The sequence below is a fragment of the Streptomyces sp. NPDC058683 genome (genome assembly GCF_042716195.1).
Lineage (GTDB): Bacteria > Actinomycetota > Actinomycetes > Streptomycetales > Streptomycetaceae > Streptomyces.
The window spans coordinates 57,241-106,150 of sequence record NZ_JBHXSK010000044.1 but is presented as its reverse complement, the minus strand read 5'-3'; the positions used below and the strand labels follow the sequence as shown (position 1 = coordinate 106,150).

At 69.8% G+C, this 48,910-nt stretch carries 44 protein-coding genes (1 of these 44 cut by a window edge); 36 read left to right on the top strand and 8 right to left on the bottom strand.

Features of this window, described 5'->3' with window-relative positions:
• The 10 genes from ACFWXC_RS38460 to ACFWXC_RS38415 form a co-directional block, all read left to right on the top strand.
• Positions 1-222 (top strand): ATP-binding protein (locus tag ACFWXC_RS38460; protein ID WP_384486318.1); only part of this gene is annotated, 222 nt, incomplete at its 5' end.
• Positions 223-514: 292 nt separating this feature from the next.
• Positions 515-1,360 carry a fumarylacetoacetate hydrolase family protein gene (locus tag ACFWXC_RS38455; protein ID WP_384486316.1) on the top strand — a complete coding sequence of 282 codons (846 nt, stop codon included), beginning with the start codon at positions 515-517 and terminating at the stop codon, positions 1,358-1,360.
• A gap of 113 nt (positions 1,361-1,473) precedes the next feature.
• On the top strand, positions 1,474-2,307 hold the full coding sequence (locus tag ACFWXC_RS38450) for an enoyl-CoA hydratase/isomerase family protein (RefSeq protein WP_384486314.1): 834 nt from the start codon (positions 1,474-1,476) through the stop codon (positions 2,305-2,307).
• 110 nt (positions 2,308-2,417) lie between these two features.
• Positions 2,418-5,342 (top strand): FAD-binding and (Fe-S)-binding domain-containing protein, encoded by a 2,925-nt coding sequence (locus ACFWXC_RS38445; protein WP_384486312.1) that lies wholly within the window; start codon positions 2,418-2,420, stop codon positions 5,340-5,342.
• Positions 5,343-5,551: 209 nt separating this feature from the next.
• The gene (locus ACFWXC_RS38440; protein WP_384486310.1) at positions 5,552-5,884 is read left to right on the top strand and encodes a hypothetical protein; all 333 of its coding nucleotides are present in this window, start codon (positions 5,552-5,554) and stop codon (positions 5,882-5,884) included.
• 189 nt (positions 5,885-6,073) lie between these two features.
• Positions 6,074-6,754: an SDR family NAD(P)-dependent oxidoreductase gene (locus ACFWXC_RS38435; RefSeq protein WP_384486308.1), complete on the top strand. Its 681-nt coding sequence runs from the start codon at positions 6,074-6,076 to the stop codon at positions 6,752-6,754.
• 73 nt (positions 6,755-6,827) lie between these two features.
• Positions 6,828-7,877 carry an MBL fold metallo-hydrolase gene (locus ACFWXC_RS38430; RefSeq protein WP_384486306.1) on the top strand — a complete coding sequence of 350 codons (1,050 nt, stop codon included), beginning with the start codon at positions 6,828-6,830 and terminating at the stop codon, positions 7,875-7,877.
• A 45-nt stretch (positions 7,878-7,922) separates the two neighbouring features.
• Positions 7,923-8,582, top strand: a complete 660-nt coding sequence (locus tag ACFWXC_RS38425; protein WP_384486304.1) for an isochorismatase family protein — start codon at positions 7,923-7,925, stop codon at positions 8,580-8,582.
• Between the two features lies 1 nt (position 8,583).
• Positions 8,584-8,709, top strand: a complete 126-nt coding sequence (locus ACFWXC_RS38420; RefSeq protein WP_384486302.1) for a hypothetical protein — start codon at positions 8,584-8,586, stop codon at positions 8,707-8,709.
• Between the two features lie 15 nt (positions 8,710-8,724).
• On the top strand, positions 8,725-8,946 hold the full coding sequence (locus ACFWXC_RS38415) for an SDR family NAD(P)-dependent oxidoreductase (RefSeq protein ID WP_384486326.1): 222 nt from the start codon (positions 8,725-8,727) through the stop codon (positions 8,944-8,946).
• A gap of 81 nt (positions 8,947-9,027) precedes the next feature.
• Here ACFWXC_RS38415 and ACFWXC_RS38410 read toward each other — a convergent pair whose 3' ends face one another.
• Entirely contained in the window at positions 9,028-10,095 is a 1,068-nt protein-coding gene (locus ACFWXC_RS38410) for a LacI family DNA-binding transcriptional regulator (RefSeq protein WP_384486300.1), read from the bottom strand.
• Positions 10,096-10,380: 285 nt separating this feature from the next.
• On the opposite strand from ACFWXC_RS38410, the gene ACFWXC_RS38405 reads away from it, so the two are divergent.
• Together ACFWXC_RS38405 and ACFWXC_RS38400 are read left to right on the top strand one after the other, a co-directional pair.
• A complete protein-coding gene (locus ACFWXC_RS38405) occupies positions 10,381-12,735 on the top strand; it encodes a beta-glucosidase (protein ID WP_384486299.1) in 2,355 nt (784 codons plus the stop codon).
• A gap of 68 nt (positions 12,736-12,803) precedes the next feature.
• A complete protein-coding gene (locus ACFWXC_RS38400) occupies positions 12,804-13,172 on the top strand; it encodes a hypothetical protein (protein WP_384486298.1) in 369 nt (122 codons plus the stop codon).
• A 360-nt stretch (positions 13,173-13,532) separates the two neighbouring features.
• Here the strand turns inward: ACFWXC_RS38400 and ACFWXC_RS38395 are convergent, their stop codons facing one another.
• Entirely contained in the window at positions 13,533-13,661 is a 129-nt protein-coding gene (locus tag ACFWXC_RS38395) for a hypothetical protein (protein WP_384486296.1), read from the bottom strand.
• Positions 13,662-13,818: 157 nt separating this feature from the next.
• On the opposite strand from ACFWXC_RS38395, the gene ACFWXC_RS38390 reads away from it, so the two are divergent.
• From ACFWXC_RS38390 to ACFWXC_RS38380, 3 genes are all read left to right on the top strand, one after another.
• Positions 13,819-14,820 carry a LacI family DNA-binding transcriptional regulator gene (locus ACFWXC_RS38390; protein ID WP_384486294.1) on the top strand — a complete coding sequence of 334 codons (1,002 nt, stop codon included), beginning with the start codon at positions 13,819-13,821 and terminating at the stop codon, positions 14,818-14,820.
• Positions 14,821-15,422: 602 nt separating this feature from the next.
• Positions 15,423-16,862 carry an MFS transporter gene (locus ACFWXC_RS38385; RefSeq protein WP_384486292.1) on the top strand — a complete coding sequence of 480 codons (1,440 nt, stop codon included), beginning with the start codon at positions 15,423-15,425 and terminating at the stop codon, positions 16,860-16,862.
• 78 nt (positions 16,863-16,940) lie between these two features.
• Positions 16,941-19,397: a glycoside hydrolase family 2 TIM barrel-domain containing protein gene (locus ACFWXC_RS38380; RefSeq protein WP_384486290.1), complete on the top strand. Its 2,457-nt coding sequence runs from the start codon at positions 16,941-16,943 to the stop codon at positions 19,395-19,397.
• A 593-nt stretch (positions 19,398-19,990) separates the two neighbouring features.
• On the opposite strand, the gene ACFWXC_RS38375 is transcribed toward ACFWXC_RS38380, so the two are convergent.
• Complete coding sequence (locus tag ACFWXC_RS38375; RefSeq protein WP_384486288.1) at positions 19,991-20,434, bottom strand: nuclear transport factor 2 family protein; 444 nt, start codon at positions 20,432-20,434, stop codon at positions 19,991-19,993.
• A 371-nt stretch (positions 20,435-20,805) separates the two neighbouring features.
• Here ACFWXC_RS38375 and ACFWXC_RS38370 point away from each other — a divergent pair, with 371 nt between their 5' ends.
• The 4 genes from ACFWXC_RS38370 to ACFWXC_RS38355 all read left to right on the top strand — a co-directional run bounded on the left by ACFWXC_RS38370 (position 20,806) and on the right by ACFWXC_RS38355 (position 23,662).
• Entirely contained in the window at positions 20,806-21,381 is a 576-nt protein-coding gene (locus ACFWXC_RS38370) for an RNA polymerase sigma factor (protein ID WP_384486286.1), read from the top strand.
• On the top strand, positions 21,378-21,983 hold the full coding sequence (locus tag ACFWXC_RS38365) for a hypothetical protein (RefSeq protein WP_384486284.1): 606 nt from the start codon (positions 21,378-21,380) through the stop codon (positions 21,981-21,983). The genes ACFWXC_RS38370 and ACFWXC_RS38365 overlap by 4 nt, the downstream gene beginning before the upstream one ends.
• Before the next feature lie 329 nt (positions 21,984-22,312).
• Positions 22,313-22,720, top strand: a complete 408-nt coding sequence (locus ACFWXC_RS38360; RefSeq protein ID WP_384486282.1) for a DUF6281 family protein — start codon at positions 22,313-22,315, stop codon at positions 22,718-22,720.
• Positions 22,721-22,798: 78 nt separating this feature from the next.
• Positions 22,799-23,662, top strand: a complete 864-nt coding sequence (locus ACFWXC_RS38355; protein ID WP_384486280.1) for an aminoglycoside phosphotransferase family protein — start codon at positions 22,799-22,801, stop codon at positions 23,660-23,662.
• 103 nt (positions 23,663-23,765) lie between these two features.
• Here the strand turns inward: ACFWXC_RS38355 and ACFWXC_RS38350 are convergent, their stop codons facing one another.
• Positions 23,766-23,981, bottom strand: coding sequence for a heavy-metal-associated domain-containing protein (locus tag ACFWXC_RS38350; RefSeq protein WP_384486278.1), 216 nt, complete (start codon positions 23,979-23,981; stop codon positions 23,766-23,768).
• 477 nt (positions 23,982-24,458) lie between these two features.
• On the opposite strand from ACFWXC_RS38350, the gene ACFWXC_RS38345 reads away from it, so the two are divergent.
• From ACFWXC_RS38345 to ACFWXC_RS38265, 17 genes are all read left to right on the top strand, one after another.
• Positions 24,459-24,734 carry a hypothetical protein gene (locus ACFWXC_RS38345; RefSeq protein WP_384486276.1) on the top strand — a complete coding sequence of 92 codons (276 nt, stop codon included), beginning with the start codon at positions 24,459-24,461 and terminating at the stop codon, positions 24,732-24,734.
• The gene (locus ACFWXC_RS38340) at positions 24,731-27,034 is read left to right on the top strand and encodes a heavy metal translocating P-type ATPase (protein WP_384486274.1); all 2,304 of its coding nucleotides are present in this window, start codon (positions 24,731-24,733) and stop codon (positions 27,032-27,034) included. The genes ACFWXC_RS38345 and ACFWXC_RS38340 overlap by 4 nt, the downstream gene beginning before the upstream one ends.
• Before the next feature lie 38 nt (positions 27,035-27,072).
• Complete coding sequence (locus ACFWXC_RS38335) at positions 27,073-27,558, top strand: copper chaperone PCu(A)C (RefSeq protein ID WP_384486324.1); 486 nt, start codon at positions 27,073-27,075, stop codon at positions 27,556-27,558.
• Between the two features lie 134 nt (positions 27,559-27,692).
• Complete coding sequence (locus ACFWXC_RS38330; RefSeq protein WP_384486272.1) at positions 27,693-28,436, top strand: hypothetical protein; 744 nt, start codon at positions 27,693-27,695, stop codon at positions 28,434-28,436.
• 227 nt (positions 28,437-28,663) lie between these two features.
• On the top strand, positions 28,664-29,269 hold the full coding sequence (locus ACFWXC_RS38325) for a sigma-70 family RNA polymerase sigma factor (RefSeq protein WP_384486270.1): 606 nt from the start codon (positions 28,664-28,666) through the stop codon (positions 29,267-29,269).
• Between the two features lie 159 nt (positions 29,270-29,428).
• Positions 29,429-30,184: an aspartyl/asparaginyl beta-hydroxylase domain-containing protein gene (locus ACFWXC_RS38320; protein WP_384486268.1), complete on the top strand. Its 756-nt coding sequence runs from the start codon at positions 29,429-29,431 to the stop codon at positions 30,182-30,184.
• Positions 30,185-30,405: 221 nt separating this feature from the next.
• Positions 30,406-31,773 (top strand): MFS transporter, encoded by a 1,368-nt coding sequence (locus tag ACFWXC_RS38315; RefSeq protein WP_384486266.1) that lies wholly within the window; start codon positions 30,406-30,408, stop codon positions 31,771-31,773.
• A gap of 39 nt (positions 31,774-31,812) precedes the next feature.
• Positions 31,813-33,018, top strand: a complete 1,206-nt coding sequence (locus tag ACFWXC_RS38310; RefSeq protein ID WP_384486264.1) for a beta-ketoacyl-ACP synthase III — start codon at positions 31,813-31,815, stop codon at positions 33,016-33,018.
• Entirely contained in the window at positions 33,015-33,257 is a 243-nt protein-coding gene (locus tag ACFWXC_RS38305; protein ID WP_384486262.1) for an acyl carrier protein, read from the top strand. Before ACFWXC_RS38310 ends, ACFWXC_RS38305 begins: the two co-directional genes overlap by 4 nt.
• Before the next feature lie 41 nt (positions 33,258-33,298).
• Entirely contained in the window at positions 33,299-34,189 is an 891-nt protein-coding gene (locus ACFWXC_RS38300; RefSeq protein ID WP_384486260.1) for a TauD/TfdA dioxygenase family protein, read from the top strand.
• Positions 34,186-34,734, top strand: a complete 549-nt coding sequence (locus tag ACFWXC_RS38295) for an FcoT family thioesterase (protein ID WP_384486258.1) — start codon at positions 34,186-34,188, stop codon at positions 34,732-34,734. Before ACFWXC_RS38300 ends, ACFWXC_RS38295 begins: the two co-directional genes overlap by 4 nt.
• A 66-nt stretch (positions 34,735-34,800) precedes the next feature.
• A complete protein-coding gene (locus ACFWXC_RS38290) occupies positions 34,801-36,381 on the top strand; it encodes a long-chain-fatty-acid--CoA ligase (RefSeq protein ID WP_384486256.1) in 1,581 nt (526 codons plus the stop codon).
• A gap of 29 nt (positions 36,382-36,410) precedes the next feature.
• Entirely contained in the window at positions 36,411-36,671 is a 261-nt protein-coding gene (locus tag ACFWXC_RS38285) for a phosphopantetheine-binding protein (protein WP_384486254.1), read from the top strand.
• On the top strand, positions 36,658-41,010 hold the full coding sequence (locus tag ACFWXC_RS38280; protein ID WP_384486252.1) for an amino acid adenylation domain-containing protein: 4,353 nt from the start codon (positions 36,658-36,660) through the stop codon (positions 41,008-41,010). The genes ACFWXC_RS38285 and ACFWXC_RS38280 overlap by 14 nt, the downstream gene beginning before the upstream one ends.
• A 95-nt stretch (positions 41,011-41,105) precedes the next feature.
• Entirely contained in the window at positions 41,106-42,143 is a 1,038-nt protein-coding gene (locus ACFWXC_RS38275; protein WP_384486250.1) for an ABC transporter substrate-binding protein, read from the top strand.
• A gap of 56 nt (positions 42,144-42,199) precedes the next feature.
• Positions 42,200-43,165 carry a FecCD family ABC transporter permease gene (locus ACFWXC_RS38270; RefSeq protein WP_384486248.1) on the top strand — a complete coding sequence of 322 codons (966 nt, stop codon included), beginning with the start codon at positions 42,200-42,202 and terminating at the stop codon, positions 43,163-43,165.
• Between the two features lie 4 nt (positions 43,166-43,169).
• The gene (locus tag ACFWXC_RS38265; protein ID WP_384486246.1) at positions 43,170-44,036 is read left to right on the top strand and encodes an ABC transporter ATP-binding protein; all 867 of its coding nucleotides are present in this window, start codon (positions 43,170-43,172) and stop codon (positions 44,034-44,036) included.
• A 91-nt stretch (positions 44,037-44,127) separates the two neighbouring features.
• Here ACFWXC_RS38265 and ACFWXC_RS38260 read toward each other — a convergent pair whose 3' ends face one another.
• The 4 genes in view from ACFWXC_RS38260 to ACFWXC_RS38245 are tightly spaced (at most 20 nt apart) and all read right to left on the bottom strand, a layout consistent with a single transcriptional unit that may run on beyond the window.
• Positions 44,128-46,188, bottom strand: coding sequence for a dipeptide ABC transporter ATP-binding protein (locus ACFWXC_RS38260; RefSeq protein WP_384486244.1), 2,061 nt, complete (start codon positions 46,186-46,188; stop codon positions 44,128-44,130).
• Between the two features lie 20 nt (positions 46,189-46,208).
• Entirely contained in the window at positions 46,209-47,078 is an 870-nt protein-coding gene (locus tag ACFWXC_RS38255; RefSeq protein WP_384486242.1) for an ABC transporter permease, read from the bottom strand.
• Positions 47,078-48,028: an ABC transporter permease gene (locus tag ACFWXC_RS38250; RefSeq protein WP_384486240.1), complete on the bottom strand. Its 951-nt coding sequence runs from the start codon at positions 48,026-48,028 to the stop codon at positions 47,078-47,080. The genes ACFWXC_RS38255 and ACFWXC_RS38250 overlap by 1 nt, the downstream gene beginning before the upstream one ends.
• Positions 48,025-48,910, bottom strand: the 3' portion of a protein-coding gene (locus ACFWXC_RS38245; protein WP_384486238.1) for an ABC transporter substrate-binding protein. 680 nt of this gene lie beyond the right edge of the window; only the last 886 of its 1,566 coding nucleotides appear in the window; the start codon falls outside the window, past its right edge — the gene reads right to left on this strand; it ends in the stop codon at positions 48,025-48,027. The genes ACFWXC_RS38250 and ACFWXC_RS38245 overlap by 4 nt, the downstream gene beginning before the upstream one ends.

Sequence of the window (48,910 nt, the reverse complement as noted above, 5' to 3'; positions counted from 1 at the left end):
CATCAGGCGTCCACCATGGACGAGGGCGGACGCGGTCTGTTTCTTGTCGCCCGGCTCGCCGAGCGCTGGGGGGCGCGGCACACGCAGGAGGGAAAGGTGATCTGGACCGAGCAGCCCCTGCCGCAGACACCGCCAGCCAGCATGGAAGTGCGGTCAGTCGCCACGCCGGGCTACCTCAGCCAGGACGCCCCGCAGCTCTCCCAAGCCGTGCCGCAAGGCTGACGGCAGGGAATTTCGAGGGAACTGGCGCAGAACAACCAAATTAGTCCTAAACATGGTGTTCCGCGCCCAATGGCTGTGCCTCTGCATCCTTCTAGCGTTGTTCCTGCTGACTCCGTTGGATCCCCGCTGGGAGCAATCGGAACAGGAAAGCGACACGTCACACGGCAGTCGACGCCGGCTGGACCGTCCCGAACGGTGCTTTCCCGAGCGCCAACGAAACCTTCCGGCGTGGAGCCGTAGGGACGTCGGCCCGCTCATCCACTTTCACTCAACCATTTCGAAGGAGCCACCCATGCGCATGGGAAACCTCTCCGGCCGACTCACCTTGTTCACCGGGCAGGGCGCGGTGGATGTCGAGAAGGCCAGCGGCGGCCGGTTCGGCCCCGACCCGCAGGTGGTGTACCACGCCTGGGGGGACTTCCTTGACTGGGCCAAGGACGCCGACCTGGGTGACGCGTCCGCGTTCGAGACCACCGATCTCGGCTCGCCGACTCCGGCGCCGGCCCAGGTGTTCGCCGTGGGACTGAACTACCGCGAGCACGCCGCAGAGTCCGGGCTGGCCGCCCCGGACAAGTTCCCACTGGTGTTCACCAAGTTCCGCACCGCGATCAGCGGACCGGTCGGCACGGTGACGCTGCCCGAGGGCGGGCACACCGACTGGGAGGTGGAGCTGGTCGTGGTGATCGGACGGCGGGCTGAGCGGGTGCCTGCCGCAGATGCCTGGTCCTATGTGGCCGGGGTGACCGTGGGTCAGGACATCTCCGAGCGGATCCTGCAGACCACAGGCCCCGCGCCGCAGTTCAGCCTCGGCAAGTCCTTCCCCGGGTTCGCCCCGATGGGGCCGTGGCTGGTCACCGTGGACGAGTTCGACGATCCCGACGACCTCGAACTCGGCTGCGCCATCGACGGTGAGGCGGTGCAGCACTCCCGCACCAGCAACCTGATCTTTCCGGTGCCCCAGCTGATCGAGGGCCTGGCGGCGACCCTGACCCTGCTGCCCGGTGACGTGATCTTCACCGGCACCCCGGCCGGCGTCGGCATCGGCCGCAACCCGCAGCGGTGGCTGCAGCCGGGCGAGGAACTGGTCAGCTACATCACCGGCATAGGCGAGCTTCGCCAGCGATTTGCGAGTGCCTGAAACCGGGAGTGGGCGATCTGTCACCGGCCGGATTCGATCCCGACCCCTGTGCCGTATCCGCTGCAGGGCCGCGAGCAGCTGAACATGGATCATGCCGAAATGGAGCGTCAGTCGTGCAGTATGTCGATTACAAGTACTTCCGGACCAGGTTTGATTCCGGAGTCGCATTCGTCACCATCGATCACCCGCCGATAAATCTTCTGGATGAAGCTCTTTCGGAGGAATTCGACAGGATCGGCAGAGAAATCGAGGACGATGAGAGCGTCCGAGTCGTGGTCTTCCAGAGCGCGCTTCCTGATTTCTTTGTAGCCCACTCCGGTCTGGGTCGGGTCGGAAGCGTTTCCAAAAAAGTGTCCAACACGCGCAGCTTCCGTCTTACGCAGACGATCGGCGAGCGGTTCAGGAACATGCCCAAAGTGAGCATTGCGAAAGTCGAGGGTCGGGCGCGGGGTGGAGGCAGTGAGATCGCGCTGGCCATGGACATGCGTTTTGCTGCCATCGGCAAAGCGGTCTTCGGCCATCCGGAGGTGGCGATCGGGCTTGTTCCGGGTGGCGGCGCCACTCAGAGACTGCCACGGCTCATGGGGCGGGGACGCGCCTTGGAGGTAATCCTGGGTTGCGGTGATATCCCAGCGGAGCTGGCAGAGCGCTACGGATACGTGAACCGAGCGTTGCCGGCGGACGAGCTGACGCCATTTGTCGAAGAACTGGCTCACCGCATCGCCTCATTTCCTGCGCATGCCATCGCCCACGCCAAGGCGTCCGTGGACACTGGAGCCTTCAGTTCCCTTTCGGAGGGGCTCCTGGTGGAAGCTCGTGAGTCCGATTTGAGTGTCGCCAGCGGGGTGACGCAGGCGCGCATGGCGGAAGCATTGAAGGCCGGTGCTGAAACCTACGAAGGCGAGTTGGAGATGGCTTATCTGTCGAAACTCTCCCCAATGAAGTAACCCTCGATTGCGGATCTCCATTGGGTGGACTTCAAAGTCTTCCGGATGCGAATCCTGCCCTTGCCGATCCGGAAACATCGACGCTCTGCCGCACCACTGGAGGCCCTCGCATGAGGAAACTTCTCGTCCCCCGAACCACGCGCATCGGACGTCCGGACGGACCGGCCCAGCCCGATGCGATTGGCATCGAACACCTCGGCGGCTCACCGGCAGACCTGGCCCGCGACCTGACCGGACTACTGGGTTCTGAGCAAGTCCTGCATCGGCTCTCGGACCTGGTGCGGTACGCCTCGGACGCGAGCCCCTACCGACTTCTTCCGCAGGCCGTCGTGCGACCGCGAGACGCCGGCGACGTCGCCGCCCTGTTCGACTACTGTCGCCGGACCGGGCGCCACACCACACTCCGAGCCGGAGGCACCAGCCTCAACGGTCAGTCACAGTCCGACGACATCTTGATCGACGTCCGGCACAACTGGAACGGAATGACCGTCGAAGACGACGGCGCCCGCCTACGGGCGCGCCCCGGCACCATCCTGTCTCATGCGAACGCCGTCCTCGCACGCTATGGGCGCCGACTCGGTCCCGATCCGGCGAGCGCCGACGTCGCCACAATCGGCGGAGTCGTCGCCAACAACGCGGGAGGGATGCGGTGCCGGCTGTCCCGAAACGCATACCACTGTGTATCCGGGATCACCTTCGTGCTCCCCTCCGGAACCACGATAAATACCGAAGCCGACGACGCCGAGTCCGAGTTCCGCAAAGCGGAACCCGCACTCGCTGACGGCCTGCTCACCCTTCGGGAAGAAATACTCGCCGATGAAGAACTCGTCGAACGGATCAAGCACAAGTACACAATCCGTAACACGACAGGGTACGCACTCAACGCCTTCCTCGACGCGGAGACCCCGCTGGAGATCTTCCGTCGACTGCTCGTCGGCTCGGAAGGAACCTTGGCGTTCATGGCCGAGGTCGTGATCGACACCCTCCCGAACCCCGGAACCACTACCGTGACCTGGATCTCGACCGAATCCATCGATGCGGCGGCACGTTTGGTACCCGCGCTGGTCGGCCTGGGCGCCGAGGCGGTGGAACTGATGATGGCCCCCGCGCTGACCGAGGCCGCGAAGGCCTTCCCCGGCGCCCCCGACTACTGGCGCACGCTCGATCCCAAGGCGGCCGCTCTCCTCGTGGAGTTCCGCGGCGAAGCCGACGTGCTCGACGACGCCGAGCAGAGCGTCGAAGAGCTTCTCAAGGACACCACCCTGCTGCACCCGATCGAGTTCACTCGAGACGAAGAACTCATCGAGTTCGACTGGCGGGTACGCGAGGGCCTGCTCGGCATCGTCGGCCACCTACGACCAGAAGGAAGCGCAGTCGTCAACGAAGACGTCTGCTTCCCTCCCGCGCGTATCGCTGAAGGAGCCCACGACCTGCAGCAACTGCTCAGCAAGCACGGCTTCCTCCCCGGGGTCGCCGGCCACGCCGCCTACGGCAACCTGCACTTCACGTTGACTCCCATGCTCTCCGAGGAGGCCGACAAGGAACGCTACGGGGCATTCATGTCCGACCTCGTAGACTTGATCATCGAAAAGTACGATGGCTCGCTCAAGGCCGAACACGGCACCGGACGCAACATGGCACCCTTCGTGGAACGTGAGTGGGGTGCCAAGGCCACCGACATCATGCGGCGCCTGAAACGCCTCGCCGATCCCCACGGGGTCCTTGGACCAGACGTCATCCTGACGAACGACGAAGGTATCCACCTCAAGCATTTCAAATCCACGCCCAAGATCGAACAAGTAGCGAACCTGTGCATCGAATGTGGATTCTGCGAGGCCGCGTGTCCCAGCCGCAACGTGACCACGACCCCCCGGCAACGGATCGCCCTCCGCCGAGAGATGGCCCGACAGCCCGAGGATTCTCCGATGCTCGCACAGCTCCAGGCCGAGTATGAGTACGACGCCATCGAGACGTGCGCCGCTGACGGCACCTGCGCCATACCGTGCCCCGTGCAGATCAACACCGGGGACCTGATGAAGGGCTTCCGGCGTGCCGAATCCACCGCTGCCCATGAGCGTGCCGGGCTGGCCGCGGCCAAGCACTGGGGTCGGATCGAGAGGCTGGCGCGTATAGCGATGTCGGGTGTCGACGGTGTCCAGTCCCACATCGGCGTGAAGGTCCTCACGGAGCTGACCGACGCGGCACGCTCCGTCGCCAGCAGCGATGTCATCCCCTCGGTACCGGGTCCCATGCCCCACCCGGCACCGGCTCACCTCCCGCATACCGAACGGGAGTCGGCGTGCGCGGTGTACTTCCCGGCTTGCATCAACCGTATCTTCGGGCGCGACCCCGACAAGCCGACCACGCCATCGCTTCCGGAGGCGTTCGTCGCGCTCTCCGCCCGCGCCGGCAAGCCACTGTGGATACCCGATGACGTCCGCGGACTGTGCTGCTCGACGCCGTGGGCGAGCAAGGGTTTGGCAGAGGGGCACCGCTGGATGGCGGAGGCGATCTGCGACGCCCTCTGGCGGTGGAGCGACCACGGTTCGCTGCCTGTCGTGGTCGACGCCGCATCCTGTACCCACGGGCTGCTCGACGACGTCGCCAAGCACGTCGACGAGACGCGGCGCGCGCAGATGGACGCCATGAGTATCCGAGACTCGATCACCTGGTGCCGGGACCTGCTTCCCCTCCTCTCGGTGAACCGCAAGCTCGAGACGGTCGCACTTCACCTCACGTGTTCCACGACGCACCTCGGGCTCAACAACGATCTCAAGGCCGTCGTGTCCTTCCTGGCGGACACGACCGTGGTGCCGGTCGGCACAACCTGCTGCGGCACCGCGGGAGACCGTGGTCTGCTCCATCCGGAGTTGGTGGTCTCCGCGACACGGGATGAGAAGGCCGGACTCGACGCCTCTCCGGCGCAGGCATACCTCTCGGCAAACCGCACCTGCGAGATGGGTCTGAGGCAAGCCACCGGGCAGCCGTACGAGTCCTTCGTGTTCCTGCTCGAAGAACTCACGAGACCATCTTGAACTGACACGGCAGACGGACAGCGAGCCACCTCACCGTGGCCGAGCTTCGAGCGCGGAGAGCGTGCACGTCCCTGGCGCTCCACCGGCGCGACTGAGCCGGGTGCGGGAAGCACCTTGGCGACCGAAGGCGTAATCGGCAGAACCCGGCGCGGGGCGATGAGGGAGCGGTACCGAATCCGGTGGCGTAGCGGGTCCTGGGACGGCGCGTGATGACGGCTGTGCCGATGGCGTCGGCGATGACGCTGGGCGTGGAGTTGCGGTTGCGGGTGTGCTCGGCCTGGCGGGGATCGGCGGGCCGCTCACCGTGCTGTACGTCGGCCCCCCCCGCCGGCCTGGGCGACCACGAGACGTCCGGGTCCGACGAGCACCTCGAGACCGCGGGCAGACTGCAGCGCATCCCCGACCCGATGACGGCCGTCCCCGCGATGCTGCTGACCGCCGCACTGGCCGTCGGAGTGATACCCGGCTTCGCCGAACAGGTCGCCCACCACGTCGAAGAGACCGGATCGGACGCTGCCCTGTGCCGGTCCGTCGGACGGTGAGATCACCGGAATCCGGTGAGGACCGCTCACCTGTCCCGCGGCGAACCTGGGCACGCGCGGCGCGGCATGCGCGTTCGCGGCTTCACCGCCCGGGCGAAGTCGGAAGGAGATTGTCATGACTCCGTTGAAGCCAGGCACGGCACTTGACCCGCCGGCGACTTCGGCAACGTCCGGCAGGGAGGCGGTTTCATGAGTGAGCGGGTGGCGGTGGTGGTCGGTGCGGGCGGAGGCCTGGGCCGTGCCACGGCCGTGGTCCTCGCGGACGCCGGATTCACCGTGACGGCCGTCGACCGCACGGAGAAGGCGTTGGACGAACTGCCCGACGCCATCGGCCGGGAGGTGGGCGACGCCACCGATCCGGCCGTGGCCAGGAACCTCATCGACCGGATCGCCGCCGGGTCCGGACCTCCCGAGGTGCTGGTGAACGCCCTCGGGGCGTTCCGCCCGGGAGAGGCGGTCGCCACGACACCCGAGGACCTGCGGCTCATGCTGGACGTCAACCTCGGCGCCGCGCTGTGGCTGAGCCAGGCGGTGGCGCCGCACATGCGCCGGCTCGGCAGAGGCGCCATCGTGCACGTGTCCGCCCGCCCGGCGGCCGAGCCGACCGCCGGCATGGCCGCCTACAGCCTCGGCAAGGCGGCGCTCAACCATCTGGTGCGCATTCTCGACCTGGAGCTGCGCCCGGACGGCATCCGCGTGAACGCGGTGGCGCCGCAGCTCCTCGACACGGCCAGGAACCGGGCGGTGTTTCCTCCGGAGGCGCTGGCCCACGCCGTCCGGCCGGAGGCGATCGCGCAGGTCATCGCCTTTCTCGTCGGCGACCTCGCGACCCACATCAGCGGCGCGATCGTGCCGGCCTACGGCGCCTAGCCCGGACAGGCCGGACCACCCCGTCCGTCATCCACACCCCCCATGCGGCACCGACCGACCGGAGTAGACCACCATGTCATCGACGAACCGCCGCTCGTTCCTCGCCCGCAGCGCGGCGCTGGCCACCGTGCCCACGGTCGCCGCGCTGGCCGACGGCACACTCGCCGGCCAGGCATCCGCCGCGACCCTGCCCGACTACGCGCCGATCCCGCCGTCCGCACTCGGTCCCGCCGTCAACGCGCAGGGCTACTACGTCGGCCGGATCGAGAAGAACCTGTACTGGGTCACCGACGGCACCTACCAGGCGGCGTTCCTGACGACCCGTGAGGGTGTCGTGCTGTTCGACGCGCCCCCGTCCATCGGACACAACCTGCAGCGCGCCATCGACGAGATCGCCTCCGCCAACGGCGTCTCCAACAAGGTGACCCACCTCGTCTACTCCCACCACCACGCCGACCACCTCGGCGCCTCGTCGCTGTTCGGCCGGCACGTCGTACGGATCGGCCACACCGAGACCAAGAAGTTCCTGGCCGGCTACAACGACCCGGCCCGGCCGGTTCCCGACGTCACCTTCGACAAGCGCCACACGCTGCACGTCGGCGGGGAGCGCGTCGAGCTGGCCTGGCACGGCACCAACCACACCTCCGACAGCGTCTACATCCACCTGCCGCACCACAACACCCTCATGCTCGTCGACGTCCTGCTGCCCGGCTGGGTCCCCTTCGACAGCTTCAACCTCAACGAGGACGTTCCCGGCTCCATCGCCGCCCCCGCCAAGGCCATGAGCTACCCGTGGAAGCACTTCGTCGGCGGCCACATCGGCAGGCTGGGCACCCGCCAGGACATGACCGTGTACCAGCAGTACGTGGACGACATCATCGACAACGTCAAGAAGGCGCTCGTGGCGGTCGACCCCACGCCGTACTTCACGAAGTACGGGGACAACGCGTGGGCCGCGGTCAAGGAGTACCAGGCCGCCCAGGTCGCCTACGCCTCCGACCCGGTCATCAGGAAGTACACCGGCGTCCTCGCCGCCGCCGACGTCTACACCGCCAGTACCACCTTCATCATCCTCGAATCGCTCCGCCTCGACCTCGGCGTGGGCTCGCAGGTCCACGACTGATCACACCTGATCACCGGACTCCGATCGCGACAAAGGAGCACGACGATGAGCAAGGACTTGGGTGTCTGGGCCGCGCAGGACTGTGCCCTGGTGCTGATCGACTATCAGAACGAGATGTTCGAGGTCATACGCTCGGAGACGAACGCCGACCTGGCCGAGCTGCATGTGCGGCTGCTGGCCAAGACCGCCAAGGCGTTCGACATGCCGATCGTCCTCTCGACCGTGGGTGTCACCTTCGGGTTCAACGGACCGACGCTCCCGTCGATCGTGTCCGAGCTCGACGGCGTCGAGCCGATCGACCGGTCCTCGATGAACGCCTTCGAGGACCGGGCCTTCCGCGAGGCCGTGGAGGCGACCGGCCGCAAGCGGCTGATCATCGGCGGACTGCACACCGAGATCTGCCTGACGTTCGCCTCCGTCCAGGCGCTCAAGGACGGCTACGAGGTCATGTACGTGACCGACGCCGTCGGCGGCCGTTCGCAGACCGCGCACCGCACCGCCATCGAACGGCTGGCGCACGCCGGCGCCGTTCCGACCACGGCACTCGCGGTGGTCACCGAGCTCTTCCGGGACTGGGCGACGCCGCTGGCCGGGCCGGCCCGCGAGGTCATCAACTGGTACTTCAACGAGGTCCCGAAACTGACGGACGAGGTCGGCGTCGCGGAGGCGGAGAAACTCGCCGCGGCGGACCAGAAGGAGCAGTGAGATGCCGGGCCGGCTGACGGGAAAGGTCTGCCTTGTCACCGGCACCGGCGGAAGCATGGGGCGTGCCACCTCCCTGGCGTTCGCCAGGGAGGGCGGTTCCCCGGTGACGCGCCAACTGGCCATGTAAAGCGGTGAGTTCGGGATCCGCGTGAACTCGATCTCGCCGGGACTGGTCGAAAGCAACGCCACTCGCGCCGAGTTGGAGGACGACGGGTTCGCCCGTCGGATGCTCGACCGAACGCTCCTGGGCCGCGTGGGCCGGCCCGAGGACGTGGCGAACGCCGCGCTGTTCCTCGCGTCCGACGAGAGCTCGTACGTGACCGGCATCGACCTCGTCATCGACGGCGGCATGAGGGTCTGGTGACCGACATGGTTCGGCACAGATGAGGGAGATTCCACCATGCCCAGCAGCAACACCGACGTGGCGCCCGCAGCTGTTCGATCTCTATGGCCGTGAAGCTGGCACTGACGAGCCGTCAGGGCGGACGAAAGCCACTTCGCGCGGCGTGCCGGAATCCGCCTGCGTGGACTCGCGGACGATCACGAGCGTGTCGTCCTTGGTGTCTCGTGGGAGTAGTGGACGACCGTCGGCTTCGTGGAGGGCGAAGGCGGCGAAGTGCCTGCCGAGGCCGACGATGCCGATCCGTACGCTGGAGATCGAGGGGACGAAGAGGGCAGCCAGCGGTGTGTCGTCGTGGCCGATCACCGCGAGGTCGTCAGGGACGGACACGCCGGCTCGGATCGCCGCGCCCACCACGGCCGCCGCACTGTCGTCGTTGTACGCGGCGATGCCGGTGACGCCTTCCTCGCGCCAGCGCCGGACCGCTTCGTGGGCGGAACCGTCGGCGTGGTCCACAGGCCGGACGTCGATCGGATCGAGACCGAGGCGGGCAGCTGTCTTCCGGGCCGTGCGTACACGGGTGTCGAGCAGCTGGGAGACGCGCGGGTCGACGGGGGCGGCGAAGCCGATCCTCCGATGGCCCTGCTCCCGCAGGTGCTCGATCTGAAGGGCCGTGCCCGCGGTGAGCGCCGGCCAGTCGTCCAGCCTCGTGGGTTGGTCTGCGGCGGGATGGATCCTGGTGATGCCGCAGGCCCGCATCGAGGCCAGCTCGTCGGCGTCGAAGGGGCTGAATCCCAGAACGACGTCCGGGGTGAGCAGTTCCCACAGGGGACGCGCCCGCCCCGCGGCATAGCGCATGCAGGTGACCAGCGTGTACCCGGCCTCGTCCAGCGCGAGCGCGGCCTCGTCGAGGTGCTGCTGCATGGGGAGTCCGGCCGCCCAGTCCGGCAGGACGAACAGGATCACCTTGCTGCTGCCGCGCCGCAGCGTCTGCGCCGCCCGGTGCGGGCGATAGCCCAGGCGCGCCGCCTCCGTGAGTACCCGCTGACGGGTGGTCTCCGGGATCGTCTGCCCCGGGGTGTCGTTCAGGACGAACCCCACGGTCGCCCGCGAGAGCCCCAGCGACCCGGCCACGTCCGCCGCCGTGACCCGCTTCCGTTCCGACGCACCCACTGTTTCCTCCGCAGCCGTCGTTCACAGGCCGCGTCCACGCTACCTGTTTCCCCATACACCTTACTTTCACGTGCTAGCCAAGAAGGGATCGCAGGCCCGGGCCGGCCCGGTGGTGTAGCCCGCTACACCACCAGTACGGGGGAACACTGCCTCGCGGTCGCGGACCGATGACGGGATCGTTGACGCCGAAGACGGGTGCATCCTGAGGCGCTCTGGTTAACTAGCACGTGATAGTTACTAGCACGAGATAGTTGCGTTATCACCTGAGGGAGTGGAGTGGTGGCGATGGACCCGGCTCAGCGTGCCGATGCCCTTCTGGCCCGGATGACCTTGGAGGAGAAAGCTCTTCAGTTGACCTCGGTGATGGGGGCCGGCCTGTCCGGCGCCGGCGGCGGCGATCCGGAGCGGTTGGCGGCGCGGCTGGAGCACGGGATCGGCCAGGTCTCCGGTCTCGCGAGCTTCGGTGCCAAGCCGCCCGCCGAGGTCGCGCGCACCGTCAACCAGATCCAGAGCTTCCTGGTGGAGAAGACACGACTGGGCATTCCCGCGGTCTTTCACAACGAGGCGCTCAACGGCGTCATGGCTCCGGGATTCACCGTCTTCCCGACCGGCATCGCGCTCGCCGCCACCTGGGACCCGGAGGCGGTCGGGCGGATGGCGGCCCTGATCGGCCGCCAGATGCGGGCGATCGGCATGCGCCAGGCACTGTCTCCGGTGCTCGACGTGGCCCGGGACGCGCGTTGGGGCCGTGTCCACGAGACGTACGGCGAGGACCCGTACCTGGTCTCCGCGTTGGGCGTCGCCTACGTGCGTGGTCTGCAGGGCGAGGGCGTCCTCGCCACCGCGAAGCACTTCCTGGGTTACGGCGTGACCGAGGGCGGCCAGAACATGGCCGCGACCGCGGTAGGCGCACGGGAGTTGTACGAGGTGCACGCCCGCCCGTTCGAGGCCGCGATCCACCTGGCCGGGCTCGGCTCGGTGATGAACTCCTACTCCGAGTACGACGGCGTGCCCGTCGGTGCCTCCCGCGCGATCCTCACTGAACTGCTGCGCGAGCGCATGGGGTTCACCGGCACCGTCGTCGCCGACTACATGACCATCGAGTGGCTCGCCTCGCGCCAGCGGGTCGCCGCAGACAGTCAGGAGGCCGGTGTCCTGGCCCTGGCCGCCGGGCTGGACGTCGAACTGCCCGAGATCGCCGGCTACGGCCCCGCCCTCACCGAGGCTGTCAAGGCGGGCCGGATCGGCGAGGACGTACTGGACCGGTCCGTACGCCGCGTGCTGCGCGACAAGTTCGCCCTCGGCCTCTTCGACCACCCGTACGTCGACGAGGACCCGGTCGTCATCCGGCGGACCGCTGCCGAAGGAACCAAACTGGCACGGGAGTTGGCCCGCAAGTCGGTGACCCTGCTGAAGAACGAGGGTGCCGTCCTTCCCCTGGCACCCGGCATCCGCAGGGTCGCGGTCGTCGGACCTCTGGCCGACGACGTCACGGCCGCCTTCCCCACCTACACCTATCCGGCGATACGAAAGATGCTCATGCGGTCCGCCGCCGGTGCAGCGATGCCGGGCACCGAGTCGGTGTCGGACGCCTCGGCACCGTCCCTGGCCGCCGAGATGGCGGCCGTCCCGGACGGCGACGGGTGGATCCGCTCCGAGTACGACACGCTCTCCATCACCGAGGCCGTCCGGCAGGCCCTGCCCGACGCCGAGGTCACTGGCGTGACCGCGCTGGAGGACACCGGAGCCGCGTTGGCCGCCGCCCGCGACGCCGACGTGGTGATCCTGGCGCTCGGCGGACACGCGGGCTGGCTCCCCGACGGCACCGAGGGCGAGGGCCATGACACCACCGACCTGGAACTACCGTCCGCGCAAGCGCAGTTGGTCAAGGAGGTCGCCGCGACCGGCACTCCGGCCATAGCCGTTGTACAGACTGGGCGGCCGTTCACGATCACGTCCGTGGTCGACCAACTGACCGCCGTCGTCTGGGCGTTCTACGGCGGCCAGGAAGGCACGCGGGCCGTCGCAGACGTCCTGACGGGTGCGACCGAGCCGGGCGGCAGGCTGCCGTACAGCATCCCGCGACACGTGGGGCAGGTGCCCCTCCACCACGGGCAGAAGACCGGCAGCGGCTACCGTCGCACCGGCCAGGACATGCACCGCGGCTACCTCGATCTGCCCGCCACGCCGTTGTTCGCGTTCGGATACGGACTGGGCTATACGACGTTCCACTACGGCGAGTTGGCCCTCGACCGCGCCGAAGTGCCCGTCGACGGGACGATCACCGTGTCCGTGCCGGTCGCCAACACCGGCGACCGGGCCGGCGACGAGGTCGTCCAGCTGTACTTCCACGACACCGCCACCGGCCTCACCCGGCCCGCCCAGGAACTCGTCGGGTTCCAGCGGATCCACCTCGCTCCCGGCGCCACGGCCACCGTCGAGTTCACGGTCCGGATGAGCCAGCTCGGCTACGTCGGCCTCGACGGTGCGTTCGTCCTGGAGCCCGGCCCCGTCGACGTATCGGTCGGCGCCGCCTCCGACGACATCCGCACGACGGGCCGCTTCGAGATCACCGGCGACACCATCACCCTCGACGGCCGGCGCTCCTACCTCTCCGAGGCCGTGACACGGCAGGGGTGACGCCCGTCGTCGGCCCCTCCCGTTCACCACCACCGCCCACATACACCTCTCACTCGACAGGCACTCCCATGAAAAAGCAGATGTCCGTCTTCTCCCTGCTCCTGCTCTTCTTCGTTTTCATGGCCGGTATCGGCGCTTCCATCGCCGCCGGACAGGTATTCGAGGGCAGGGAGAAGCAGCTGGTCACCGTCGGCGGGATGGTCATCGCGTTCGTGACGAGCACCATCCTCATGAAGCAGCAGCGGGTGCGGGACTTCCTCGGCTCCAGGCCGGTGCTGTGGTTCCTGTTCCTGTTCAACGCCGGTGTCGCCACGGGCTGTTACTTCCTTCTCGACGGCGTGAAGGGCATCGCGGCCGCCGCCGGTATGGGCCTCGTGTCGCTCGGCGCGGGCGCCGGCCTCCTCAAGAGCCCCAGGAAGAAGCCGGCCCACGCCTGAGGCACGCTTCACCGAGCTCGACGGCGCGTCCCCGTTCGCCCCGTCGGCCGAACTGCTCGCTGCGCGACAGCGGGAAGTCCCTGTCGCGCGGCCCGGCCTGCTCGATCGAGGCTGTGGCGAAAGGGTCACGCACGCCCGGACGTGCTGTCGGCGGCCACTCAGTAGATTGGCCGCGGCGAGGTAGTGCCGCAGACGCGGGAACGGGCCAGTTCTGCCCTGGTGTCAAAGCCACGTTCGGCGGGGATGCGGGCGGCCCGGCAGTGGTCCACATCGTTCGTCGACGACCTGGTGGCCACAGCTCCCGAATCCACCCAGTCTCCGCCCCACCTCGAGGTGTAGGCGACGAAGACGCCGACCTGGTCAGCTCGCAGTCCGCCCGGCCATGCCGGAGCACGGCCACCGCAGCCCGGGGGAGACGGCACCCTTGTTGAGGAATCCGGTGTCGTCCACGATCAGGAAGCCCTCCGGAGCTCCGGGCCGCTGGGCCACCAACTCCTGTACTCCGTGTCGGAGCTCGCCAGCGGCCCGTCCGCTTCGCGAGAGCGGGTGCCGTGATCCACGGCAGGTCTACGGTCACCGCTCCCGCGGAAGAGCGCCGCGTATGATCAGGTCACCGCGATCAGGAGTGTCCGCGCCGTAGATAGCAGTGATTACTGGAGAGGGGCAGTTTCACGTGACGCCCCCTAGGAGAAGCACTAGCGCTGACGTCGCCCGTGAGGCCGGCGTCTCCCGCGCCACGGTGAGCTATGTACTGAACGACCGCCCTGGCCAGGTCATCCCTGAAGCGACTCGCCGCCGCGTCCTCGAAGCGGCCGAACGCCTTGAGTACCGCCCTCACGCTTCGGCCAAGGCCCTGGCAGCCGGACACAGCGATGTCGTCCTGTTGTCGATTCCCGACCTTCCCATCGGCCCCAGCATCAGCCGGTTCGTCGAGGAGCTCGCAGGCGCACTCGCCGGACAGGGCCTGACCCTGGTCACGCATCTGATGGGCGCGCATGGACGACCACTGCCTGATGTGTGCGCAGCGGTCGCCGCTTCGGCCGTGATCGGTTTCGATTCATTCGACGAATCCACCCTGCAGGCGCTGCGGCGCATGGGGGTGCGCGTGGTCCTGCCGGACGAGGCGGACCACTTCCCCGCCATGCCGCCGCTCGGGCGGATGCAGGCAGGACACTTGCTGGCCCGAGGACACCGCAGCATCGGCTACTTGATGCCTGCACAACCGGGCTTCCGGAGCATGGCCGAGGAGCGTCTCCGGGGCGTGCGCGAGGAGTGTCATGAAGCGGGTGTCGAACCGCCGCTCGTCCTTGTCGGCGAGCTCGACATCAGCGCACTCACTCCTCTGGTCTCGCAGTGGAGGGAGCGGGGCGTCACCGGTGTGTGCGCCTTCAACGACGAACACGCCATCGCGCTGTTGGCCGCAGTCCGCGAAGCCGGCCTGAGCGTGCCGAAGGATCTTGCGGTGGTCGGCGCGGACGATATTCCGATGGCACGCTTCGCCGCCCCGGCGCTGTCCACGGTCTACTTCGACCTCCAGGAAGCCGGCCGGCACCGAGCCGAAGCGGTTGTGGCCTCGCTGTCCGGCACCCCGGTGTCCAGCACCGTGCCTTCCACCAGCCTGCGACTGCGCCAGCGATCCTCTACCTGACAGGACTGCCCTGCTGCCGTCCGGGCAGCTCCGCGGCGCTGTCATGCCCCGGATGCCCTCCCCGCAACACGGCAGGCTTCAGCGCCCTGTTGACAAGTCGCCCATATCCACGCCCCACCCCCGTTGCGCATTCGTTACCTCCTCTCGCCTTGTCGCTCTCCCGTGTCTGCTGTTTGCTGACTTACGCGCGTCACTTACGCGCGTCACTAACATTCAGTCGTCGGGATAGTCCATCAGGTCACTCTGTGTGCCCGCAGGGGTATTCCGGCTGAAGTGGTGGCAGTCCTCCCCGCTGGCTCGAAGGAGAGTCTCATGCGCGATTCGACCGCCGCTCTCGTGGCGAGAGACGGCTTCAGCGGCGGAGCTCGGCACTTACTGCGTGAACTGGCGTAGCCGCTCGCGTCGCGCCGGGGACTCCCCAGGGGCGCGGCGCGCCCTCGGCTGCACTGCCTGGCTCCCGATCGCCGCACGGAACCTCGGTCCGACTGCGCTCCCGACCGAACCGCAGGAGAGGACGGCGGTCTCGCCGCTTCCATCACTCCAGCTCCCTGCCCGTCACACCTGAAAGGCGATCCATGCCCTCCACGGAGACCGTCCCGGAGATGAGACCGCAACCGGATGACGCCGGTTTCTCCCGGCATCACATATTTGCCCTGGTGGCCCTGCTGTGGACTGTGGCGCTCAACCCGATCACGGGTCTGCTCGCCGGTAATTCCCAGGCGGAAGTGGCCATCCACTTCCGTACGACGCAGATCGCCTGGTTCACCCTCGGCTCCACCCTCGTCGGCGTCTTCATGACCCCCTTCGCCATGAAGGCCGCCGCCATGTACGGCAAGAAGCGGACCATCGTCGTCATCACGGCCCTCGGCCTGGTCGGTGACGTGGCCGCGGCACTGGCGACCAACTACTCGGCCCTGTTGGTCGGGCGCATTCTGGCGGGCGTCTACGTGCCCAGCGCAGCCATCGCCTATTCCATGGCGCGTGACGTCTTCCCGAGACGTACGGTCGGCACGGCCAGCGGCATCCTTGCCGCGAGCGTCGGTCTGGTCGGCCTGGGCGGACCCTTCCTCTCAGCCTGGCTCATCGACAACCACGGCTTCCGCGGCGCCCTGTGGTTCGTCGTGGCCTCCACCCTCGTCTGCCTCCTGCTCCAGCTCGTGTTCATTCCCGAAAGCCCGGTGCGTGAGCGTGACCATCGGATGGACTGGATCGGCGGCCTCCTGCTCGGCGGCGGTCTGACCGTGGTGGTCTACGGCATCGGTGAGGGAGCCAACTGGGGCTGGACCAGCGGCAAGACGCTCGCATGGATCGGCATCGGCCTGCTCGCGGTGCTTGCCTTCATACCCTTCGAAGCCCGGGTCGCCCATCCGCTTGTCCCGCTGCAGCTGATCAAGCGGCGCCGCGTGTGGACGGTGCTCCTGGCCGCCTCCGTCGCCGCCGGTGCGACCTACGCGGTCGGCACGGTCACCATGCTGCTCACACTGATGCCCTCGATCCCCCATGTCTCCGACGGGCTGGGCTGGTCGGTGACCAAGAGCGCCGTCGTCACGGCACCGATCAGCATTCTGGTCATCGCGGTGGCGGCGTTCGCGGGCAAGCTGGCCCGCCACATCGACACCCGCCTGCTGCTGGCCTGCGGAGGCGTCCTCACCACCGTCGGCTACGGTATCGGCTCCCAACTCCACGGCAGCGAGTGGCAGTTCATCGTGATGGGCCTGATCTCCGGTCCAGGCATGGGGCTGGTCGTCTCGATCATGCCGATCATGGTCATCGAGTCCGTGGCACCCGAGGAGCAGGCCCTGGCCAACGGATCCCAGTGGCTTGTCCAAGGCGTGGTCCAGGTGGTCATCAGCCAGCTGGTGTTCACCGTCATGGCCCAAAACGGCATGGTCGCCCACGGCACCCAGTTCTACCTCGACAGCGGCTTCACCAACGGCTTCTGGCTCGTCGCCGGAGCCTGCGCCATCGGAGCCCTGCTCGTGACGCTCGTCCCCAAGGCCACCCGGCGCATCGACACCGTCGAGGCCGGACAAGCGGCCTGAAGTCCCGCCGGATCGGTCCTCACGGGGGACCGATCCGGTCGTTGGCCATTGACAGACCGGGAAAGACAAGAGAGACAGATGATTCGCACCTCCTTCAACGACAACTGGGAAACCCGGCGCAAGGTCAATCCCTTCGCCGAACTCTCCGGCCCCGTTGCCCCGTTCACCTCCGTCACCCTGCCCCACGACGCGATGATCGGCGAAGACCGTGTCGCACCGGACGGTGCCACGACCATGGAAGGAGGTGCGGGCGCCTACTTCCCCGGCGGCGTCTACGAGTACCGCAAGAGCTTCTTCGTTCCCGAGGACCTAAGCGGCCATCGCATCCTCATCGCATTCGAAGGGGTCTACCGCGACGCCACCGTCCACATCAACGGTGACTACGCAGGCCAGCGCCCCTACGGCTATTCCCACTTCACTGTCGACGCCGACCCCTACCTGCGTTACGGCCAGCACAACGAGATCCGCGTCGAAGCCCGCGCCCACCAGGACTCACGCTGGTACACCGGCGCGGGCATCTACCGTGACACCTGGATGCTGGTCGGCGGTCTCGTACGCATCGCACCCGACGGCATCCGCGTCACCACCCTCGACGTGGACGCCGGCCAGGCAGTCGTCGAAGTCGCGACCCGCCTGCACAACGACTCGATCGCAATCCGCACTCTTGACCTCACCGCCCTGCTGACCGACCCCGACGCCGAGACGGACACCGTGGGCACCACCAAGGTCACGTTGCTGCCCGGCCAGGAAACCACGGTCCGTCAGCGGCTGTACGTACGCGACGTCCGCCTCTGGGGTCCAGACACCCCCCATCTCTACACCGCGCGGATCTCCCTCCTTGAGGAGGGCACCTTCGTGGACAGCGACCACACCACGTTCGGCATCCGGGTCCTGCAGCTCGATCCCGACAACGGGCTGCGCCTGAACGGGCACACCGTCAAGCTGCGGGGCGCCTGCGTCCATCACGACAACGGCCCCCTGGGCGCGGCCACTCACACGCGTGCCGAGGAACGCCGTGTCGAACTCCTCAAGCAGGCCGGCTTCAACGCCATCCGGATCTCTCACCAGCCCATGAGCCGGGCCATGCTCGACGCCTGCGACCAGCACGGTGTTCTCGTCGTCGACGAAGCCTTCGACATGTGGACGTCCGCGAAGAGCGGCTTCGACTACAGCCTCAGCTTCCCCGAGTGGTGGGAGCGCGATCTGGAGTCGATGGTCGCCAAGGACTACAACCATCCGAGCGTCATCATGTACTCCATCGGCAACGAGATTCCCGAGGCCGGATCCGCCGTCGGAGCGGCCTGGGGACGCCGCCTCTCAGAGAAGATCCGCTCCCTCGACTCGAGCCGGTACGTCACCAACAGCATCAACAACATGCTCGCCGTCATGGCCGAGTTCGCGGCCCAGCGGAAGAAGCAGCCGAAGGAGAAGGCCAGCGACGACGGAGCCGGCATCAACACCCTGATGGCCGACGCGGGCGACATGATGAACGCCATCAGTGCGTCCGACTTCGTCACCCAGCGCACGGCCGAGTCCTACAGCGTCCTCGACATCGCCGGCATGAACTACTCCGACAGCCGCTACGCCATGGACCGGGAGCTCTTCCCCGACCGGATCATCCTCGGCACGGAGACCTTCCCCTCCCGCATCGACCGCTACTGGGCACAGGTGCAGCGACACAGCCACGTCATCGGCGACTTCACCTGGACCGGCTGGGACTACCTCGGTGAAGTCGGCATCGGCCGCCCGCAGTACGCCGACGACCAGAACCCCAGGCCCAGCCACACCGCCCCCTACCCCTACCTTCTCGCAGGCTGCGGCGACATCGACATCACCGGCCACCGTCGGCCCGTCTCCTACTACCGCGAGATCGTCTTCGGCCTGCGCAACGAGCCGTACATCGCCGTCCAACGACCGGAGACATACGGCAGGACGTTCATCGGCAGTCCCTGGTCCTGGAGCGACAGCATCGCCAGCTGGACCTGGACCGGCGCCGAGGACGCACCCGTCACCGTCGAGGTCTACAGCGACGCCGACGAGGTCGAGCTCCTTGTCAACGGACGGTCGGCGGGGCGCGGGCCCGCGGGCGCCGAACACCGTTTCCGCGCCGAGTTCACGGTGCCCTATGAGCCGGGCCGCGTTGAGGCGATCGCCTACCGTGACGGCAGGGAGACAGGCCGCTGGGCGCTCGTGACTGCCACCGGAGCCGTGCAGCTGACGGCCGACGCCGACCGGCGAACCGTCCGGGCCGTCGGCGGCGACCTCGCCTATGTGTCCGTCACCCTGACCGACCCGGCGGGAACCTGTTGGACGGGCGCCGACCGCACGGTGCACATCGATGTGTCCGGCGCAGGCGAACTGATCGCCTTGGGCAGTGCTGATCCCCGGTCCCTCCAGAGATTCGACGCCGTCGAGCGACTTACCCACGACGGTCGCGCTCTGGCCATCATCCGTCCCACCAGGTCCGGCACGATCCGCGTCCGGGCGACCGCCGAGGGATGCGAGCCGGTCGAAAGCATCATCACCGTCGAGTAGAGAGCGCCACGCCGCAGACCCCCTGGACTTCACCAGGAGTCGGTGTCAGAGCTGCTTTGCAGCACGGCGTGAGCAACCATCGCCCCGTGCCGCCGACTGACAGGTCCGAAGTACTGCAACCCCCAGAAACGGCTTGGTTCAGAGAAGCTGCGAGGCCACCGAGAGCCGCAGCAGGCCGCACCGTAGCGCTCCCCATGGTTTGCATCTTCATGAACATCCGGACGCGGCCCCCGGCGGCGCGATCGAGGGGCGCCCCGACCTGGAGCAGGGCCTCGCGCAGTTCACTTCGAGCTGGCCCGAGGCTGCGATCTCGTATCCCCTTCGGATCCTCGATGACACCGACAGGGGCGCCGTGGTGGTCTTCGTCGACGTCGACTACGGGGACGGGCGGCGCAACGCCGTCCTCGACAAGCTCCGCTTTCCTGACGACCAGTACCCGCACAGCCTGGGCGTGACATTCGAGGACATGACCACGCGCACCATGCTGGAGGGGCGAGTGGCCATCGGGAGTCACCTGCGCCGGGCGCTGCCCGAGCGTTGTCGACGCTCACCGGGCTTGATCATGGCGAAGACCTCCGGTGTGTTGAGGAGGGTCAGTGATCCGGGAGAACAGCGGCGTCGAGGGCGCCGAGTACGCCGAGTTGGGCGAGGATCACGCTGCCGGAGGGGTAGCAGTCGAAGCGCTTGATCTTGCCCTCCACCAGCTCGAACACATCGCAGCAGGGGGCGTCCATCCGGTTCCCGGTCGGGCCGAGCGTTCCGCCGGCCACGCTCAGCGGGCCGTTGTGGGTGCCCTGCAGTGCCAGCTGCACGACGACGATGTCCCCGCTCACGTAGAGCCGGTAGAGCTCGCGGTGCATGTCGGGGAATGCCCGCCCGTAGTTCTCCACGGGGAAGGCACGGTCCCGGCCCCGGTAGGTGACACCGACCGACTCGTCGGTGAACGTTCCGTCCTCGGTGAAGGCGGCAAGCCAGCCCTCGATGTCCTTGTCCTCGGCTGTCTGGTACGCCTTCCGGACGATCTGCTCGTTGTCCATGCCGGTTCCTCCTACGGCCTCGGTGCTTGATGACAGGCTCATGTCCGGGCAGGTGAGAGGTCGCCACCGGATTCCGGTGATCCGCATCCGGCCGCTTCAGGACCACCGCATCCCAGCGAGGGCCTGTCGCCTTCACGGCGGTGATGCTGAGGTCCCGTTGATGGGCGCAGCAAGGCCGTCCAGCGTGTGCAGAGAGCGTCATGGCTTCCCCGAGTCCGAGTACCGGCCGTCGACTGCGTGCACCGCGATACGCGGCGCGGCCCGGACCCGTACGAGACGACGGGAGACGGCATGACAGAACCGGTGACGCGTCCGTGTGCCCTCGCTTGAAAGGATCCGGCCGGTACTGGACAGGACGGGTTGTGGAATCCATGACGGAAGAGGAGTCGCGCCGGCGGCAGCGGGCGCGCTTCGAAGGACTGGCGCACGTGGTGGTGGAACCGTTGCACCGGTATCTGCTGCGACGGACGGGCGCCGACATGGTCGACGACATCCTGGCGGAGGCGATGCTGGTGCTGTGGCGCCGTATTGACGACGTCCCCGGCCTGGGGCCGGCGCCAGGTTCCCCGCCCGACCCCGATGACGTGCTGCCGTGGTGCTACGGGGTGGCGCGGGGCTGCCTGGCGAATGCCCGCCGTGCCGACGGGCGCCGGCTCCGGCTGGTGGAGCGGTTGATCCGGACGCAGGAACAGCAGCCGGCCGGGACCGCCGACCACGGCGATCTGCACGCCGCGCTCGCCGCCCTCGGGGCGCTGGACCGCGAGGTGGTGCGGCTGTGGGCGTGGGAGGAGCTGGCACCCCGCCAGATCGCGGAGGCGACCGGGCTGACGTCCAACGCGGTGAGCATCCGGCTGCACCGGGCGAAAAAGAAACTCGCCCAACAGTTGGGGCGAAAGCATGACGAACCGTCCGGACACAAGAGGGATGAAGGAAGGAGCGGTCAGTGAACGACGACGAGTTGCAGGCCCGGCTGAAGTCCGCGGACCCGGCGCTGACCCCACATGCTCCGCTGCCCGACATCGACCGACTTGTGGAGGACATCTTGACCACCGACATCGCGCTCCAGACCGGCGATACGGCCCCCGCGACGACCGCCGCGCGACGGAGCCGCCGTCAGCTCCTCGGACTCGCGGCGGCTGCCGGTCTGCTTCTGCTCGGCGGCGGCATCGCCGGAGGAGTCATGGCGAACAACGACAACGGGCACCCGGCCTCGGCCGGCCCGCTGACACTCACCACCGCCGGCGGCTTCGGCAGCCAGAAGTGTGTGGCACCCAGTCCCGACACCCTGCGCGGGTACCCGACCCTCTTCGTGGGAACGGTCACCTCCATCAAGGGCTCCACGGTCACCTTCCGCGTCGACTACTGGTTGAAGGGCGGCGACACGGAGACCGTCGTGCTCGACAGCGACGCGAGCCGGCCGGAGGCGCTGACGTTCTCCGAGGGCGAGCGCTACATCGTGGCCGCCGAGAACGGCGTCGTCCCGGTGTGCGGCGCGAACGGGGCCTCGGACGAGACCGTCGACGAGTTCCGCCAGGCATTCGGGAAGTAACGGAAAGCATCAGCACGGACGATCCGAGCCCACCGACGGCCGCGGTGAGCTCGGACCGGTCCGGGAGTCGGCGCTCCTGTCGCCATGACCGTGTTCCACAGTCGGCCGTGAACGGAGCAGGACGTCAACGCAACCCATCGAAGTGGACGCGGGCAACGCCGTCGCGGCCACCTGCTCGAACAAAAATGACATCTGCAGCGTCGGTAGTCATGAGGCCGGACACACCCTCGGGCTGACGGACAGCTACGCGCCCGGGACAACCTCACCGTGTTCGGCCTGCGCAGGATCTACCGACCCGGAGCACACGCTCCCAGAGAGGTGTTGTATCGATGAAGACCGTACTCCCGATCGGCAGGACCGGATCCGTGTGGACACTGCTGGCGGCGGCCCTGGTCACCATGTCCGTCGCCTGTTCCTCGTCCAGTGGCGGCGGCGAGTCCACGGCGTCCTGCGCGTACCGGGTCGAGTACCAAGACCACATGTACGCGGGCGCGGAGGGGACGGGCTTCACCCTCGGGGACAAGCTCGGCGCTGCCACACTGCCGCCGTGCAACGACATGCCGAGCGAGGAGAACGACGGTCAGACGACGCCGACCCCGACGACTGCCTATGCGATCGAGGGAGTGGATCCCAGCATCGCCATCGCGTTGAAACAGGCGTCTGATGACGTCATCTTCGTCAACGTCGACTCTGACAGGAAGCTGTCCGAGATCCAGGAAATGTTCCACAGCTCTTGATCCCGCTTGCGCGGCGCCGTGCAAGCGGCGCCGCGCACGGGCCACGATCGTAGGGTTCTCGCTGTGACTGTTCACCGAATGCCTGCCGCGGAGATCTCTGTCTCTGCCGATCTGGTGCGCCGTCTGCTCGACGAGCAGCACCCCGACCTGGCTGACCTGCCGGTCGAGGTACTGGCCAACGGCTGGGACAACCTCGTGTGCCGGCTCGGCGAGGAGTTCCTCGTCCGGCTGCCACGGCGTGCCGTGGCAGCCGAGTTCGTCGCCCACGAGCAGCGGTGGTTGCCGGAGTTGGCCGCCCGCCTGCCGTTGCCTGTGCCCGCACCGGTGCGCGTCGGGCGGCCGACGGCTCGGTACCCGTGGCCCTGGAGCGTCGTGCCGTATTTCCCGGGCCGGATCGCGGCGCAATCGGAGCCCGACGACCGCTGGTCGGCGGCGGCCGTGCTCGGCGGCTTTCTTGACGCACTGCACGCCCCGGCTCCTGCGGAGGCGCCCGTCAACTCGGTTCGCGGGATTCCGCTGGCCGGACGCGCCGAGGGCGTCCTGGCCGGGCTGGCACACGTCGATCGGGCCGATCGCGCCACCGCGCTGCGGGTTTGGGAATCGGCCGCCGCCGCGCCCGCCTGGGACGGGCCGCCGGTGTGGCTGCACGGGGATCTGCACCCGGCCAACATCCTGGTCGACCGCGGCCGCATCAGCGCCGTGATCGACTTCGGTGACATCACCTCCGGTGATCCCGCCACTGACCTGTCCGTGGCCTGGATGCTCTTCACGGCGGAGCAGCGTGCTGCCCTACGACAGACGTGCGGCCGCGCGGACGACGCGACCTGGGAACGGGCCCGCGGGTGGGCGCTTGCCCTGTCCCTGGTCTTCCTGTCGCACTCGGCGGACAACCCACTGATGCGCGGCATCGGCGAGCGCGCCTTCCGCGCGGTGCTGGAGTAGCGGTCGGCATCAGGACTTGAGCCGAGGCTGCGCCTGCGGTTGACGGAGAAGGCAGGACAGGACGGCTGACGTGTCCTGTCCTGCCTTCCCGGCGTGTGTGTCCTCAGGCGGCGACCGTGTCGGCGATGCCGTATCCGGCCTCGACGATCGCGGCGCGGAGCCGGCTGTCGTCGAGGTCCGTTCCGTGCACGGTGACGGACTTGGCGGCGACGTCGACCACGACCTCGCTCACTCCCGCGACCTCGGACACCTCTTGCCTGATGCTCGCCGCGCAGTGCTCGCAGCTCATGCCGGTGACGTTGTACTGCTTCTGTGCCATGGCGCAACTCCTTGACGCGATTGGGGCTTTGGGCGGTTCACGGACACGGGGCCGGAGGTTCAGTCCCTTCCCGTCACCCCAACAGTCGGTTGGGCGGAGCCGGAAGTTCCGGAGCGGGCACGCCGATACCGGTATGGAGCACGAGGGGAGGCGGGAGGAGGGGGACCGGGTGGACCGGATGGCGGACTGCCGGCGCGGTGACCCCCCGTAACACGCTTGGACAGGTGGAGGCTTTTTGGTTCGCTCCCCGCTGCTCCGCGGGGAAGGCGCCTCTTCACCCCGGGACGTGGACACGCACCACGCGGAGACAGACACCTCTGGTGTGTCGTGCGTCACGTTTGGGTGCGGGAACTCGATGTTCCGTCCGGCCGACTACTGAGGCGGTACGGCTTCAACTGCTCTCTTGCGCACGACGGTTCGATGCGACCAGGAAGGTCGAGTATGGCCGAGATCCGACATCCGTCCCACCCTGCCGGCGTGATCGCCCGCAGCCTGCTGCCGCCCCCGGCGCTGTGCGGCTTCCTGCTGCTGCTCGTCCTCGTGTTCTCGGTGTCCTACGCCGTCGGATCGGCCGCCGGGCCGGTGGCGCCCGGCATGCACGGGACCGGGAGCGCCGGAAGCGGAAGCGGCGGAGACGGCGGTGGTGGTGGGAGTGGCGGGAGTGGCGGCGGCATGGAGGACATGCCCGGGACGGACGGGAGCGTGCAGGACATGCAGAACATGCCGGGGATGACGGACGGGAGCGGCCAGTGACGGCGGGCGAAACGGTGACCGGCCTCGTGGTCACGGACCTCACCGTCGGCGGTATGACCTGCGCGGCCTGCGTGCGGCGGGTGGAGAAGAAGCTCGCCAAGCTGGACGGCGTCACGGCCACCGTGAACCTCGCCACCGGGACGGCCCGGGTCAGCCACCCGGCGAGCGTCGCGCCCACGGAACTCGTCACCGCGGTCGAACAGGCCGGCTACCAGGCCGCCCTGCCCGCGCCGCCCGTCCAGGAGGACGAGCGGACGGCGGACGCCGACCCGGACAGGGCCGATGCCGCCACCCGGCAGGAGCGCGAGCGGCTGCTCGTCACCGCGCTGCTCGCCGTCCCCGTGCTGGTGCTGTCGATGGTGCCCGATCTTCAGTTCCGTAACTGGCAGTGGCTGTGCTTCGCGCTGGCCGCCCCGGTGGCGGTGTGGAGTGCCTGGCCCTTCCATGAGCGCGCACTGCGCGGGCTGCGCCACTCCGCGGCCACCATGGACACCCTGGTCTCGCTGGGCGTGGTGGCGTCCTTCTCCTGGTCGGCGTACGCGCTGTTCCTCGGGGGAGCGGGCGAGCCGGGGATGCGGATGCCGTTCAGCCTGCTGCCGTCCGCGTCGGACGGCACGGCGCACGTCTACCTGGAAGCCGCGGTGAGCGTGCCGCTGTTCGTGCTGACCGGACGGTACCTGGAGGCGCGGGCGCGCCGGGGGACCGGGGCGGCCCTGCGGGCGCTGGCGGACCTGGCGGCCAAGGAGGTGTCCGTCCGCGACGAGCACGGCGAGCGGTCCGTCCCCATAGGACAGCTGAGGGTGGGACAGGTCTTCGTCGTGCGCCCGGGTGAGCGCGTCGCCACCGACGGGCGGGTGACGGAGGGCAGTTCGGCCGTGGACCTGTCCCTGGTCACCGGCGAGAGCGAGCCCGTCGAGGTGAGCCCCGGCTCGGCGCTGGTCGGCGGGGCCGTCAACGCCGGCGGGCTGCTTCTCGTACGGGCGACGGCCGTCGGCGCGGACACCCAGTTGGCCCGGATCACCCGGCTGGTCACTGAGGCTCAGGCGGGCAAGGCGCGGGCGCAGCGGCTGGCCGACGCGGTGGCCGGGGTGTTCGTGCCCATCGTGCTGACGATCGCGGTGACCGTCCTCGGGTTCTGGCTCGGAGCCGGCGCCGACCCGCAGGCGGCGCTCACCGCCTGTGTGGCCGTCCTCGTCGTGGCCTGTCCGTGTGCGCTGGGGCTCGCCACCCCGACCGCCCTGATGGCCGCCACCGGACGCGGGGCGCAACTGGGTGTGCTGGTGAGCGGTCCGCAGACGCTGGAGGCGCTCCAGCACGTGGACACGGTCGTCCTGGACAAGACCGGCACCCTGACCTCCGGTCACATGACCGTCGCCCGGGTGACCACCGTGCCCGGTGGCCCGGCACCGGAGGAACTGGTCCGCCTGGCCGGAGCGGTGGAGCAGGGCTCCGAGCATCCGATCGGGCGGGCGGTCGCGGCGTACGCGCGCCGCTCGGCGGACCAGGAGCCGCTGCCGGACGTGACCGGCTTCACCGCCACGGCGGGGCGGGGTGTCACGGGACGCGTGGCCGGTCGTACGGTCGAAGTGGCCGTACCGGACGGCGAGTTGCCGCCCGCGCTGGCCGAGGCGCTGGCCGCGGCGGAGGGCGAGGCGTACACGCCCGTGGTGGTCCGGGTGGACGGCAGGGCCGTGGCGCTGATCGCCGTCGGCGACCTCGTACGGCCCGGCAGCTACCGTGCCGTGGAGCGGCTGCGGCGGCTGGGCATCCGCCCGGTGCTCGCCACCGGGAACCGCGAGGCTCCCGCGCGGGCGGTGGCGGAGGCGCTCGGGATCGACGAGGTGCACGCCCGCTGCTCCCCGGAGGACAAGGCCGACCTGGTCCGGCGGCTGAGGGAGGAGGGGTGCCGGGTCGCGGTCGTCGGTGACGGAGTGAACGACGCCGCCGCGCTCGCCGGCGCCGACCTGGGCATCGCCATGGGCAGCGGCACGGACGTGGCCATCGGGGCGGCCGACCTGACTCTGGTGCGCGGCGACATCGAGGCACTCGTGGACGCCGTCGGGCTGGCCCGGCGCACGCTCGGCACCATCCGCGCCAACCTGCTGTGGGCCTTCGGCTACAACGTCGTGACCGTGCCGCTCGCCATGGTGGGACTGCTCAACCCCATGCTCGCCGCCGCCGCGATGTCGGTGAGTTCGGTGCTGGTGGTGGCCAACAGCCTGCGGCTGCGCGGCTGGCAGCCGACGCCCGGCGGCGGCCGCGGGCGCGGGGCACGACCCGGGAAGGCGGCAGTTCTGTGAAGTGGACGATCACGGCCCTCGGTGACCGGCGGCGGCTGATGGACGGCGCACTCGCCGCTCTCCTTCCCGTCGCCGCGTGCGGTGTGGCACTGGCGGGCCTCACCGCCTGGACCGGCACCGGCAGGGCGGGCAGCCCGGCGCGTATGAGTGTCACCGACGGGCGTGTCCTGCTGCCGTCCGCCGGGGTGGCGGAGACGGCCGCGTTCTTCCGTATCGAGAACGAGGGCGGCTCCGCCGACAGCCTGGTACGGGTCACCTCGCCCCGGGTCGCCGGCGGCATCACGCTCGCCCGGCACCGCATGAACGAGGGGAACGCGGCCTACCGTGCCGCCGTCGACTCCGTGGGGATACCGGCGGGCGGGAGCGTCGCGATGTCGCCGCAGGGGGTGGACCTGACGGTGTCCGCTCCGGCCGGGAAATGGAGTTCGGGCGATCTGGTGCCCTTCACCCTGGAGTTCCGGCACAGTGGGCGGGTCAAGGTCCTTGCGGTGGTGGTGCGTTCGGGAAGTGCCCCGTTCCAGTAGTCGTGCCGACCGTCCGCCGAGTTCCCGACCACTGGGTGTGACGTGCGTCACTGTCCGGTCGGTGAGTCGGAGGCCGGGTGCCCGCACGTACCCCCTGACGACGAGCAGTCGCCGGGTGCGAGGATGGGCGGGCTATGACTGTCCGAGGGTGGTGCCGTGCGCTGCGGGCCGGTGTGTTCGCCGCCGTCTGCGTGCTGCTCGCGGCCCTCGGTCACGTGATCATGTCGGGCACCTCCGTCCCCTGGTGGGCCGTGGCCGCCGGCGCGGCCGGGACCGGCACCGCAGGCTGGCTGCTGGCCGGCCGTGAACGGGGACGCACGCTCATCGTCACGGTCGTGACGGTGGCGCAGGCGGTGCTCCACGAGGCGTTCTTGCTTGCGCAGACGGTCACACCGGCGGTGGTGCCGGGCCAAGGCATCGCGGCCCGCGCCCCGGACTCCATGACGGACATGAGCGGCATGGGTGTGGGCGGCATGGGCATGGGCGCCATGGATATGGGCTCCGCGCCCATGGGGTCCATGCACATGGACCCGATGGACATGGGCTCCATGGCGCATGCCGTGGCCGGTGCCCAACACGCGGACGGTATGGCGGGCATGGGCGGCGCCGCCACGTACGGCATGTTCGCCGCGCACCTCCTGGCCGCAATCCTGTGCGGGCTCTGGCTCGCGTACGGCGAACGCGCGGTCTTCCGCGTCCTGCGGGCCGCGGCCATCCGACTGGTGGCACCGCTGCGGATGCTGCTGGCCGGGCCCGCGCCGCTCCCGCACCCGCCGGCGGGCAGGCGTCGCGCCACCGACGTCCCGGCTCCGGCGCGCCTTCTCCTGTGCTGCTCGCTCACCTCTCGGGCCCCGCCCACGGGTGCCGCTGTCGCCTGAGACAGCCGGAACCACCGGGGCCTCACGTCTCGCCTTCCGTCCTGCCGCGTTCGCGCGCAGCTCCTTCTTGTCGGCGCTTCACAGCGGCACGTCCACGTGCCGCCGTGCGCCGACGCCTCCTGACGGGCCCCGGGCATCGCCGTACCCACCGCGTACGGCCGCATCCCCAGTCCCGGTGCGCCGCCGCTCCCAGCGGCCGGCCCCGGACGACCCGAGAAGGACATCACGTGACTGCTACCGTCCTGCCCTCTTCCCGGACGAAACGCGCCTCGGCGGACGCGGCGGCGACCGCCTGGGCGCTGGCCGCCCGAGGCGGCGACCGGCACGCGGCCGAGCACTTCGTCCGCGCGCTCCACAACGACGTGCTGCGCTACGTCGCCCACCTCAGCGGCGATCCCCAGACGGCCCACGACCTGACCCAGGACACCTTCGCGCGGGCCTTCGGCAGCCTGCACCGCTTCGAAGGCCGGGCCTCGGCCCGCACTTGGCTGCTGTCCATCGCCCGTCGCACGGTGGCCGACAGCTTCCGTCACGCCGCCGCCCGGCCGCGGCTCGCCGACACCCCCGACTGGCAGGCGGCCGTCGAACGCATGCAGCCGCGCGGCCTTCCGGGCTTCGAAGACGGCGTGGCCCTGCTCGATCTGCTGGAGACGCTGCCCGACGAACGCCGTGAGGCGTTCGTCCTCACCCAGGTGGTCGGCCTGTCCTACGAGGAGGCCGCCGGCTTCACCGGCTGCCCCGTCGGCACCGTCCGCTCCCGGGTGTCGCGGGCCCGGGCGACTCTGGAACGGCAGCTCCTGGAGGCCGAGGCACCGGCCGCCCTGGCGGCCTGACCCGACGACGGGTTGGCGCTCACCGGCGGGGGAGCGCCAACTCCGGCGCCCGGCTGGGAGATTGACGGAAATTCGCGGGAACCCGCCCGCTCGCGCGTCCGACTACTAGTGCGACGCCGGCTCGTCGAGCCGGTCGTGGCACCAGCTGGAAGGGCCCGTATGACACCCGCGACAGAGACCGCCTTCGCGGCGATCAGAGGCGACCACGGCGCGGACTCCCTCAGGCGTGTGGAACGGATGCTGGAGCCCGGGGGAGGCGGCACACGGCACCCGTTGCAGAAGGGGGCCAAGTGGATCCTGCCGGGACTGTCCGCCACCCCGTGGCACGATCCGCACGGGTATCCCGAACTGGCCCCGGTCGTCGACGCCCTGGAAGCCGCCCACCCGGCCGTCAAAGAGGAGTTGACCGCCGCCTGGGCGGGACGGCGGGAGGCGTTCTCGGACTACGAGCACTACCTGACCCGCCAAGAGGACTGGCAGGCCCTCTACCTGTACCGGGCAGGGGCCCTGGTCGAGGAGTCGGCCGGGCCCGCACCCACCGCGTACCAGGTGCTCAAGGAATTCGCGGTGGACACGGAGAAGATCTGTCCCCTCCTGGAATCCCACTTCTCGACCCTGCTCCCCGGCGCGGTCATCGCCCCGCACTGCGACCTGTGGAACTTCAGCATCAACCTGCATCTCGCGGTGGACATTCCTGACGGTTGCAGTATCACCGTGGCGGGTGAGGCCCGTTCCTGGCGGGAGGGCAAGTGCCTGCTCTTCGACTATTCCTTCGAGCATGCGGCACGCAATGACGGCGAAAGGCCGCGGACCTGCCTGCTCGTGGACCTGTGGCATCCGGAAACCACTGTTCCGGAAAGGCGTGCGCTGGTGGCGCTCATCACCGAGATAAGGCAGCTCATGGGCGACGGCTGATTGCCCGTAATTCGTCGCACGATTCATCCGGCGAGATTTCCGGCCGCCGGAATTCAGGCGTGCCTGAAAATGTAATTCGGGTCGCGGATAAATGTTTTCCGTAGGGTCATTCTCAAGCCTTCTTCCGGAGTGTTATGGTGACCGAAATTCATCGACCGGCGCGGATATCCGATTCGAATTCGCCGTCGTTTTCCGTTCAGGCGTGAGGAGGGGCTCGACCTATGCGTGCACGACTGTCCCTTGTGGTTCTCGCGCTCGCCCAACTGGTCATCGCGCTCGACTACAACATCGTCTACGTCGCACTTCCCGACATAGGCACCGGCCTCGGCTTCTCCGCGCACGACCTCCAGTGGGTGGTGAGCGCGTACGTCGTGACGACCGGCGGCTTCCTGCTACTGGGCGGCCGGACGGCCGATCTGCTGGGCCGGCGCCGGACGTTCGTCGCCGCGGCTCTGGTCTACGCGGGCTCCTCCCTGGTGGGCGGGCTGTCGCAGTCGGCGGGCACCCTCGTCACCGTCCGCGCGGTCCAGGGCATCGGCGGTTCGCTGCTCTTCCCGGCCACTCTCTCCCTGATCAACACGATCTACGAGGAGGGACCGGCCCGGAACCGCGCTCTCGCGGTGTGGGGCGCGGCAGGGGCCGGCGGCCTGTGCTTCGGGTCGCTGCTGGGCGGGGTGCTGGTCGACGCGTTCGGCTGGCCGTCGGTCTTCTTCGTCAACGTGCCCGTGGCGGCCGCCATCGCCTGGGCGGGCCGGAGCCTGTTCCCGACGGACGTCCCGCGCACCGGCGCACGGCGCTTCGACGTGACCGGTGCGCTCGCCGGGACCGGCGGGATCACGCTTGTGGTGTTCGTCCTGGTGCACGCCCCCGAGGCGGGTTGGACCAGCGCGTCCGCCCTGCTCGGCGGGGTGCTCGCGGCAGCCCTCCTGACACTCTTCGCCGTCGTCGAGACCCGCTCCCGCGACCCGCTGGTGCCGGCCCGGCTGTTCGCCCACCGGAGTCTGGTCGCGGCGATGGCGGTCACCGCCCTCTACAGCGCCACCTTCAGCTCCCTGCCCTACTTCCTGACCCTGTACTTCCAGACCGTGCGCGGCTACAGCGCGTTCGCGACCGGCCTCGCCTTCCTCGTGCCGGCGGTGGTGACCGCGCTGGGCACCCACCTCGGGGAACGGGCCGTCGCGGCCGTCGGCGTACGGCGCATGCTCGTCGGCGGCCTGGTCTCCGGCGCGGCCGGAGCCGCCGCCCTGGGAACCGCGCTCACCGTGGACGGCTCGTACGGCCTCTTGTTACCCGGGATCGTGCTGCTCGGCCTCGGCCAGGGTGCCGCCTGGACCGGCATGTGGATCGCCGCCGCCTCCGGGGTGGCCCCCGAGGACCAGGGGGTGGCGTCCGGAATGGCCTCCACCAGCCTCCAGGTCGGCGGCGCGGTGGGACTCGCCCTGCTGGTCGCCCTGGCGGGCGGCACCGGCCAGGGCCCGCCGGACGACGCCCTGCTCACCGGCATCCGGGCCGCCGTGTTCGCCGTCGCGGCCGGCCTCGGCTGCGGGGTCCTGCTGACCCTGGCCCTGCGCAGCACCGCCACCGTCTGACCAACCGCCGCTCCTCCCCACCCCGTCAGGAGAACAGCTGTGCCCAGCAACGCCCTCAGCCCGTCCGCCCCGGCGGCCGTCCTGTGCGGACTGGCCGGTTGGGTCCCGCCCCGCGTGGTCACCAACGACGAACTCGCCGGGCGGCTGGACACCGACGACACCTGGATCCGCACCCGCACCGGAATCCGGCGCCGCCACATCGCCGAGCCCGGCCAGGCCACCTCCGACCTCGCCGTCGAGGCCGGCCGGCTCGCGCTCCGCTCCGCCGGGGGCGGCTCCGGGCGGGGCTCCATCGACGCGGTGATCGTCACCACGACCACCCCGGACCGCCCGTGCCCGGCCACCGCGCCCCTGGTCGCGGCCCGGCTCGGGCTCGGCGGTGCGGCGGCCTTCGACGTCGGCGCCGTGTGCACCGGATTCGTCTACGGCCTCGCCACCGCGGCGGGCCTGATCGCCTCCCGGGTCGCCGAACGGGTCCTGCTGATCGGCGCGGACGTCTACTCCACCATCGTCGACCCGCTGGACCGTGCCAACGCGATCATCTTCGGCGACGGCGCCGGAGCGGTCGTCCTGCGTGCCGGGCACCCGGACGAGCCCGGCGCGGTCGGGTACTTCGACCTCGGCAGCGACGGGGCCCACGAGGACCTGATCATGGTCGCCGCGGGTGGCTCCCGCCGGCCGTCCGCCGTAGGTTTCCGTCAGCCGTCCGACGGGGCTTCCCGGCAGGGCTTGGCCGACGGTTCCCGGCACGGCTTCGCCGACGGTTCCCGGCACGGCTTGGCCGACGGTTCCCGGCAGGGCTCCGACGGCGGCTTCGGGCAGGGCTCCGACGGCGGCGAACCCACCCGCGCCGAGCGGCACTTCGCGATGCGCGGCAAGGAGGTCTACCGCCACGCGGTGACCCGCATGGCCGCCTCGGCGCGGGCCACGCTGGACCGGGCCGGATGGAAGACCGACGACGTCGACCACTTCGTCCCCCACCAGGCCAACCTGCGCATCCTGCACTCCGTCGCGGACGACCTGGACCTGCCCAGGGAACGCTGCGTGACCAACGTCGACTCCGTCGGCAACACCGGTGCCGCGTCCATCCCGCTCGCCCTCGCCGACGCCGCCGCCCGGGGGCGGATCCGGGTCGGCGACCGCCTCCTGCTCACCGCCTTCGGCGGCGGCCTCACCTGGGGCTCCTGCCTCCTGACCTGGCCCTCGCTCCCCACGCATCCGCAATCGGAACGGACCACACCATGACCAGCACCTACGAAGAACTCGTCGGGATCCTCACCCGCCTCCACGACACCCCCGCCGACCGGATCCGCCCCGAAGCCACCCTCGGCGCCCTGGACGTCGACTCCCTGACCACCGTCGAGATCAGCATCCGTATCGAACGCGATCTCGGCGTCACCGTCGGCGACGACGAACTCCAGCCCGACCGCACCCTCGGCGAGATCGCCGCACTCGTCGACGCCCGCCGGGCCACCACCGTCTGAACCCCCCGAACCCCACCGAACCCCACGAAGGGACAAGCGACATGCGGATCAAGGACCAGTCAGGAGCCGGACTCGGCGCGATCGTCGAGGACTTCGACCACACCACGGCCTCCGACACCGACATCGCGACGCTCAAGCAGACCGTCTACACGAAGAAGATCGCTGTCCTGAAGGGCCAGGACCTCTCCCCACGGGAGTTCCTCGCCCTCGGCGAGCGCCTCGGCCGCCCCGAGACCTACTACGAGCCGATGTACAAGCACCCCGAGGTCCCCGAGGTATTCGTCTCCTCCAACGTCCCGGAGAACGGCAAGCAGATAGGCGTGCCGAAGACCGGCAAGTTCTGGCACGCCGACTACCAGTTCATGCCGGACCCCTTCGGTATCACCCTGATCCACCCCCAGGTCGTCCCGGAGAAGAACCGCGGAACGTACTTCATCGACATGGGCCGGGCGTACGAGGAGCTGCCCGCGGAGCTGAAGAAGGACATCGCCGGAACCTGGTGCAGGCACTCCGTGCGCAAGTACTTCAAGATCCGCCCGCACGACGTGTACCGCCCCATCTCCGAAGTCATCGAGGAGGTCGAGACCAAGACCCCGCCCGTCGTCCAGCCCACCACCTTCACCCACCCCATGACCGGCGAGACCGTCCTCTACATCAGCGAGGGCTTCACCGTCGGCATCGAGGACGCGGACGGCAGCCCGCTCGACGAAGAGCTGCTCAAGCGGCTCTTCGAGGCCACCGGGCAGCTCGACGAGACCTTCGAGCACGGCAACATCCATCTCCAGAGCTTCGAGAAGGGCGACCTGCTGGTCTGGGACAACCGCAGCCTCGTCCACCGTGCCCGCCACACCACGACGCCCGAACCGACGGTCTCCTACCGCGTCACCGTCCACGACGAGCGCAAACTGCACGACGGGATACCGGCCGCGTGACCGCGCCCGCCGCCGACCGCCCCGAGGCCCCGCCGCAGCGCTCGTACGCCACCGACGAGGAACTGCTGGCCCGCGTCCTGGTGCCCTACAAGGACAACTGCAAGTACCTGAGGTCCGCCCGAGTCACCGCCGACGCCGGACTCGCCGCCGCCCGCTGCGAGTTCGCGATCCCGGAGTCCTGCTACATCGACGACACCGGCCACCTGAACTCGGCCGAGGTCAACATCGCCTACAACCAGATGATGTATTACCTGGTCGCCAAGTCCGTGCAGGAAGGGCTCCTGACCGGGTTCGAGACCTGGACGCCGGCCGACTTCTGGCGCCACCAGCTCCCCGACATCCTCATCGCCCGGTTCGCCGGCAACTTCCGCCGCCCCGTCGACCCCCGTGCCTTCTCCGGCGAGATGGAGTTCCACTCCGTCACCCGGCGGACCCCCGGCGGCGGCAGCCCCTTCCTCCACGCGCAGACGTCGTACCGCTACTGGGACGGCGACGGCGGCCGATGCGACGGCGAGGCGACCCTCGCGTTCGTCAACGTCCCCTGACCCGCCGACGACCCACGGATGACCCGCCGTTGATCCGCCGTGATCCGCCGAAAGGGAGAACTCCCCATGGAGACAAGAACGCAGCCGGTGCGGCACAGGCTGCACCACCCCGAACTCACCACCCTCGTCCAGACCGCCCGCTTCCACGCCGGCCGTCAGCCCGCCACCCCCGCCGTGATCTGCGAGGGCCGCACCCTGACCTACGCGGACCTGCACAGCGCGAGCAACCGCCTCGCCCACGCCCTGCGCGCCGCCGGTCTCGCCGAGGGCGACCGGGTGGCCTACCTGGGCAAGGAGTCGGAGCACTACTACGAGGTCCTCTTCGCCTGCGCCAAGACCGGTACCGTCCTGGTCCCCGTCAACTGGCGGCTCACCGCGCCCGAGGTCAGTCACATCCTCCAGGACTCCGGCACCCGGTTGCTGTTCCTGGAGGACGAGTTCGCCCCGATCGTCGACGGCATGCCGACCGCGCCACCCGAGACGGTCGTCGGTCTCGACTCGATTCCGGAGTGGCGGGCCGAACACCCCGATGTCGAGCCGGAGTTCGAGGCCACCCCCGACACCCCGGTCGCCCAGCTGTACACCAGCGGCACCACCGGCCTGCCCAAGGGAGTGGTGCTCGCCCACCGCAGCTTCTTCGCGATCCGTGACGCCCTGGCGGCCGAGGAGCTGGACTGGATCGACTGGCGGGCGGGCGACATCGCGCTCGTCGGCATCCCCGGCTTCCACGTCGGCGGGCTGTGGTGGGCCACCCAGAACCTCAACGCCGGTACGACGATCGTGGCGATGCGTGCCTTCGCCGCCCGGCAGGCCGTCGACCTCATCCGCGACCTCGGCGTCACCACCGCCTGCGTGGTCCCGGCCATGCTCCGCATGATGCTCACCGAACCCGGCGTCACCGCCGCCGACTTCACCACCCTGCGCAAGACCGTGTACGGCGGCTCCCCGATCTCCGAGGCCCTCCTGGAGGCGAGCCTCGCCGTCCTGGACTGCGAGTTCGCCCAGATCTACGGCCTGACCGAGACCGGCAACACCGCCGTCTGCCTGCCCCCTGCCGCCCACGTCCCCGGCGGCCCGCTGATGCAGGCGGCCGGGCACCCCTACCCGGGCGTCCGGGCCAAGGTCATCGACGAACAGGGCGGGGAGCTGCCCCCGGGCTGGGTGGGGGAGGTCTGCCTGCACACCCCTGCCCGCATGGTCGAGTACTGGGGCCTGCCCGACAGGACCGCCGAGACCCTCGTCGACGGCTGGATCCACACCGGCGACGCCGGATACGTCGACGAGGACGGATACGTCTTCATCCGTGACCGCATCAAGGACGCCATCCTCGTCGCCGGCGAGAACGTCTACCCCGCCGAGATCGAGAACGTCCTGGAGAGCCATCCCCAGGTCGCCGAGGCCGTGGTCGTCGGCGCTCCCGACGAGCGCTGGGGCGAACGGGTGCACGCCTTCGTGGTCCCCGTGCCAGGACAGCGACAGCCCAGCCCCCGCGACCTGCACACCTTCCTGGTGCCGCGGCTGGCCGCCTTCAAACTGCCCTCGCGGTACGAGGTCATCGACCACGTACCGCGCAACCCCAGCGGCAAGATCCTCCGCCGCGAACTGCGCGACCGCTTCTGGAGCGACTCCGCGCGCAAGGTCAACTGAGCCCGCCGACACGGTCGTAGGGAGAACCCGTGCCCGATCCTTCTCTCACTCTGGACAGCTTCCGCGCCGAGCTCGCGGAGTGCCTCTTTCTGTCGGCCGACGAAGTCGACCTGGCGGAAAGCCCGTTGGACGCGGGGCTGGACTCCCTGCGCATCGTCACGCTGCTGGAGCGCTGGCAGGCCGCCGGCGTGGACGTGACGTTCGTCGAACTCGCCGAGCGCACCACCTTCGCCCAGTGGTGGGAACTGCTCACCACACGGCAGCGGGGAGCGGGCCATGCCGACGCCTGAACGCCACCCCCTGCTGGCCGCCCAGGAGGGCATCTGGACCGGCCAGCAGCTCGACGTGGACAGCCCCGCCTACAACACCGCCGAATACGTGCGCGTTCACGGCCCGGTCGACACGGCCGTCTTCGACGCGGCCCTGCACCATGCCGTCGCGGAGACCGAGGCGCTCCACGCGACCTTCGCCGCCGACGACTCCGGGCACCCCTGGCAGTTCGACACCCCGGTCCGCGACTGGCGCACCCACATCGCCGACCTCACCACCGAGCCCGACCCGCACGCCGCCGCCCTGGCCTGGATGGACCAGGACATGACCCGGCCGGTCGACCTCGCCCGGGGCCCGGTCTTCGGCCACGCCCTGCTGCGCACCGCCGAGGACGAGTACCTCTGGTACCACCGCGTCCACCACATCGCCCTCGACGGCTTCGGGCTCTCCCTCGTGGCCCGGCGCGTCGCCCAGGTCTACACCGCTCTCATGGCCGGCGAACCCGTCCCCGACAGCGGCTTCGGCACCCTGGAGTCGGTCCGCGCCGAGGAACGCGCCTACCGTGAGTCCGCCCGCCACGCCAAGGACCGTGCCTACTGGACGGACCGCTTCGCCGACCGCCCGCCCGTCGCCACCCCGGCCGGCCGATCGGCCCTGCCCGCCCGCACCTTCCACCGCCACGTCACGGACCTCGCACCGGACGAGGCGGACACTCTCCGCAGGGTCGCCCGCGAGCTGTCGGTGACCTGGTCGGAGGTGGTGCTCGCGGTGACCGCCGCCCACCTGCACCGGGTCACCGGCGCACCGGAGACCGTCCTGAGCCTGCCGGCGATGGGCCGCCTCGGCTCGGTATCCCTGCGCGTGCCCGCCATGGTCCGCAACATCCTGCCCCTGCGCGTCGCCGTCACCGCCGACGACAGCCTGCGCGACCTCGCGCTCCGCGTCTCACGCGAGCTGCGCGCCGGACTGCCCCACCAGCGCTACCGCTACGAACGACTGCGCCGCGACCTGAAGCTGGTGGGCGGCCAACGGCGGCTGTCCGGACCCGGCGTGAACATCATGCCGTTCGCGTACGACCTGCGGTTCGCCGGACACCGCAGCACCGTCCACAACGTGTCGGCGGGGCCCGTGGACGACCTGGCCCTCAACGTCTACGACCGCTCGGACGGCACGGGCCTGCGCCTCGCCCTGGACGCCAACCCGGACCTGTACACGGAGGGTGAGGCAGCGGGCTTCCAGAAGGGCCTGCTGAACCTGCTGGCCGAGGCGGTTGCGGCCCCAGACCGGAGGTTGAGGGAAATAGCGGGCAGCATCACCCCCTCCGTGCCTTCCGCGTCGGTGCTGGACGGCGGCCCGCTGCCCGCGCCCGCCCGGCCGGTGCTGAGCCTGATCGCCGGTCACGTCGCCCGCCGGGGTGGGGCCGTCGCGGTGGAGGACGGTGACCGCCGTCTCACCTATGCCGAACTCTTCGGCGCGGCAAGGGACATCGCCCGGGGCCTGGCCTCCCGGGGGGTCGGCCGGGGTGACGTGGTCGCGGTGGTTCTGCCCCGTGGCGCCGATGCCGTCACCGCCGTCCTGGGCGTGCTGCTGTCCGGCGCCGCCTACTGCCCGCTCGACCCGAAGGCCCCCGCCGACCGCACGGCACAGCTGCTGGCCGACGCAGCTCCCGTGCTCGTCGTGACGACCGAGGATCACGCGCCCGCCTTCCCGGACCACACGGTCCTCCTTCCGAACCAGCCGTTGACCGCCGACGTGCGTGCAGCATCGGGCCCCGGTCCGGCCGACCTGGCCTACGTGCTGCACACCTCGGGTTCCACCGGCCGTCCCAAGGGCGTCGAAATCGGCCACGCGGCGCTGGCGCACTTCGTCGCGGGCGCCTCGCACCGGTACGGGCTGCGCCCCGACGACCGCGTGCTCCAGTTCGCCCCTCTCCATTTCGACACCAGCGTGGAGGAGGTCTTCCTGACCCTGTGCACCGGCGCCACGCTGGTGATCCGCGCCGACGACATGACCGAGTCGGTGCCCCGGTTCCTGGACGAGTGCGCCCGGCTGCGGGTGAGCGTGCTGGACCTGCCCACCGCGTACTGGCACGAGATGGCCTATGCGGTCTCCACCGGCGCCGCCGCCCTTCCGGAGCGGGTGCGGACCGTCGTCATCGGCGGTGAGGCGGCGCTGCCCGAACGGGTCGGCCGCTGGCGCAAAGCGGTCGGCACCTCGGTCGCGCTGCTCAACACCTACGGCCCGACCGAGGCGACGGTGGTCGCCACCGTCGCCGACCTGCACGACCCCGCCCTCCTCCCGGGCGACGTCCCCATCGGCCGGCCGCTGCCCGGCACCCGGGCCGCCGTGCTCGACGGCGAGCTGTACCTGCTGGGCGACGCCCTCGCACTCGGCTACCGGGGTGAGACACCGGACAACGCCCGCTTCGGCCCGCTGGCCGCGCTGCCAGGGAACCCCCGCGCCTACCGCACCGGCGACCTGGTCCGCCTGGGCGAGGACGGGCAACTGCGCTTCATCGGCCGGGCGGACGACGAGTTCAAGATCAGTGGCCATCGTGTCCAGCCCGCCGAGGTCGAGAGCGCGCTGCTCACCCAGCCCGGGATCCGGGAGGCCGCCGTCGTGGGGCAGACGCTCGGCGACGGAACCCGGCGGCTGGTCGCCCACCTGGTCGGGGAAGATATTGCGCCGTCCGAGGTCAGGGAACACCTGCGGGCGTTGCTGCCGACCGCGATGATCCCCTCCGCCGTCGAACTCCTGGACCGGCTGCCCCGCACCGGCTCGGGAAAGATCGACCGGATCGCCCTCGCCGAACTCGGAGCGCCAGCCGTCGCTCCCTCCGAGCCCGGGCTCCCCGCTGCCGGCAGTGTCCTGGAACGGACCATCACCGGCACCTGGCAGCAGCTCCTCGGCACCGCCACCGTCGCCGTGGACGACGACGTGTTTGACCTGGGGGCGCAGTCCCTCCAGGTCATCCAGGCCGCCAACCGGCTCGGCGTCGAACTCGGCCGGGACCTGAAGGTCGCCTGGCTCTTCCAGCACCCCACGGCCGCCGCACTCGCCCGCTTTCTCGCCGAGACCGAGACCGAGACCGAGACCGAGACCGAGGGCGACAGCGACAGCGACGGCGCCCAGCCGTCCACCCCACCGTCCGGACCGCCGCCGACGCTCCTCGTCGACGCCGTCCTCGACCCGGCCGTCGGGACCGGCATCAGCCGCTCCCCGCACGACGCGCCCCGCCGCATCCTCCTCACCGGCGCGACCGGCTTCGTAGGCGTCCATCTGCTGGCCGAACTCCTGGCGAGCACGGCGGCCGAGATCGTCTGCACGGTCCGGGCCGACACCGCCCCCGACGCCACCGCCCGCATCGAAGCGGCCCTCGCCCGGCACGGCATCACCCTGGACGAGCGGTCCCGGTCCCGCGTCACCGCCCTCCCCTCCGACCTCGCCCGCCCGCAGCTCGGCCTGACCCGGGACGCGCTCGGCGACCTCGCCGCGACCTGCGACGCGATCTTCCACAACGCCGCGACGGTGAGCATCCTGCGCGACTACGCCACCCTGCGCGCCGCCAACACCGAGTCCACCCGGCAACTGCTTCGCCTGGCCGCCGTACGCACGACCCCGCTTCACTACGTCTCCACCCTGTCCGTGGCCCCGCCCGCGAGCCGCAGCCCCGAGGTGCCGGAGGCCTTCCTGCCGCCCCACGACGGGCTGCGGTACGGCTACCAGCAGTCCAAATGGGCGTCCGAGCGCCTGCTGGAACAGGCGGCCGGACGCGGGCTGCCGGTCACCGTGCACCGCCTGGGCCGGGTGGTCGGACCGTCCGGCACCGGGTACGTCAACGAGCACGACTTCCTGTGGAGCGTGCTGCGGGCGGGCATCCCGGCGGGGATCGTCCCCGAACTGTTCGAGGACGAGGTGTGGACACCGGTCGACTTCGCCGCCCGGTCCCTGGTCCATCTCTCCCTCGCCCCGGACGCGACGACCGGCGGCCCGGTCTTCAACCATGCGACCCTGCCCCGGGTGCGGCTCGCCGACGTCTACGACTGGGTGGCGGAGTACGGCTATCCGATACGGCGTCTGCCGCCGGCGCGGTGGCGGGAGCAGCTGCCCGGCTCGGCCGACAGCGCCGCCACCACGCTCGCCTTCTTCGACTCCGCCGAGCAGGCCGCCGCCACCGACCTGCGCCTCGGTCACGTCCGAGCCGACCACGTCCGTGCCGGGTTGGCGGACAGCGGCATCACCCGCCCGTCCGTCGGCCGCGACCTGGTCCGCCGCCACCTGGACCACTGCGTGACCCGGGGCCTGCTGCCCGCCCCGGCCGGCCGGCGGCGGCCGCGACCGGCAACACCCGTGAAATGAGCGGGACTTGCCGGGAACTCACGGGTGCCGCGCCCCGACTACTGCATCAGAACCCCTCCAGACCGTCAGCACACCCCGCACATACAGGAGTCCGCATGTCGATCAACCGGCCGGCCGCCACCGCCCTGGCCGCAGCCCTCTGCCTGCTCACGGCGGCATGCGGTGCCTCGTCCGACGACAAGGCGAGCGTCGACACGGCCGAGGCCGCGGCCTCCAGGACCGGCTACCCGGTGACCCTGGACAACTGCGGTCAGAAGGAGACCTTCAAGAAGGCGCCGAGCCGGGTCGTCGTCATGAACGGCGCTTCGGTCGCCGAGGTCTCCACGCTCCTCGCTCTCGGTCTGGGGGACCGGATCGTCGCCAACGAGCAGAGCTACGGCGCCTCCGAGGTTGCGGGCCGGGCCGCCGCGATCAAGAAGCTGCCCACCGGGAACGTCAAGCTCAACGACGCCTACGACGTCCCCCGCGAGGCCATGCTCGGCCTGCGCCCGGACCTGGTGCTGTCCACGACGTCGTACGGCTTCGACGAGAAGAACGGCTTCGCCACCCGCGACCAGCTCCAGGAGGTCGGCGCCCACACCTACGTCTCCCCGCAGGGCTGCGACCAGGACACCTCCAGGATGACCGTCGCCGACAGCTACCGGCTGCTGCGCGACATGGGCAAGGTCTTCAACGTCAGCGAGAAGGCCGAGAAGCTGATCGCCGCCTCCGAGAAGAACATCGCGGCCGTCGCGGACAAGGTGAAGGGGGAGAAGAAGCCCGAGGTCATGGTGCTCTTCTCCAACATGTCCATGGGCGGCAACGACTTCAGCTCCGTCGTCGCCCAGGGCATCTACAACGACATCCTCGCCAAGGCCGGCGGCGCCAATGTCTTCGAGAGCGCCTCCAAGACGTCCTTCGCCGACCTGAGCAAGGAGAAGGTGGCCGCCACCGACGTCGACGCGCTCGTCGTCATCGCCTACAACGACCCGAACCCGGCGGCGTACGCCAAGAAACTGCTGAAGGAGTTCCCCCAGTGGCCGGCCGCCAAGGACAACGCGTACGTGACGCTGTCCGACTCGATGTACCTGGGCCCCAGCAACGACCTGGCGGTGCAGCAGATCGCCAAGGTGCTGCACCCGGACGCCTTCTGAGCCGGCTGAGGGTTCCACTGGCGTTCACGTTCCTGCCGGTCGCGCTGGCCGCCACCATGATCGTGGCGATCAGCATCGGCGCCGTCGACGTCCCGGTCGGTGACGTGTGGCGGATCGTCCTGCATCACGTCACCGGGGCGGGGCCGGCGCCCTCCGACCTCGCGCTCGACCAGATCGTCTGGAACTTCCGCACCCCGCGGGTGGTCCTGGCGGCCCTGGTCGGCGCGGGCCTCGCCGTGTCCGGCACGGTGCTCCAGACCGTGGTGTCCAACCCGCTCGCCGACCCCATCGTGCTGGGCTTCTCCTACGGCGCCACCCTCGGCGCCGTCCTCGTCATCACCCTGGGCGGAGGCGCCGCGCTCGCCGGGCTCGGCGTGTCGGCGGCGGCCTTCCTCGGTGCCGTCGCCGCCGGTGTGCTGGTCTTCGCACTCGGGCAGCGGAAGGGACGGATGGCCCCGACCCGGCTGGTGCTCGCGGGCGTCGCCGTCGGATACGTCTTCCTCTCGGCCACCAGCTTCGTCCAACTCCAGGCCACACCCACCGAGTTGCGGACGGTGATGTTCTGGATGCTGGGCAGTGTCGCCGGCGCCCAGTGGGACCAACTCCCCACGGTGACGGTGGTGGTGCTGGTCACGACCACGCTCCTGTCGCTCTTCGGCCGGCGCCTCAACGTCCTGCTGGCCGGCGACGAGTCCGCCACCGCCCTCGGCGTCGACGTCAACCGGCTGAGGGCCGTCCTCCTGGTCCTCAGTGCACTGCTGACCGGCACCGTCATCGCCGTCGCCGGCAGCATCGGTTTCGTCGGCCTGATGATCCCGCACCTGGTACGCCTCACCACCGGCGCCGACCACCGCCGCCTGCTGCCCCTGACCGCCCTGCTCGGCGCCGTCTACCTGGTCCTCGTCGACCTGCTCTCCCGCACCCTCGACCGCCCCAACGAACTCCCGCTGGGCATCCTCACCGCCCTGCTCGGCGCCCCGTTCTTCCTGTGGCTGCTGCGCCGCAACAAGGGTCTGGACTGACCGCATGAAACTGACCGTCGACCAGCTCCACATCACCCTGGACCGCACCCCGATCCTGCGCGACGTGAGCCTCGAAGCCCATAAGGGCGACATCGTCGGCCTCGTCGGGCCCAACGGCAGCGGCAAAAGCACCCTGCTGCGCGCCGTCTACCGCTCGTTGCGTCCGTCGGACGGCGCCGTCCGGGTCGGCGACGACGACGTCTGGGCACTGTCCCCGCGGGCCGCCGCACGCCGTACCGCGGCCGTCCTCCAGGACGCGGGCGGCAACACCACCGGCCTGACCGTCACCGAGATCGTCGCCCTCGGCCGCGCGCCCCACCACGGCCTGCTGGGCCGCGACGGCGCCGAGGACCACCGGGCCGTGACGGACGCCGTCGACCGCTGCGGCGTACGGCCCTTCGCGGACCGCGACTACGCCTCCCTGTCCGGCGGCGAACGCCAACGCGTGCTGCTGGCCCGCGCGTTGGCCCAGAACCCGCGGCTCCTGGTCCTGGACGAACTCACCAACCACCTCGACATCCGCGCCCGCTTCGAGCTGCTGGACCTCGTCCGGGCCACCGGGATCACCACCCTCGCCGTCCTGCACGACCTCGACCTGGCCGCCCGCCTCTGCGACCACCTGGCCGTCCTGCACGCAGGGTCCGTCATCGCGGCGGGACCGGTCCTCGATGTGCTGACCCCGCGGATCCTCGCGGACGTCTTCGGCGTCCGCGCCCGCACCGAACGGCACGCCGACGGAGTCATCCGCATCACGTACGAGGCCCAGCCGCTCGCGACCTCGGACGCCGAGGAGGAGGACTGCCGGCCGGCCGAGACCGCCGACCGCCACGGCTTCTTCGGCAAGGCGGTGCTGCGCGAGGACCCGCTGTGATCGCGCACCGGACGCTGCGGCCGCTGATCGTGGCCTGAAGAAGCACGATGCCCCCGGCCTCAAAAGGTGAAGGCTGGGGGCTTCTTCGTGCTCAGTCGCTGCCCGCGAAGTGACAGGCGGCCCGCTGCCCGGCCGGTGTGACGGTGAGCTGTGGATCGCTCTCCGCGCAGATCGTCCGCTCCGGGTGCGCCAGCGGGCCGATCGGGCACCGGGTGCGGAAGCGGCAGCCGGAGGGCGGGTTCGCCGGGCTCGGCAGGTCCCCACGCAGGACGTTCCGCTCACGCCCGGGCACCGACGCGCTCGCCACCGGCGACGACGACAACAGTGCGGCGGTGTAGGGGTGTTGGGGATTGCCGTAGACGTCGGCGACATCCCCGTACTCGACGATCCTGCCGAGGTACATCACCGCGACCGTGTCACTGAGGTGGCGGACCACGGACAGGTCGTGGGCGATGAACAGGTAGCCCAGGCCGAGTTCGTTCTGGAGCTTCTGCAGCAGGTTGATGATCTGGGCCTGGACGGACATGTCCAGCGCGGAGACCGGTTCGTCGAGGACGAGGGTGCGCGGTCGGCGGGCCAAAGCCCGTGCGATGCCGATGCGTTGGCGCTGGCCGCCCGAGAACGCGTGCGGATAGCGGTCGAGGAGTTCGGGGCGCAGCCCCACCTGCTCCATCAACGAGCGTGCCTCCGGTTCGAGTTCACGGCCGCCGATGCCCCGGATGCCGAGCGCCTCGGTGAGTGACTGGCGGATCGTGCGCCGGGGGTTGAGGGAGGCATAGGGGTCCTGGAACACGTACTGCACCGAGGACCGGACCCGTGTGAGGTCCTCCTCACGCATCGCGCTCACGTCGGTCCCGTCGACCCGGACCGTCCCGCCGGCGATCGCATTGATCCCCACCACGGCCCGCGACAGCGTCGACTTGCCGCAGCCGCTCTCCCCGACGAGCCCGACGGTACGGCCCGCTCGCACGGACAGGCTCACCGAGTCGACGGCGTAGACGGGAGGTTCGCGGTGGAACAGGCCGCGTCGGCGGGAACCGACGTCGACCCTCAAGTCGCTGATCTCCAGGACAAGTTCGTCGGTGGCGGGCTCGGGGCGCGGTGGTGCGGGAGTCGTCACCTCCGTGCGTGCCGGGGACACGTCGACTCCCCGTTGTGCCACGAAGCAGGCCGCCGTCTGTCCGCTGCCCCCGATCTCCAGGAGTTGCGGCGGTGCGTGCGTGCACGCGTCCTCGGCGAACGGGCAGCGGGGCTCGAACGCGCAACCGGGCGGCAGAGCGGCCGGGTCGGGCGGGGTGCCGGGGATCGCCGGGAGCGGTCGGCCGGTCAGGTCGTCGTCGAGGCGGGGCATGGCTTCGAGCAGCGCCGCCGTGTAGGGGTGGCGCGGGCGGTTGAAGACCTGCTCGACGGTTCCCTTCTCGACCGTACGGCCGCTGTACATCACTACGACGTCCGTGCAGAGTTCGGCGACCACGCCCATGTCGTGGGTGATGATCGCGACGGCGATGTCGAGTTCGGTGCGGAGCCGGGCGAGCAGCCGCAGGATCTGGGCCTGGATCGTGACGTCGAGGGCGGTCGTCGGCTCGTCGGCGATGAGCAGCGCCGGGTCGTTGGCCAGGGCGATCGCGATGACGACGCGCTGGCGCATGCCGCCGGAGAACTGGTGCGGGTAGTGGTCGATCTTCGTCGCCACGTCGGGAATGCCGACCTGGTCGAGGAGTTCGGCCGCCCGCTTGCGCGCGGTCTTCTTGTCGACGCCGTGGACCGTCATCGCCTCGACGATCTGGGCGCCGACCTTCATGACCGGGTTGAGCGCGGCCTGCGGGTCCTGGAAGACCATCGCGACCTTGCTGCCACGGCGGCGCCGCATCTCGCGTTCGGGGAGCGCAAGCAGGTCCTCGCCGTCGAACTCGACGCTGCCCGCGACGACTTGGCCCGGCGGGCGCAGCATCCGCATGATCGAGCGCGCGGTGACGGACTTGCCGGAGCCGGACTCGCCGACGATGCCAAGGACGTCGCCCGGGTAGATGTCGAAGCTGACGTCGTCGACGGCTTTGACGTCGCCGCTCCTGAGCCTGAACTCCGTACCCAGGCCCTCCACGCGGAGCAACGGCACGGCTCTGTCCGTGGCGGCCTCCGGCGGTTGGGTCATGGGGGAGTCGGTCGTCGGGGTCATCGGCGATTCACCGCCTCGTTCAGTGCGTCCGACATCAGGCTGACGCCCACCGCGAGCAGGAGGAGCAGCGCGGCGGGGCCGATGATGTAGGTGGGTGACTGGACAACGAACCGCAGGCCGTTGTTGAGCAGGACGCCGAGCGAGGGCGTGGGCGGCTGCACGCCGAGGCCGACGATGGACAGGCCCGCCTCGATGTAGACGCCGATGACCATCCAGACGGCGCCGTTCACGACGATGGCGTCCATGGCGTTCGGCAGCACGTGCCGGACCAGGAGTTGGCGGCGCGAGACGCCCAACACCCGCGCGGCGAGGACGTACTCCCGGTCCTGCTGGCTGAGCCAGGCCCCGCGGGCCAGGCGCCCCGCGCTGGGCAGGCCGCCGATCAGGATGGTGAGGAAGAGCGCGAACCAGCCCGCGCCCAGGACGGCCACCAGGCAGACGCCGAGGATCAGCCCGGGGAAGCCGATGATCACGTCGAGCAGCCGCTGCACCCCCGCGCCGAGCCATCCGGAGAGCGCGCCGGCGAGACCGAGCAGGGTGCCGATCGCCATGCTGAGCGGCACCGCGGTGAGGATGAGACTCAGGTCGACGCGCAGGCCGTAGACGCTGCGGACAAAGATGTCGCGGCCGAACTCGTCGGTTCCGAAGAGGTGTCCGGCCGAGGGGCCGGCGAAGGTGGTCGCCCCCTGCTGGTCGTAGCCGCCGGGGAAGAGGAGGGGTGCGAGCAGCGCGGCGAGGACCATCAGCACGAGGATCGACAGGCCGATGACACCCCGCGGGGTACGGAAGGCCGACAGGTAGCGGGCCAGGGTCGGGTTCAGCCGGCGGCGCGCGGCCACGGGCAGGGACAGGGGCACGTCCGTCATCACTGGTCTCCCAACCTGATCTTCGGGTCGAGTGCCGCAAGGACCAGCTCGGTGACGATCTGGCAGATCACCGCCACGCAGACCACACCGAGGATCAGCACCTGGAGGACGGTGAAGTCGCGTGTCGTCACGCTGGAGACGGCGAGCTGGCCGAGCCCATTGCGGTTGAAGATCGACTCCATGACCACGGCACCGGCGAGCAGGGTGCCGATCTCCAGGCCGATCGCGACGACCGCGCTGCCGAAGCTGTTGCGCAGCACGTGCCGCAGGGTGATCCGCCTCGGCGAGGCTCCTTTGGACAGGGCCAGATCGACGTAGTCCTCGTTGCGGACCCGGGTCATCTCCGTCTGGAGCAGGCGGGCCACACCTCCCGCGGGTGACAGCGCGAGGGCGAACGCGGGCAGGACCAGGTACTGGATGCCGATCGCGGGATCGTGCAGCACGCTCACCTCGCCGCTCACCGGCAGCCAGCGGTGGTACACGCCGAAGACGAGGATCAAGGCGAGCGCGATGAGGAACGACGGTACGGCGACCAGGATGCTGTTGCCCAGATCGAGCGTGGTCCGTGCCCACCAGCGCCTGGTCGAGCCGGCCAGCACGCCCAGCGTCGTCCCGATGACGACGACGAGCAGGGTGGCGAACACCGCCAGTTCCACGGTGCTCTCCAGCCGGTCGCCGATGAGGCTCGCGACGCTGCGGTGCAGGAGGTAGGACTGGCCCAGGTCGCCGTGGAAGAGTCCGGAGATCCAGTCCCAGTACTGCACGACCGGTGACCGGTCCAGGCCCAACTCCTTGCGGATGGCGGCGATGTTGGCGGCGGTCGGGTCCGAACCGGCGAGGGTGACGGCGACGTCACCGGGGGCGAGCCGGGGCAGGGCGAAGGCGACGACCGAGCTCGCGAAGAGCACGAACACCACCGACGGCACCTTGCGCATCAGATACCGGATCATTTCGACAACCAGGCCGTTCCGAGGTCGATGAAGCCCGCCTGGGTCGACTTGATACCGCCCACGGCCTGCGTGCGGACGGTCAGCGTCGGACGGGTGATCAGGGGGACCGTGAAGGCCTGGTCGAGCAGGTACGCGTTGTAGTCGTGCACCGCGCTCTTCTGCTCGGCCGTCGACGTGGCGGCGGTCACCTTCTGGACCAGTGCGGAGTACTGCGCGCTCTTGAACTTCAGCAGGTTGTCGCTCGCGACGTACTCGGGCCGGCTGACCAGCTGGGACGCGGGGGAGAGGGCGTTGCTGCCCATGATCAGGACCGCGGGCGCGCCCATGTCCCGCTTGGCGATCCGCTCGTCGTAGTCGGTCGGGGCGAGCGGCACCGCCTTGGCGGTGATTCCGACAGCCGCGAGGTTGTTCTTGACGATCTGGAAGATGCCGGTGGACTCGGGGCTGTTGAGGGTGACGACGTCGAGCGTCACGTTCTTCACGCCCGCCTGGGCGAGCATCTTCTTGGCCTTGTCCGGCTGGTACGTGTAGTGCTCCGCCTGGGTCTTGTCGTACCCGGCGGTCGAGGACCGCCACGGCAGGTCGGTGGCCTCCGCCTGCCCGCCCTCGACCTGCTCGTTGATGCGGTTCCGGTCGATCGCGTACTGGACCGCCTGCCGTACGGTCTTGTTGTCGAACGGCGCCTTCGTGACGTCGAACGCGAGGGAGAGGGCCGAACCGCCCGAGGTCACCAGGGCGTAGCCCGGCTGCTTGCCCAGGCTGCGCGAGTCGAGGGCGGCGATGCCGGTGCCGTACTGCACGCGACCGCTGCGGATCGCCGAGACGATGGCGGTCGGGTCGTTGATGACGTTGATCTCGATCTTGTCGAGATGGGTGTCCTTG

Coding starts and splice junctions, on each gene's coding strand:
- ACFWXC_RS38420 (WP_384486302.1), top strand. CDS start 8,584: ATGCCGGGCCGGCTGACGGGAAAGGTCTGCCTTGTCACCGGCACCGGC.
- ACFWXC_RS38305 (WP_384486262.1), top strand. CDS start 33,015: ATGACCAGCACCTACGAAGAACTCGTCGGGATCCTCACCCGCCTCCAC.
- ACFWXC_RS38440 (WP_384486310.1), top strand. CDS start 5,552: ATGACGGCTGTGCCGATGGCGTCGGCGATGACGCTGGGCGTGGAGTTG.
- ACFWXC_RS38275 (WP_384486250.1), top strand. CDS start 41,106: ATGTCGATCAACCGGCCGGCCGCCACCGCCCTGGCCGCAGCCCTCTGC.
- ACFWXC_RS38255 (WP_384486242.1), bottom strand. CDS start 47,078: ATGACGGACGTGCCCCTGTCCCTGCCCGTGGCCGCGCGCCGCCGGCTG.
- ACFWXC_RS38430 (WP_384486306.1), top strand. CDS start 6,828: ATGTCATCGACGAACCGCCGCTCGTTCCTCGCCCGCAGCGCGGCGCTG.
- ACFWXC_RS38335 (WP_384486324.1), top strand. CDS start 27,073: ATGGACGGCGCACTCGCCGCTCTCCTTCCCGTCGCCGCGTGCGGTGTG.
- ACFWXC_RS38370 (WP_384486286.1), top strand. CDS start 20,806: ATGACGGAAGAGGAGTCGCGCCGGCGGCAGCGGGCGCGCTTCGAAGGA.
- ACFWXC_RS38260 (WP_384486244.1), bottom strand. CDS start 46,188: ATGACCCAACCGCCGGAGGCCGCCACGGACAGAGCCGTGCCGTTGCTC.
- ACFWXC_RS38385 (WP_384486292.1), top strand. CDS start 15,423: ATGAGACCGCAACCGGATGACGCCGGTTTCTCCCGGCATCACATATTT.
- ACFWXC_RS38380 (WP_384486290.1), top strand. CDS start 16,941: ATGATTCGCACCTCCTTCAACGACAACTGGGAAACCCGGCGCAAGGTC.
- ACFWXC_RS38330 (WP_384486272.1), top strand. CDS start 27,693: ATGACTGTCCGAGGGTGGTGCCGTGCGCTGCGGGCCGGTGTGTTCGCC.
- ACFWXC_RS38400 (WP_384486298.1), top strand. CDS start 12,804: ATGAAAAAGCAGATGTCCGTCTTCTCCCTGCTCCTGCTCTTCTTCGTT.
- ACFWXC_RS38290 (WP_384486256.1), top strand. CDS start 34,801: ATGGAGACAAGAACGCAGCCGGTGCGGCACAGGCTGCACCACCCCGAA.
- ACFWXC_RS38270 (WP_384486248.1), top strand. CDS start 42,200: ATGATCGTGGCGATCAGCATCGGCGCCGTCGACGTCCCGGTCGGTGAC.
- ACFWXC_RS38360 (WP_384486282.1), top strand. CDS start 22,313: ATGAAGACCGTACTCCCGATCGGCAGGACCGGATCCGTGTGGACACTG.
- ACFWXC_RS38315 (WP_384486266.1), top strand. CDS start 30,406: ATGCGTGCACGACTGTCCCTTGTGGTTCTCGCGCTCGCCCAACTGGTC.
- ACFWXC_RS38300 (WP_384486260.1), top strand. CDS start 33,299: ATGCGGATCAAGGACCAGTCAGGAGCCGGACTCGGCGCGATCGTCGAG.
- ACFWXC_RS38435 (WP_384486308.1), top strand. CDS start 6,074: ATGAGTGAGCGGGTGGCGGTGGTGGTCGGTGCGGGCGGAGGCCTGGGC.
- ACFWXC_RS38320 (WP_384486268.1), top strand. CDS start 29,429: ATGACACCCGCGACAGAGACCGCCTTCGCGGCGATCAGAGGCGACCAC.
- ACFWXC_RS38405 (WP_384486299.1), top strand. CDS start 10,381: ATGGACCCGGCTCAGCGTGCCGATGCCCTTCTGGCCCGGATGACCTTG.
- ACFWXC_RS38425 (WP_384486304.1), top strand. CDS start 7,923: ATGAGCAAGGACTTGGGTGTCTGGGCCGCGCAGGACTGTGCCCTGGTG.
- ACFWXC_RS38350 (WP_384486278.1), bottom strand. CDS start 23,981: ATGGCACAGAAGCAGTACAACGTCACCGGCATGAGCTGCGAGCACTGC.
- ACFWXC_RS38355 (WP_384486280.1), top strand. CDS start 22,799: ATGCCTGCCGCGGAGATCTCTGTCTCTGCCGATCTGGTGCGCCGTCTG.
- ACFWXC_RS38280 (WP_384486252.1), top strand. CDS start 36,658: ATGCCGACGCCTGAACGCCACCCCCTGCTGGCCGCCCAGGAGGGCATC.
- ACFWXC_RS38375 (WP_384486288.1), bottom strand. CDS start 20,434: ATGGACAACGAGCAGATCGTCCGGAAGGCGTACCAGACAGCCGAGGAC.
- ACFWXC_RS38250 (WP_384486240.1), bottom strand. CDS start 48,028: ATGATCCGGTATCTGATGCGCAAGGTGCCGTCGGTGGTGTTCGTGCTC.
- ACFWXC_RS38455 (WP_384486316.1), top strand. CDS start 515: ATGCGCATGGGAAACCTCTCCGGCCGACTCACCTTGTTCACCGGGCAG.
- ACFWXC_RS38445 (WP_384486312.1), top strand. CDS start 2,418: ATGAGGAAACTTCTCGTCCCCCGAACCACGCGCATCGGACGTCCGGAC.
- ACFWXC_RS38265 (WP_384486246.1), top strand. CDS start 43,170: ATGAAACTGACCGTCGACCAGCTCCACATCACCCTGGACCGCACCCCG.